Consider the following 55,664-nt stretch of genomic DNA (forward strand, 5'->3'; position numbering starts at 1 on the left):
GAGCAAGGTATACGGTGCGATCGACGAGCGGCTGACAAAATTCATCGCACGGCAAGTTGTCTTTTTTGTGGCCACTGCGCCGCTCTCGGGGGACGGTCATGTCAATGTCTCGCCGCGCGGGCTGCCCGGCACCTTTGCTGTCCTCGACGAGCGCACCTTCGCCTGGCTCGACGTTACCGGCAGCGGAAGCGAAACCATCGCCCACCTCAGGGAAAACGGCCGCATCACGATTATGTTCTGCGCCTTCGACGGCCCGCCGAACATCGTCCGCCTGCACGGCACGGGGAGGGTGGTCAGCCGGTACGACGACGAGTTCGAGTCGCTCGCTCAGCACTTCGACGACAAGCCTGGCGCGAGGGCCGTCATCGTGGTTGACGTCGTCCGTGTTTCGGATTCATGCGGGTGGGGCGTTCCGCTGATGAGCTTCCAAGGTCATCGCGATCTGCTTGGACCGTACTTCAAACGCAAAGGGACGGACGGCAGCGCCGAATACCGGATCGCCAAGAACCGCATCAGCATCGACGGGCTTGCCGCCTACGACTTCGACACCGCAAGGGCGACGCTGCAGGATCAGTGACGCAGGGGGAAAATATTCGTGGAGTTAACCGATGGGGTTATCCGGTTGTCCCCGCTTTGCCTGGAGGACATCGAGCCCCACCTCGCGGGGGAAGATGCCGAGCTTGTTCGCTGGCTCAGCGGGGGCATTGGCACCCGGCAGTCCGTCGAGGAATACATCAGGCGCTGCCTGGATCAGTGGGAAACCGGCGGGCCAGTGCATGCCTTTGGCATACGGGTTGGCCTGGCAGAACTCGCAGGCACCACCGAGGTGCAGTTTGATCGGCCGTACCTGGGGCCCGGCACTGTGAACATCAGCTATGGACTTTATCCTTCATGGCGCGGCCGGGGTATCGCCACGCGCGCGCTCCTCCTTGCAGGCGCTCACGCCGCCGCGGCAGGGGCAGCCCAAGGAGTTCTCAGAATCGAACCGGGGAACACCTCATCGGTTGCCGTCGCCCTGCGCGCCGGCTACATTCCCTTTCGGCAGAGCGAGGAGAGTGATGGCCGGCAGTTCAATTGGTACACAAAGACCCTGCCAGCGTAAGAGCTCCCTCGTGCATCCATGAAGACCAGGCCAGAACCTATGCCACAGTTGCGGTCATCTAAGATCGTCTAAACACAGCCCGGCAAGGAGTCCACCGTGAAGCACACCCCCATCGACAGCGGAAAGGCCACGCTGGAGCTTCTTCCAAATGGCGTCGTAAACCTGACCTGGCAGCGCCATGCCAACCTCGAGATAGCAGACGTCACCGCTGCAATGGCCAGCCTGGATGATGTTTGCCACGGAGTACCTCACCCGTTGCTGGTTGACATGGGCGGCACCATGGGTGTCAGCCACGACGCACGTGAAGCATTCTCAGCCCCGTCTGCGGCATCCCGGATTGCGCTGCTCGGCTCGACTCCGGTTGACCGGATCCTTGCTAACTTCCGTCCCGCCGGCTCCTATCCATGCCCCACACGCTTCTTCACGGATCGAACCGAGGCGATGAGCTGGCTGTTGCAGGACCCCACAGACTAGTCACGCTGGGGAATGGAATCTGAACAGCCATGCTCGATAGCAATTCCGTAAGTTACCTGGTTTCACTGATCAAGAATTTCGATTATTCGATGTTGAGCGACGCGGAGTGGAATGCGTTAAAGGACGTCGATGTGTTAGACAACGTGCAGCTGACAGCGGCAATCCGTGATGTTGTGAAACCCGAATACGCTTCCTGGGACGCGTCCTCCAGACAGCTGGTGAACAACGCCCTGGAAGCTGGCCTGGCGCTCCCGGACTACGATTTCGCGCCCGTTCTTCGCAACGTGGAGATGCCCTTGGCTCAAGATCTGAATCCCCGGACATTTTTCCTCCTGATACAACAGGTGCTTGTCGAACAGCAGGGTTGACCTCGCCTTAGTGGCGTGTGAGCCGGCGTGGAGTGTGGACACCCGGCTATCCACGTATTCCGTGAGATGTGCGGGAGGAATAGCAAGGACACCAGGCTCTGGGGCCGCCCACCTGGGCAGATGCTGCTCCTGCGCCTGATCGCCCGTTCCACCTGGCGCTGGGCAGTGGGAACCGCGGTGGCTCTGTTGCTCATCCACATCATCGGGGACGTCTTCCCGGACACTTTTTCCGTTCCGCTGATGGCGGTGTTTGGCGGATTCCTGCTGGCCGGCAGCCAATGGTGGGCACTTCGCATGCCGCTGCGGGATGGGCTTCTTTGGGTGGCCGGGTCAGCAGTTGCCTGGGCCGTGGCGGTCCTGCTGGGTGTCCAGCTGACGGCCGGAGCGGGTTGGAGGATTGAACACACCGTTGTCGGGGTGTTGACGGGCTTGCTGGTGGGCGCTGCAACCGCGTCCATTTGGGCATGGCATCTGTTCGGCAGTACGTCCGGGGCGCGCGGCCGGGTGCTGCGAACAGGGGCACCTTGACGGTGGGCCGGCATCACCTTGTCCGGGTGTAGCCCATCTTGGCGCTGATCTGGAGTCCGGCCTGCTTCAGCGCCTCAAGCAGCCCGGGCTCCTTTTCCGGATCAAAGCGGAAGGCAGGCCCGGAGATGCTGACGGCGCCGATCACCGTGGCCAGGTGGTTGTGGACGGGCACGGACACGGAGTTGAGCCCGATCTCGAATTCCTCCAGCGCCAATCCGTAGCCCTGGCGGGCGACTTCCAGCAGCTGCGCTTCGAGTTTGTTGCGGTTGGTGATGGTCCGGGGAGTCCTGGCCTGCAGTCCGGTTTCCTTCAGGACGCGGTCCCGTTCCTCGACGGACAGCGCGGCCAACAGGACTTTTCCGCTGGAGGTCGCGTGAAGGGGCGTGAGGCTGCCCACCCAGTCATAGGTGGCAAGCGATGAAGGACCCATGGCCTGGTCCACGTTGACGGCGAAGTTGGACCGCAGCACGGCCAGATTTACGGTTTCCTTGAATTGCTCGGCCAGGCTTTCAATCACCGGGCGGGCCTCCCGCACCAGGCTGAGCCGTCCGGGAATGGAGCTCGCCAGCCTCAGGACGCCGAAGCCCAGCTGGTACTTTCCACGTTCGCTGTTCTGGTGGACCATCTCCCTGGTGACCAGCGCGCCGAGAAGCCGAGAGGCGGTGGACTTGTGGATGCCCATTTCCTCGGCGATTTCGCTGACGCCTGCATGGCCGTCGCGGGCCAGGATTTCCAGCACCGCAAGTGCCCGGTCCACGGACTGAACGCCGCCGTGCTGCCCGCCCTCGGCGTCATTCTCAGATTCAGGGTCAGTCTTCGAAGCCATGATCCATACTCTCAAGTGGTAGTTTCTGCGGCCCGTTTACCAGCCACCAGGCCGCCCGCGGCCTGCTTTCGGTTAGTTCCGCAATGCTGATCCTAGACCGGGAAGTGTGACGGGGTTTCTACATCTGAGCTCTTCAGGGCATGGATGGCCACCCACTGGACCAACGGGATGAGGTGGCTGCTCAGCTCCTGCCCGCTGTCCGTAAGGCTGTACTCCACGTACGGCGGCACCACGGGCCTGGCATCCCGACGTACCAGTCCGTCAGCTTCGAGCGTGCGAAGGGTCTGCGCCAGCATCTTTTCGCTGATGCCGCCGATGGTGCGGCAGAGTTCGCTCCACCTTAGGGTGCCTGCCGACAGAGCTATCAGCACCAGGGTTCCCCACTTATTGGTGACGTGGCTGAGCAGAACCCTGGACGGGCAGTTCTCTGCAAAGACGTTGTCGTCGCCCAGAGGCAGCCCCAGGTCCGGGAGTTGGGTTTGTGCCATGCAAAGTAGCTTACCAAAAAGTGCGTACCGTCGGTTTGGAATGTACCGGTGATCCTGCAGGTTGGTAGGGGTGATCGAGCAGTCCGCTCGACTGACCGCTAGGAGAAGGAATCCTCAATGTCAATTGTCATCACCGCCGCCACCGGCCAGCTCGGCAAGCTCGTCATCGACAGCCTGCTGGAACGGGGAGTTGAAGCGAGCCACATTGTTGCCGCCGGCCGGGACCAGGAGAAGCTGTCCGCCCATTACGGTCTCCGGGGCATCCGCACTGTCCGGATTGACTACAGTGATCCCGAATCGCTGGCGGCAGCCTTCCAGAGCGGCGACAAGGTCCTGCTGATCTCCGGCAGCGAAGTGGGCCAGCGGGTTGCGCAGCACCGGAATGTCATTGATGCCGCGCGGACGGCCGGTGTTGCACAGCTGGCATACACCAGTGTTGTCAGGGCTGACACGAGCACGCTGGTGCTGGCCCCGGAACACAAGGCCACCGAGGAAGCCGTGGTCGCATCCGGCCTTCCCTACACGCTGCTGCGCAACGGCTGGTACACCGAGAACTACGTCCCGGCCCTGGAGCAGGCGCGCCAGACAGGCAAGGTGGTGGCCAGTGTCGGGACCGGCCGGGTGGCCAGTGCATCCCGTGCTGACTACGCCGCGGCAGCGGCTGTCGTGCTCTCCACTGATGGGCACCACAATGCGGTCTACGAGCTGTCCGGCGATGTTGCCTGGGACTTCGAAGAGTTTGCAGCTTCGCTCAGCACGGCCCTGGACCGCTCCGTGGTGTACGAAGCCGTGGAGCCGGGCGAGCATTTCGAGCTCCTCAAGGCAGCCGGGCTGGACGATCAGACTGCAGGTTTCCTGGTTGCCCTTGACGGGAACATCCGCGACGGCGAACTGGCGCCGATCACAGGCGACCTCTCCCGTCTGACCGGACGTCCCACCGCTTCCTTGGGCGAGACGTTGGCGCAGCTGTCCTGAGCGCAGTGCCTTAGTCCGAAAGGCCGGGGCGCCATTGGGTGCCCCGGCCTTCCCCCAGATGGGCGGCGTTCCAGCCGGCGCTACCATGAATGTGCCGGACGATGAGGAGCAGCAGTGACAGAACGTGAACGGCTTGTCACCTGGGAGGACCCTGCCATTGGCGCGGGAGCCATGCCCAGCATGAGTGGCCTGGACTACCTGCATTCGATGATGGGAAAGAAGCTGCCGCCCCCGCCGATGGGCCAATTGCTGAACATGACGTTGGTTGAGGCGGAGCCGGGAACTGCCACGTTCACCTGCCTCCCGGACGAGTCGCATTACAACCCCATTGGGGCAGTCCATGGCGGCCTGGTGTGCACCCTCCTGGACTCGGCCCTGGGCTGCGCCGTGCAGACCACCCTTCCCCAGGGGCAGGGCTACACCTCCATAGAAATCAAAGTGAACTACCTCCGCCCAATACGGGCCGGCAGCGGCCTGTTAACCTGCGTGGGAGTGGTGTCCAAGGCCGGCAGCCGGGTGGCCTTCGCGGATGGAACAGTCACCGATGGCAGCGGCAAACTGGTGGCTACCGCCAGCGGGTCCCTGCTCGTTTTCCCCCTGGGCTGACGAGCGTTCCCGTTCTTCCTGCGAAACGTCAGGAAGCGCTTGGTCAGGTGGGCTGCAGCTGGGCCAGGCGCGTAGCAACGTGCAAGGCAGCCAGCCGGCCGGTGCCCCGGGGGTCCCCGCCGCACAGCGAGAAGATCCGTTGCAGGCGCTGATGCATCGACTGCCGCTCCACGTGCAGTTCACGGGCGGCCTGGGCCGTATTGCAGCCTGAATCCAGCCAGACCCTGAGGGTTTCAACCAGCTGGGAGTTGCGCTGGGCATCGTGGTCAAGGACCGCCGCCAGTTGCTGGTTCACAAAGTCCCGCCGCTGCGCCTCATCGAGGGAATGGACGGCAAGCCGCTCGACGGCGAACGCCTGGGAATCCAGGACAGCGGCGCCCCGCGGCGCTCGGGGTGAGTCCGTGCCCGCCGCGAGTTCAAGCGTGAGCCGGGCTTCGGTCAGGGACCACGGAGCGAAGGATATGCCGGAAGCTATGGGGCCCACGGAGCTGACTGTCCCTTCCGGTACCGCCAGCGACTCCAGTCCGGCCACGATTTTTTGCCTGTCGTCTTTTGGATTGTCGGAGCGAAGGACGGCCAGTGCCAGAAGCTCTGCGTTGTCCGCATAACTCGCGCTCTGACGGCCTACCCGGTTCAGAAGGTGCTCCACGGCCGTCCGGAGCTGCTGTGAGCCGGGGGAGCGGATCACCACTGCCACCAGCTGCGCCGACACGGGGATGCCGGCAGCCGGAGCGAGCTGTTGAAGCCTCCAGTTTTGCGTGCCGGAAGCTATGGCACGGATCAACGCCCCGCCCGCCATTTCCTTCAGGCCGGGAGGCATTCGCTGCAACAGGGCCAGGGCAAGGATGTCCACTGACCGGGTCCCGGCAATCCGCGCCAGGTTGACGTCGGCGTCGGCGGGAACGTCCAGGGTTAGGCGGGCGGACGGTATGCCGCGTACCGGCACGTCAATGTGGATGATGTTGGCGTGGTCTCGGGCGGCCGCGTCCCTTGGGGCAGGCTCGGGATCTTCACCCCGCTCGGCCGGCAATGCGCTGGCCAGGGTGGTTCCCGCCGTTGAGCTGAGGACCACCTCGGAAGCGGTGGCAGCAGCCAAGACAGCAAGGATCCGGTCAAGGCTGCCGCCGTGGGCCAGTTCCACCGCCATGGCGTGGCTGGCCTGGTCCGCCTGCTGCAGTTGAGCGGCGGATTCACTAACGAGCATGGAGTTGATGGCTTCCATCACGCCGACAAAGGGCACCACCTTGCGAAGCTCAATCAGGGGAAGGCCCGCATTTTCAGCTGCGGCGACCATCGAGGAGGGGATCGAAGGGAGTTCCCTGCCGGTCTCGATTGCCAAGGCGGCCACCCCGCGCTCGGCCAGCTCCCTGATGTAGCCTGTGCGGCGTTCATCCGTTGCCAGGGCAAGGGCCTGGCCACCCGTCAGCAACAGCTCGCCACCGCCCAGCAGGGGCGCGATGTCCAAGACCTCGCTCGAGTGGATCCAGCGGAGCTGCGTTTCCGGGACCAGTGCCGCTGCGGCGCGGACCACGGGGTCGGCTGCCAGCAGGGTGGCATGCTGCAACACGTCTTGTAACCGAACTGGCATGACACTCCGTCGCGTAGATCGCAGAACTTCCAGACACATTGTAGATGGTGCATGTGGTGCCCGACACATAATCTTGAAGAATCCCCATCCCCTCAACGAAGAGGCCCTTGATGCAACAACCATCCACTGGCACGGGAGTTGAGCAATCCGCTCATCTCGAAGACGTCGAAGCCTGGCTGCAGCCAATCCCTGAATCCCAGCGCACCCACAAGGTCTCCGGCCAGTTCTGGATCTGGGCCGGAGCCAACCTGGCACCGATCAACTGGGTGCTTGGGGCCCTCGGAATTCATCTCGGCCTCGGCTTTGCGGACACTGTGACGGTCCTGGTCCTCGGCAACCTCATTGGCATGCTGCTGTTCGGCTGCTTTGTCCTGCTCGGCCAAAAGACCGGAGCCACCGGGATGGTCCTGGCCCGGGCGGCATTCGGACGCCGCGGGAACTATCTTCCGGCCGCCATCCAGGCGCTCCTGGTGATCGGCTGGTGCGCGGTCAACACCTGGATCATCCTGGACCTGGTCATGGCACTGTTCGGGACGCTCGGCTGGGTTGATCCGGCAGCCGCCAATTACGGCTGGAAGATCGGTGTGGCCACGGCCATCATGGCCACGCAGGTAGCCATCGCCTGGTTTGGCTACAAAGCGATCGCCGCCTTTGAAAAGTGGACCGTGCCGCCCACCATCATCATCCTGGCCGTTATGTCCGCAGTCGCCTGGTTCGGCATGAAGATCAACTGGTCCTATGCCGGGCCAGCGGGCAACATCCTGGAAGGGTCAGAGCGGATCGCTGCCATGAGCGCTGTGATGACAGCCATCGGCATCGGCTGGGGCATCACCTGGTTCACCTACGCGGCCGACTACTCCAGGTTCGTCAGCACCGAAGTACCCAAGAAGAAGGTCTACCTGGCGTCGGTCCTTGGCCAGTTCATCCCCGTGGTGTGGCTCGGAATCCTCGGCGCAAGCCTGGCCACCAACAGCGGCGAAATTGATCCCGGGAAGCTCATAGTCCAGAACTTCGGTGTCCTGGCATTGCCCGTTCTTTTGATGGTCCTGCATGGCCCCATCGCCACCAACATCCTGAACATCTACACCTTTTCGGTGGCCACGCAGTCACTGGACATCACCATCAGCCGCCGCAAACTGAACCTGTTCGTCGGGGTCTTCTCCCTGGCCGCCGTCGTCTTCTTCATCTTCCAGGAAGATTTCGCCGCTGTCCTTGATGCCTGGCTGATCGGGCTGGTCGCCTGGGTAGCGGCCTGGGGCGGCGTCATGCTGGTGCACTACTTCTGGATCGAAAAGCGCTGGCCCGGCAACCCGGAAAGGCTCTTCGACGCCGTCGGTACCAAGCGGCTCCCCGGCGTCAACTGGGCGGGCGTCACGTCCCTGCTGGTGGGGATCTTCGCCACCTGGCTGTTTATGTACGGGCTCGTCCCCGCGATGCAGGGCCCCATCGCCGTGGCCCTGGGCGGGTGGGACCTGTCATGGCTCGCCGGCGGCCTCGCCAGCGCCGGTACCTACGCCGTCCTTGGCCCGAAGGTCCACCGCAAATATCTCGACGACGCACTGGCAGCCCCGGCACAGCAGCAGCCGTCAGCAGACCTGGCCGTTTCCACGCAGCCCGGTGCCCCGGCCGGGCTGTGAACAGCCTGTCAGGGCACGGCCGGATTGGGAGCGGCCCTGCCCCGAACGGCCGGACGCCACACGACCGGACGCCACAAGGCCGCATTGCCAACCGCCGGACCCCGAACTGCCTGACTCCACCTAAGAGGAACCCTGAGATGACCCTTGAAGCATTCCCGGACTTAGCCCATCCGATCACCTGGCCCGAGGGGAAGCGGGCAGCAGCCTCCTTCACGTTCGACGTCGACGCCGAGTCCTGCACCATTGCCCATGACCCCAAAAGCACGCGCAGGATGTCGCTGATGACGCATCAGTCCTACGGGCCGAAGGTGGCCGTTCCGCGGCTGCTGCAGATCCTTGCCCGGCAGGACGTCCGGGCCACGTTCTTCGTTCCCGGGTTTACGGCCGAGTGCTACCCGGACACGGTCCGGCGGATCGTGGACGCCGGTCACGAGGTGGCCCACCACGGCTACCTGCACGAACCCATGCAGGGCATCGACGCCGAAACCGAGGGCCGCTACATTGACCGCGGCCTGGAGGCGCTGGCGAAAGCAGCCGGAGTTGAGCCTGTTGGGTACCGGGCCCCGTGGTGGGAGCTGAACTGGCATTCAGCAGCGCTCCTCGCGGACCGCGGCTTCCTTTATGATTCGAGCCTGCTCGACGGCGACGCTCCGTACCGCTTCAGCGTGGCCCCCGATGACAGCCGGGACATCGTCGAAATCCCTGTGGACTGGGCTCTGGACGACTGGGAACAGTACGCCTTCTATCCCGGAGTCACCGGCAGCGGCGTTATCGAAAGCCCGGCCAAGGTCCTGGAAATGTGGACCCTTGAGGCGGAGGCGCACCATGCCCAGGGGAGCTGCTTTGTGCTGACCAACCATCCGTTCATCTCCGGGCGGCCGTCCAAGGCTGTTGCGCTGGAGCGTCTTATCGAGCGGGTCAAGGCGATGGACGGGATGTGGGTGGCAACCATGGAGGAAATAGCCGGGCACACCCGCAGAACTGTCTCCGAAATCCACAGCCATGCCCGGATCGAGGTGCCTTCCTTCCCGGACACCGGCGCCCGCTTTACCCCCGCTGGGGTTCGTGAGGCTGAGCAGATCGCGGTCCGCCAGAACTAAGTAGTTTAGTTGCCTAGTAGATGGCGTTCGTAGGCGAAGGCGACAAGTTGCAGCCGCGTGCGGAGTTCCAGCTTGTCCAGCACGCTGCGCAGATGTGTTTTGACGGTTGCCTCAGAGACGAACAGGCCTTCCGCGATTTCGCCATTGCTGAGGCCCTTGGCCGCGAGAAGAAAAACGTCCCGTTCCCGCACGGAGAGGACCTCCAGGACCGACAAGTCCGGGTCCGCAGCGGGAGTGTTGCGGGCGGCGTGCTGGAAGAGGGAGTGGACCGATCCTGGTGCGATCACCGAGTAGCCCGAGTGAACGGTCCGAATGGCAGCCAGGAGGAATTCCGGCTCGGCGCTCTTGAGTAAATAGCCGCTGGCTCCGGCCTGGACGGCTTGGACCACGGCCTGGTCCCTGTTGAAAGTGGTCAGGGCGATGATTTTGGGCTTGTCGGTGCCTGTGGCAGCGGCATGCTCCACAATCCGCCGGGTGGCTTCGACTCCGTCCATGACGGGCATGCGCAGGTCCATCAGGATGACGTCCGGGCGGAGTTCGCTGGCGAGGACCACCGCTTGCTCCCCGTCGCCGGCCTCGCCAAAGAACTCCAAGTCAGCCTGGCTTTCAATGAGCATGCGGATGCCTGCCCGGAAAAGGGGCTGGTCATCTATCAGGGCAACGGAGATGAGTGCACCCGCATCAGCCACGGCGGGCCGCTTCCGATGCGGCCGCGGGAGGCTGAGGCGAGCCTATTGCTTCCAGTACGGGATGGGTGACCGCAGCCGGAATTCCGTTGGGAGTACGGCCGTCTTCAGCCCCGGCGGCGGGATTGTCTGGACGGGCAGAACTGTGTGGACCGGCGTCGAGCGGCCCGTAAGGGATGAAAACCGTCACCCGGAAGTGATCCCCATCCGGTCCGGCTGTCAGCCAGCCGCCCGCCAGGTGGGCGCGTTCACGCATTCCGGGAAGACCGCGGCCGATCCGGCGCGGGGACGCGTCGTCGGCCTGGTCCTGGCCGGAGGGTACAGCGGAGGCAACGTGCAGGGTAAGGCCCGGGCCGCTCCAGTCATGGTGGAGCCGAACTTCCGTGCCGCGGCCGCCGTGTTTGAGCGCGTTGGTCATACATTCCTGAACGATCCGGAACACGGCTACCTGCTGACCAGTGGAGAGCTCAACGGGTGTGCCGGACTCGCTGGACTGGATCTTCAGACTGCCCCGCTGCATGGTCTCGATCAGCCCCTTGATGTCGCTCAGCCGTGGCTGTGGCGTTGCCATTCCATCGTCGCGGACGCATTCGATCACGCGTTGGGCGTCCACGAGCGCGCTTCGCGCTGAGCGGGCGATGGTGTCCAGCGCGTTGAGCACGGCAGGGGGCTGGTCCTGGCTCAAGTAGCGGGTGCCGTCGGCCTGCGCGGCGATGACGGCAAGGGAATGGGCCAGGACGTCGTGGAGGTCGCGGGCGATGCGTGTGCGTTCCTGCTCCACGATGAGGTCGATCTCGGTTTCCTTCAGGGTGTTCCGGGCCAGCTCGCGGGAACGGAAGAGGGTGCCGCGTTCCTGGGACAGGGCCAGCAGGAGTCCGACGGCGGCGCAGGCTCCGGCGATCAGCAGAAGGAGGGTAAACAGCTGCAATCCATAGGACGTGAACATCGCTTTGTCACCGTGGTGCATGGGCTGGAACCAGCCGACCCCGGCGCCATATCTCCAGGAGAGCATGAGGACGGTCATCAGGGCTGCGAAAACCAGATTGGCGCCGGCCGCGATAAACCGCATCCGCCGGGGTGCGGTCCAGAGGATAAAGCCAAGGGCAATGAAGGAGCCCAGGTAAATGGCCCAGGTGTTTGACTCCACACGCGGCAAGCCGTGAGTCAACTGTGCGGCGAGGAGGGCTGCTGTGAATCCGAGCGATACCAGCGGTTTCCAGGAGGCCGTGGCAATAGCCAGTGTCATCAGGGCCAGCGGCCAGTTTCCTGACCATGTCACCCAGGACCCTCCCATTCGGCCGGCCTCACCGAGGCACCACAGGAGGAAAAAGATGACGGCTGCCGCTGGGGCACCCCAAGGCCGCGCAATTTTCAGAACTGATTCCATGCTGTCACCATATCCACGGCTTCCACCGCGTTTCTCCGGATCGGTGCAATCTCAACCTAAAAGCCAGAATGATTCATCCTTGGAGACAGCTATGGAGGGTTTTTACATGACGCGCCGTTGGTTTCCCAGTGTTCCTGGGCCGGGCTTTGAAGCCCGGCCCAGGAACTCACCGATGGTGCCTAGTTGAGAGTGGTGGTGACTTTCACGGGGTTGGCAAGCGTGTCGCGGATTGGCGAGGTCGCCTCCAGTGCCTTTACGAGGTCTTGAAGGTCTTCTCGTGAAGTGCCTGGGCTTTCGAGTTCCACGTCGACCGTGATGTGTTCTGCGCCCTTTCGGACGGATTTGTCGATGCCGAGGAATCCGCTCAGATCGATATCGAATCCGAGGGTGAGCCGGATCTGCTCGAGCGTGATGTTGCGGGATGCGGCGAGTGAGGCGAGGGTAACGACGTAGCAGCCGGCGAGCCCTTTGAGAATGTATTCAGCCGGGCTGACGGCAGTGTCTGTGCCTAGCAGTGAGATGGGCTCGTCACTGTGCAGCGTGTACTTTCCACGTCGTGACTCGTCCGGTACGCCTGCCTGCACCAGTGGTCCAGTTTCGGTCTTCGCTGTTAGACCGCCTGCGGACTCACTGTTCATGGTAAAAGTGACGCGGCCGAGTTCACGCTGGGCGGTGACGGCTTCGACGGTTGCCTCGATAGCAGCGAGGTCGGCGAACGGCTTGGTGGTGGTGACGGTGTTCATTTTTTCTCCTTTTGATTAACTTGACGCTTGTCTGGTTTAGGGAAGGTGATTGATCCAAGCCCCGACGATTGCCCTCATGACTTGCTGGGCCGTGTGACGCTCCAGTTCCTCATTTTGGGCATGACGGGGTAGGGAATTGTTCATCAATGGTGATCCGGCGATGATGAAGGCTTGAGCTCCAGGAACCAGGTGACGCTGGCTTCTGTCGAGGTTTAGGCTGTCTCTTCGACCTCTCCGCCGAGCTCGTTGAGGTAGTTGTAAATGGTGAACCGCGTGACTCCGAGCGCGACGGCGGCAGTCTCGGCAGCCTGCTTTACGAGGAAGAAGCCACGACGTTCAAGCTCCGCCACGACCTGCACTTTGTGTTCCTTGCGCATTTGTTCGACGGGGACCCCAATGGCGGCGATCGCCGCCTCGACGAGCTTGGAGCTGAGTTCCTCCACGCTGTGCGGGAAGTACTCGCTCCCCTGGGGGCCGACCGACGTCGCCTTGTTCAGTGCAGGCGCCGCGAGCACGGAGCTCCCGTCGTGGCCGAGAACGAAGCGGTCCAAGGCCGAGCGGAGCGTGACCCAGGCTGACACGTCAGCGTTCAGGCACAGGGCTGCGGCGGCACGGCCTTCCTTGTCGACGTAAATGATCGTCGTGCTCTGGAGGATTCTCCCGTCAGGCAGTTGCGAGCGGTAGCCGATCTCATGGGAGAAATCACCGGCTGCCACGCGTTCGAGCAATTTGTCGGTAGGCGGGTCACCGATCTGGCGCCGGGTGACGTCTCCGGCGATAGCACGGACAGTGTTAGGGATTCGCTGCAGGTCGTGCAGGACCACCTCGGTGGGCTGAGGCACCGCGGCCTGAAGGGGGGCCACCAGGAGCTCCAGGACCAGGTTGATGGACTCGGCGTCCATTCCGTGCAGCGCGTCCGGGGACGGAGCTGTGTATCCGACCGAACCAATCTGGGTCATTGCTGCTGTCCTTTCCGATTAGTAGGCGATCCGGGTTCCCGGAACCGCAGTGAATTGTGCCTTTTGTTGAAGCGTATCCGCTGTGGTCCGTGATCCACCTCCGGGCAGGTCCTTTCTTCTTCAACATGCTGTTGCAGGACAAGGATCATGCTGGCCTCCCTTAGGCGGACTGATAGAACTTGTTCAATCGGGGTGGGCGGCTCGGCCCATCCGGGTGATGGCCTCTGTGAGATTGGCCTGGGAAGTGGCAAAGTTGAGGCGAACATGTCCCGCCCCGCCCGTGCCGAAGACATGGCCGGAGCTCAGTGCGACCCTCGCCTTGTCGAGGAACATCCTGGCCGGCCCGGCAAGGTCGGCAACGGTGGCGAGGCCTTCGGGGCCGCCTGGCGAATCCACGGCGAGGTGGCTGCAATCCAGCCAGGCCAGGTATGTCCCCTCGGGAGGGGTGAACCCGACACCGGGAAGATGTTCGGCGAGCAGCTTTCCGAGGAGAGTCCTGTTCGCGTCGAGGCCTCGGAGCAGAGCATCCAGCCATTCTTCACCATCACGGAACGCGGCGGTCTGGGCGATGATCCCCAGGTGGCTCGGTCCGTGGCTGACTTCTTCGGGTATGCGGTCCAGATCATCGGCCGCGTCTGGTCCGGCGATTGCGAGTGCTGCCTTGAGGCCGGCGAGGTTCCAGGCCTTTGACGCCGACGTGAGCGCAAATGCGTTCTCGGCCCCGGGCACGCTGAGATATGGCGTGAATTTTGCTCCCGGAAGGACGAGCGGGGCGTGGATCTCGTCCGAGACGACCCGGACCCCGTAGTTATGGGCGAGAGCCGCGACGGCTGCGAGTTCTTCAGGGCTGTGGACCACCCCGGTCGGGTTATGTGGATTGCAGATCAGGTAGGCGGCATTCCGTCCCTGCGACCGCGCGTGCTTGAAAGCTTCCTCGAGGGTGCCGAGGTCGATCCGGAGATCCTGTCCTAGCGGCGCTTCAATGATCCTGCGCGAATCATGGGTGATGAAAGCGTAAAAAGGCGCATAGACCGGCGAGTTGACCACAACGGCGTCTCCTGGATCTGTAATCAGCCGCACGATTTCGACGACGCCCATCATCACGTCGGGCACGATGGCCGTGCGCTCGACTGCCAGCCCATCCCAGCCCCAGCGCCGGGAAGCGAACGCACTTATGGCCTCCGCGAACTCCGTCCCAGCCGGATATCCGGTGTCCCCGGCATCGATGGCCTGGTGAAGCGCTTCCGAAACGGGCGGCGCGAGCCGGACGTCCATCTCGGCAACCCACAGAGGCAGCACGTCGGAGGGATGAGTGCGCCATTTCATGCTCGTGCGCTGGCGGAGCTGTTCGAGGGAGAGCTCCTCAAGCGGGTTCCCCATTGTCGTGAAGCTGCGGGCTTGAGCCTGCCCGGCTGCCCCTAGCACAGGACAGTCATTTCAATCTCCACGCATGCACCCAGCGGCAGCGAGGCTACCCCCATTGCCAACCGCGCATGGTGCCCTTTTTCTCCAAGGACATCGAGGGCGAGTTGGGACGCACCATCGACAACGGCGGATGCATCCACGAATCCTTCCCCTGCTGAGACGTATCCTCCGATCCTGGCGATACCCTTGACCGCATCCAACGACCCGAGTTCGCCGCGGACGACGTCCAGGCATCGGCTGGCAGCGAGCACGGCAGCCTCACGCGCCTGCTCGACTGTAACTTCCTGGCCCACCCGCCCGGGATAGAGCAACCCACCATCTCCGATAGGGAGTTGGCCGGAGACAAAGAGTAGATCCCCCACCCGGACCGCACGTTCATAGAGCGGTGTGGACGTAGCTGACTCAGCCATGAGAAACCTTCCAGACGTTCGAGAGGCGGACGCGGCACAGCAGGTGCGCCACGTCGGTCCACCTTCAAGGGTATTCAACACACAGTTTGAATGAAGCGGAACTTTTCACAATCATTACACATTTCGTTTACATGCGGTAGATCGGATCCCACTACACAAACCTCAGCTTCCGCGCGCTTCCATGGCATCAATAGCAGAAGCGTCCAAATCTATCCAACAAACTGTTGATTTTTAGGTGTGACGTCGTGCATACTCTCAACTGTGATTTGAATCTCCCAATACGCCGGGGGTTCAGGTCTTCCATATCCCGTCGTTCCACTCATCAGGTCGCTTGACCGCGGGCGGGCCCAGAACGGCAATCACCTCGAATGCCAGGAAGCCCCGCAGAGGGCGGACATCCGCCCGAGCTCACCCCAACTCCGGCGGTTACGCCGCAGACCATCAGGCCTCGCAATTCAAGCCTCATATCCACAGGAAGGCTTCCCATGTCGATTCAGCCACCCGTCACAGACTCCGGGCACGCACACGCACCCGACCAAGTCCTGCACGCCGAGGATGCCGGCTATCAGAAAGGACTTAAATCCCGACAAATCCAGATGATCGCCATCGGGGGCGCGATCGGCACCGGCCTATTCCTCGGCGCAGGTGGCCGCCTTGCCGCAGCCGGGCCATCGCTCTTCGTCGCTTACGCCATCTGCGGGGCCTTCGCCTTCCTGATCCTGCGCGCCCTCGGCGAACTCGTACTGCACCGGGCATCGTCGGGCTCGTTCGTCTCCTACGCCCGAGAATTCTTCGGAGAGAAGGCAGCGTTCACCGTGGGATGGTTCTACTGGCTGGTCTGGGCCGCCACGACCATCGCCGACACGACCGCTGCCGCGCTCTACATGAGCTTCTTCGGCAGGTACGTCCCCTGGATCGCCGCGGTCCCGCAATGGGGCTGGGCCCTCATCGCCCTGGTGCTCGTCCTCGCCCTCAACCTTGTCTCCGTCAAGGTCTTCGGCGAGATGGAATTCTGGTTCGCCCTCATCAAGGTCGCCGCACTGGTCATTTTCCTCCTCGTGGGCATCTATTTCGTCCTCTTCGGCACCCCAACCGGTGATCCGGTCGGCTTCCAGCTCATCTCCGACCACGGCGGAATCTTCCCGAACGGCATCATGCCGATGATCCTGCTCATGTCGGGAATCATCTTTGCCTACGGCTCAATTGAGCTCGTCGGCACCGCCGCCGGCGAAACCGAGAACCCGGCCAAGGTCATGCCTAAGGCGATCAACGCCGTCATCGCCCGCATCGCGGTCTTCTACGTTGGATCCGTCGTCTTGCTTTCACTGCTGCTGCCCTACACCGCTTACGAAAAGGGCGTGAGTCCGTTCGTGACGTTCTTCAGCTCGATTGGCATCAATGGCATCGACTCCATCATGAACCTCGTCGTGCTCACAGCCGCCCTGTCTTCGCTCAACGCCGGGCTCTACTCAACCGGAAGAATCCTGCGCTCGATGGCCACCGCAGGCTCAGCGCCGAAATTCGCGCTCCGAATGAACAAGGCGGGCGTCCCCTACGGCGGCATTGCCATCACCGCAGCAGTTTCCTTCCTCGGCATCCCGCTGAACTACATCGTCCCCGGCGACGCGTTCGAGATCGTCCTTAACATCGCGGCCGTTGGCATCATCGTCGCGTGGGGCGCGATCGTCCTGTGCCAAATCCAGTTTCAGCGGTGGAGCAAGAAAGGTTGGACCCAACGTCCTTCGTTCCGCATGCCTGGAGCCCCCTTTACCGGCTATCTAACCATTGCCTTCCTCGCCGTGGTCCTTGTCATGATCCTTATCGAATCCCCGTTGACCATGCTCGTAACTGCAATTGCGGTGGCCCTCATGATCGCCGGCTGGTACGCATGCCGCGGAAGGATCCGCCAGATCGCCGCTGCACGCGACGGCTACACCGGAGCGGCACCCGTCGTCACCCACGCCACAGCCCGACAGCCATAAGATACGCGCACAACGGGGCGGACGACCATGAGTGGCAGTGGTCGTCCGTCCCCATCGCTGATCCGCCGGTCACACCCGCCCCTTGGCCGCTTACTTAATGGATCACGTACTCTCATCCCTACAGAGCCTCGGAAGGACAAGCGATGCGAAAATGGCAACTGCCCATCATTACATTGCTTGTCATCGCGGCATTTGTGATTCTTTATCTCAACGGGCTTTTAGGAAATACGGCGGTCCCATAGAGGCTTTCCCCTGTGACCGAGGAGCCCACACGGAGGATTATCAATGAGGCAACGTATCCCCTTCGCGGAGGTTATTTACGAGTCAACGCGAAATCTTGACCGGGGTGGCGGGCGTGGATAGCGTCAGCTTCATGGGCACGGTGTTCGGCGGGATGGCTGCCAGCCTCGATGGTTATATCCGTTCAGAGACCGGGGACTTGTCCTGGCTGAACAATGCGATGGCCAAGGATGAGGACTACGGCTTCGAAGAAACCAGCCAAAGGACCGGCGCGTACGTCATGGGCGCCAACACCTACCGCGAAGTGGCTGGCACCGGCGGCATGGGTTCCGGGGCGCCGAGCTACGTGGTGACCCACGACAGGAGCCTGCCGGCACCGGCGAAAACCACATTGTTTTCAGGAGACCTCAGAGAGCTGGTGGCGGACATCAAGGCCTCCATCCCCGACAACAAGGACATTTGTGTCTTTGGCGGCTCTCAACTGCTCACCCAGTTCATCGAGTTGGAGTTGCTCGACGAACTGGGTATTTCCATCATTCCGGTTGTCCTCGGCGGCGGTGTGCCTTTCCTCGGCAGGACCAGCCAATCGACAAAGCTTGAGCTCCTGGAGTGCCGCTCCTTTCCGTCAGGGATTGTGCTGCTTAGTTACAGGCTGACGTATGTGCCGGCAGACTGACGGGCCGCCACGGCACGGCTAAACACACCGCCACACACCCTGCCGCCGGGAGGGCTTTTTAGCCAGGCGCCTGCCTCAGGCAACAGCCGTCAGCGGCACAGGCTCCGGCCGGGCCACGGTGCTGCGGACGGTTACCGAGGACCCTGCCCGGGCGGATTCCAGCACCGATTCCATAACATCGAGCACATGGAAGGCCAGCTGCCCGCCAGCGCGGGGTTCCGTTCCTGCAGGGGTCGAGGCGAGGTCGGCGATGCCGAAGCCCCGGCCGGCGTCCACATAGCCGGCTGAGACCGGCAGGGTTTCCCACTCGCGGGAGCCGAGGGCGAAAAGCTCAACATCGCCGTCGAAACGGTTGGGGTCCGGGACCACCAGGGAGCCAAATTCGCCGTGCACCTCAATGTTCGGGGCCTTGGTGCGCACCGCGTCGAAGCTCATCACCAGCGTGGAGATGGCTCCGTCCTGGTGGGTCAGGATACCCGTCACGTGCGAGTCGACCTCCACCGGAATCACCTGGCCGGCGCGGGGACCCGAGCCGATGGTGCGCTGGGCACGGGTGTGGCTCGCCGCCCCGGTCACTGACACCACCGGCCCCAGCAGTGTCACCAGGGCGCTGACGTAGTAGGGGCCCATGTCCAGGAGCGGGCCGCCGCCGGGCTGGTAGTAGAAATCAGGATTGGGATGCCATAACTCATGACCGGGCGTGGCCATGGTGGCCGTGGCGGACACCGGGGTCCCGATCATGCCGTCGTCAATCGCCTTGCGGGCGGTCTGCACCCCGGTGCCCAGGACAGTATCCGGCGCACAGCCGACGACGGCGCCCGCGGCCTTCGCGGCATCCAGCACCGTGCGTGCCTCTTCGGTCGTGGCAGCGAGCGGCTTTTCGCCGTACACACTCTTTCCCGCCGCAATCGCTTTCAGCGCCACTTCGGCGTGGACTGCCGGAACCGTTAGGTTCAGGACCAGCTCAACATCGGGGTCATCAAGGAGAGCGTCGACGCTGAGCGCACGGACGCCGTCGTTCGTTTTGGCGACTGCCTGAGCGCGGGACTGATCGAGATCCGCCACTGCCACCAGCCGAACCGAGCTGAGCCTCCGGAAACTGGCCAGGTACTGGGCGCTGATGGCGCCGCAGCCCACTATTCCAACATTCAGCGGCTTGCCCACAGCAGTCCCCTTTCGATCAGGGTGTTCACGTTGGCGTCCTCCAGGACTTTCAGGTTGTGGCCGGGGGTGCAGACAAAGATCCGCCCCTGGCCCCATTGCCGGGTCCAGACCGCCGGGGACGTGACTTCGCGGTTCCAGGGGTCCCACGGGCGCACTTTTTGGGTGGTGGTGGCCAGCACGTCGATGTAGTCATCCGCCAGCACCCAGTACTGCTCGGTGACCAGGTCAAAGTCGCTGAGGCCGCGGGTGATCGGGTGATCCGCCGCCGCGGGAAGCATGTTCACTGTGTACGGCACGTAGTTGTCCGCCTGGCCGGCGGTGCGCTCGTCCGGGTGCTTGCCCGGATGGCACGCAAACTGGCCGCCGATGAGGTGCAGGTAGTCCGACGTGTTCCGGTAGGAATCGGCGATCCCGCCATGCCAGCCGGCAAGTCCGGTGCCGTTTTCGACGGCGGTGCGCAGCCCATCGAATTCGTCCCGCTCGATGGTGGACATGGTCATGCACTGCATGATCAGGTCCACGCCCGCCATGTAATCAGTGTCCCCGTAGATCTTGGGGGAGTCCTCCACCCGGACGCTATATCCGTTCCCCTCAAGGAAAGGGATGAAACGGTCCGTCGCCTCCACTGGCTGGTGCCCGTCCCACCCGCCACGGACCACCAGGGCGGACTTCTTGCCGGTCATAAGATTCCTCTGCTTGGGTATGGATTCAGACGGTTTGCCAGCGGCTGGCGGCGGCCGCGCTCGCCTCGACGGCAGCAAGCACACGCTGGACCTGGAGCGCGGCGGCGAAGGAGGGCTCGGGCTGGCGCTGTTCGGCAATGGAATGCACAAGGTCCACTGCCTGGTGCGTGAATCCGTGTTCGTAGCCAAGCCCATGCCCTGTGGGCCACCAGTTGCCCACATAGGGGTGCTCGGGCTCGGTCACCATGATCCTGCGGAAGCCGGCGTCGGGACCCGCGGCGGCATCGTAAAAGGAGAGCACGTTCATGTCTTCAAAGTCGAAGGCCAGCGAGCCCTTGGTACCGTTCACCTCCAGCCGCATCGCGTTCTTGCGGCCCAGCGCATAGCGGGTGGCCTCGAACACTCCTATCGCACCGGCTGGCTGACCGCCGTTGGAAGCACTGCCGGCGGAAGCGGCGCCGCCGTCGAACCTTGCGCTGAAAATGGCAGCGTCGTCCACCGTCACCTGGCCACGCGGTGCGTTCGCGTCCACATCGCCGTGACCGCCCAGCCCAACCAGGTCGCCGGCCAGGGGGCGTTCGGGGACAAAGGTTTCCAGCAGTGCGGAGACGCCGCTGATCTGCTGGCCGGTGACCCACTGGGCAGCGTCGATGCTGTGCGCGCCAATGTCGCCGAGCGATCCCGAGCCGGACTTCGATTTGTCCAGCCGCCAGGTCATGGGGGCCGTTTCGTCGCTGAGCCAGTCCTGCAGGTACTGCGCCCGGACGTGCCGGATGCTGCCCAGGCGGCCCTGCTCAATCATCCGCTTCGCCAGGGCGAGTGCAGGCGTGCGGCGGTAGGTGAAGCCGCACATGGAGAACACCCCCTTGTCCGCAGCCGCAGTGGCCGCCTCCGCCATCCGCTCTGCCTCGGACACGGAGTTGGCCAGCGGCTTTTCGCAGAGAACATGCTTTCCCGCATTAAGGGCGGCGATCGCGATCTCGGCGTGGGTATCACCGGGGGTGCAGATGTCGATCAGGTCAATGTCATCCCGTTCAATCAGCCGCCGCCAATCCGTCTCCGTGGAGGCCCATCCCAGTTTGGCGGCAGCTTCCCGGACGCCCGTGGCGCTGCGGCCGGCCACTGCGGTCAGTTGTGGTTCCAGGGGCAGGTCGAAGAAACGCGGGGCGGTACGCCAGGCATGGGAATGCGCGGCGCCCATAAAGGCGTAACCGATCATGCCAATCCGGAGGGGTGGCGGGGTGCTCATATGGGGTGTCCTCTTGGGCCTGTTGCTTCCGAAATATTTCGAAAGGCTTTTTCGTCAGTGGGATAAAATCTAGTGCTGCCAGAAGATGCGGTCAAGGTTTTATCCCTTAGAATCAGAACGAAATATTTCGAAGAATCAGGAGCCCCGAATGCCGTCTGAGCAGCAGGCCCGCCTGACCCTGGCGTCGGTCGCCAGGGAGGCTGGGGTTTCCGCGCCTACCGTCTCGAAAGTCATCAACGGCCGCCACGATGTCTCCGCCGAAACCCGGGCAAGGGTGTTGGCTGTGTTGGCCCGGACCGGCTACAAATCACCGCTGCAGCAGCGGCGTACGCTGGCGGAAAAGCCCGCGGTGGACGTAGTCCTGGACTCACTGAACTCCGCCTACAGCGTGGAGGTGCTCAACGGCATCCTGGAGTGCGCGGAACTCTCCGGTGTGGAGGTCCTGCTCACGGTCAGGGGAATCGACGGCGCCGCACCACTGAATCCGGAACGGCGCGCCCAGCGGATCATGGACGAGGGCCGTTGCGGGATGATCGTGGTGACGTCGGCCTTCGGCGACGCGCCCCTTGACGCCTTCCACCGCCGCGGCATTCCGGTGGTTGTCATCGATCCCCTCAATCCGCCGTCGGAAGAAGTGGTCAGTATTGGCGCCACCGACTGGGCCGGCGGCAAGGACGCCACGGCACACCTCCTGGCGCTGGGCCACCGAAGAATTGCCTATCTGGGCGGGCCGGACACCGTCGAATGCAACCAGGCCAGGCTGCACGGTTACCTGGCCGCGCTCCGATCAGAAGGAGTCGCTGTGGGGGACGGCTATATCGTTTCGGGCCCCTTCTCCGCGGATCACGGAGCCCAGGGGCTGAACACCCTGCTGCAACTGGAGCCACGGCCCACTGCCATCTTTGCCGGCAATGACGCCATCGCCCTGGGCGTGCTGGCCGAAGCACGCAGGCTGAACATCCGGGTTCCGGCTGACATCAGCGTGGTGGGCTTTGACGGTACCCGCCCGGCCCAGGACTCCGTGCCTGCACTGACGTCTGTGGCGCAACCGCTCCGCGAGATAGGCCGCACAGCCCTGCGGATTGTGCTGCGGCAGGTGCGCGGCGAGGTGCCCGACTCACGTCGGGTGGAACTGGCCACCCACCTGTTGGTCAGGGAATCCACCGCCCCGCCGCCCTAACCTCGGCCGCCGCCCTAATCCACCGCCCCGCCGCCCTAACCCCCAGCCCCCCGCCCCCGAACTCCCGAGTTTTTGTCCATTTGTGGCGACTTTGAGGCAGGCAAAGTCGCCACAAATGGACAAAAACTCCTCGGGGGGAGGGTCAGTTCAGCTTGCCTGCCAGGCGCTCGCGCATCTGGATGCTGGCCGAGTTGAGCCCGATCAGCTCCACCTCGCGTCCGTGCCGGCGATACTTCTCCGTGACGGCGTCCAGCACCGCAATGGTGGAGGCATCCCAGAGGTGCGAGGCGTGCAGGTCCACGATGACACGGTCAATGCCAGGTTCGGCGTCCAGCGCGTATTCGAACTGGGTGTAGAGATCGTTGGAGGAGGCAAAGAACAGCTCGCCGTCCACGGTGTAAATGGCCACGTTCTCGCCGTTCAGTTCCACCACCGTGCGCTCCACGGTCACAAAGTGGGCCACCCGGCGCGCGAACATGGCCATGGCCGCCAGCACCCCCGCTCCCACCCCGATGGCCAGGTTGTGCGTCACCGACACCACCGCCACGGTGATGAGCATGACGGCGGTTTCGGACTTGGGCATCCGGCGCAGTGTGCGCGGAGCAACGGAGTGCCAGTCGAAGGTGATGGCGGAAACGAAGATCATCACGGCTACCAGCGCAGCCATGGGAATGAGGCCCACTACATCGCCCAGCGCCACCACCAGGATCAGCAGGAAGACGCCGGCCAGGAACGTGGACACCCGGCTCCGGGCTCCCGATCCCTTGACGTTGATCATGGTCTGGCCGATCACCGCGCAGCCGCCCATGCCGCCAAAGAAGCCGGTCACGATGTTGGCCACCCCCTGGCCCCAGGATTCACGGGTTTTGTTGGACCGCGTGTCCGTGATGTCGTCCACGAGCTTGGCCGTCATCAGTGATTCCAGCAGCCCCACCAAAGCCATCGAGAGCGAGAAAGGTGCCAGGACCTGGAAGGTCTCCCAGGTCAGCGGGACGCTGGGAAAGAACAGCGAGGGCAGGCTCTCCGGCAGTTGGCCCTTGTCCTGGACCGTGGGCACGTCCACCCCTGCCAGTACGGCAAACAGGGTGAGCACCACGATGGCCACCAGCGGTGACGGAACCGCCGTCGTGATTCTGGGCAGGAAGACCACGATGGCCAGGCCCACGGCAACCAGCGGATAAACCATCCACGGCACGCCGATCAGCTCGGGAATCTGCGCCATGAACACCAAAAGGGCCAGGGCATTGACGAAGCCCACCATGACCGAGCGGGGGATGAAGCGCATCAGCCTGGTGACGCCCAGGACGGCCAGCAGGATCTGGAAGACCCCTGCCAGGATCACGGCGGCGATCAGGTGGTCCAGGCCGTGGCTGCGCATCAGCGGGGCAATGACCAGGGCCACGGCGCCGGTGGCCGCGGAGATCATGGCGGGCCGGCCGCCCACGAAGGAGATGGTGACTGCCATGGTGAAGGAGGCGAACAGGCCGATCCGCGGGTCAACGCCCGCAATCACCGAGAAGGCGATGGCCTCCGGGATCAGCGCCAGTGCCACTACCAGTCCGGCAAGGGCCTCGGTCTTGAGCCGGCGGGGAGAGCGGAGGGTGGCCCGGACGGACTGGAGCTGCAGGGGCTGCATGGATCCTATTTCTTGGTCTGGCGGTAACGCTCGATCTGTTTCAGCCGCCGGAGGAGGCTGTCGCGCCGCGGGTGCGGAACGGCGTCGGGCGCCTCGGCGGTGAGGTCAATGTGTTTGGGCCCGTACTGCCACAGCAGGAGGTCATCCAGCAGGCGGTCCGGGCCGGGGGAGTAGCGGTGATCAAGCGCCTTGCGGACCTCGGTGATCCGGTTGGCGCTGAGCAGCCCGGCCAGCTGGACGGTCTCCTTGAGGCCGTGCGCCGCCATGAGTTCGGCGGCCCAGCCCCAGTCATCATCCACTTTACGGTCCACGTGTGGCAGCAGCGTACGCCAGACGTCACGGATCCTGTTGGGCGTCAGCTGCGCGGCGCCCTCCCCGTCCATGTCCCAGTAGCTGCGGACCTCCTCATAGCGCTCGTGGAGATCGGCGAAGGCGCCTTCCACCGTCTCCAGCATGGCGGCGGTGGCGGTGAACTGACGGTCGAAGTGGGGTGTCCAGGCGCGCGGATCCTCGGCCTTGAAGCGGATGTCGTGCTCAATCTCGCTCCAAGCGTGGGCAAAGACAGTGCGGATCTGGCATTCGAAGAAGTAGCTGCCGTTGGGCTGGATGTCCGGGTTGAAGGCGTGCTGGTACTCCTTGACGGCCTCGTTCTGGATGCTGCGCAGGATGAGGTGGCGGCTGGAGTAACCGTACGTGCCGGACTCGATGGAGCCGATGTCCTTCTCCCGGTCGCCGCGGCAGTCAAAGACCTGGCGCTGGCGCTTAATCAGGTTGGCCACCAGGGCATTCTCGGCAGGCAGCTTGGTGATGACCCGCACGCCCACCATGTCATTGAGGGTCCTGAACGGATCCGGGAACTTCAGCACCGGCGGGCCGCCGGGCTCCAGCGGCTCCTCGATCCGGGAAATTTTCTCCCGGAACGACTCCACCGACTTGGTGCGGCCGGTAACAAAGAGCGGGGTGACCTCGGTGTCCTTGAGCATGTCCCGCAGGATGTGCAGAACGTCCTTCGTGACCAGCTTCAGGGCAGGCCGGACGCGCTCGTAAAGCTCCACGTTCTCCTGCACGGATTCGCGGAGGCTGACGTCCAGGCTGTCCCAGTTACTCGGCATGGTCCCAGCTTACGGTGGGCCACTGACACGGCGTTGTCACGCTCCGCCCGGGTTAGGCAGAGGTGGAGTTTCGCACCACCAGCGAGCTTTCGAGTGTCAGTTGCGGCTGCTCCAAGGGCAGGCCTTCCATCAGGCGCCGGAGTTGCTCGCCAGCCTTGGCCCCCAGCGGCGTTGCGGGGAGATGGACGCTGGTCAGGCTGGGATTGCTGGTGGCTGAGTACGGCAGGTCATCGAACCCGGCCACGGCCAGCTCAGCCGGGATCCGGACCCCGGCAACGCGGGCTTCCTGCAGCACCCCGTACGCGTGGGTGTCCGTAGCGCAGACGACGGCGGTGACGCCCGCTTCCTGCCACTGCGGCCAGGCGGCTGCGAACGCCTGGGCGGCAGCGCCAACGTCGATGGTGGTGCTGATGACGCTGCCTGGCTTCACCGAAATACCGCGTTCCTCGGCTTCGGCAAGGAAGGCTTCACGGCGGACGTCGAAGGTTGCGGTGCCGGTCAGGCTGTCCAGGTACGCCGCCTCTGAATGCCCGACGGCGGCCAGGTGCGCCGCCAGTTCACGGGCACCGTGGGCTACGTCCAGGTTGACCGAGGGAGCGTAGGCCTCCAGGCCCGGTGCGTCCAGCAGGACGAGGGGCCCGGCCGCGGACAGCTCCTCGAGGAAGTCAGCGTTCGGGGCATCCACCAGCAGCCCGGCCGGCCGGAGTGCCATCAGCTTCCTGACGTCGTCCGCCTGCGGAAACTCACCGGCGTCGGTCACTGACAAGAGCAGCTGGTAATCGGCCCCCAGGGATTCCCGGACACCTGCAATCACCTTGGCGAAGAACGGGTTGGAGATGTCCGGTGCCACCAGCAGGACGATGGAGCTCACCCCCTTCGCGAGGGAGCTGCCGATGCCGTCCACCACGTAGCCGAGCTCGGAGATTGCCTCCCGGACCCGGGAAATATTGTCTTCGGAGACGCGTCCCGCGGTCTTGCCGTTGGCAACCAGCGAGACGGTCGCCGTCGAAACGCCGGCGCGGGCAGCCACCATGGCCGCCGTGACCCGCGGCGCACGCCCGGACTGCTTCACCTGTTCCGCGGATTTCATACCTCGATGGTAATGCTCGCTCCGCCGGCCACGCCTTCGGGTGAGCGCTACTACCTAATCAAATCCCCTAACGACACGGACAAAAAGGGGGAGGCCAGTGCCACGGATTGAGAAGCGCCAAAGTTTAGCTTTGGGCCATCATCCGTCGCGACCTCGAAGGAAGGGCCGCATATCCCGCCGGGAGGAAGCGTGGAAAAGCCCAACAAAATACACCTGCCGCTCGGGATTTCCCTGGCGGTAGTGGCCAGCCTGGTCCTGACCGCTTCAGTGACTGTACCTGTGCAGATGACACCCCCACCCCAAGCCATCAGTGCACTTCCCGGACCAGCGCCGGAAAAGGTTGTTGTGGACGCGGCTGCGTTCGTGGACATGCGTGTCCGCGGTGCAGGGCCGGTCCCCATCGTGGCCAAGTGGCAGTACATCAACGGCGCAGAGGCTTTTAATACCAGACTGGACACTCGTCTCTTGGGGATCTTGGACGCCCAGGCGGGCGGCCGTCATGAGCCTTCAGTGCAGGACAGCGTTGCCGCGGCACCTATCAGGGATGGACTGTCGGTCACCCATGAGGTGGTGCTGGCTATCGGAAGCATCGCAGGTTCGAGGTTCGTGCAGGAATCCACGAACGGAGGCGTCCGGACCGGCTACACCGTGGAGACTGCATACGAGGACCTGGGTACCGGGGCAGTCACCGGCAGCGCCGCCCTGATCGATCCCGAAGAAATCAGCACGCTCCGCAGCATGCTCCGGGAGGTGCCGGAACTTTCCGCCCGGGCCGGCTCAGAGCAAGAACCGGCGCCAAGGCCAGCTGCCGAACAGGGCAGCACGCCCCCGGCAGACACGACGACGGGCACGGCGCCCATTCCTGATGGCGAGCTGCTCTCCGCCGTGACGTTCACTCCCGCCGGGGAAGTCAGCCTCACTCTAAGCCGGGTTCCTGATATCGGCTCCGCACTGGCCGATCCCGTCACCGTCGTCCTCAGCGCGGCAGCCGCCAGCAAAGTCCTGTCACCTGCCGGCCAGGCACTTCGCCGACAGGTCATCGCCGGAACGCCGTTCGAAACGCCTGCTTCTTCAGGTGTTGAACGCATCAACTGCGACCTGGTTGCCTGCGCTGCACTGACCTACGATGACGGGCCGAACGCCCAGACCGCCCGGCTCCTGGAGATCCTTGAAAAGCACAACGTGAAAGCCACATTCTTCCAGCAGGGCGCGTACGTCAATTCCCACCCGCAGGTTGCCAGGTCGGTAGCGGACGCGGGCCACACGATAGCAAACCACACGATGAGCCACCCCTACCTGACCAAACTCCCACCAGCCGGTATCGCACGGGAGGTCCAAGGTGCACAGGCAGCCATTGAAAAGGCGGCCGGTGTGGTGCCGGCCTACCTGCGGCCACCGTACGGTGCAACGAATGCCAGCGTTGCCTCTTCGGTTGGGCTGCCCCAGATCCTTTGGGATGTTGATGCTTTGGATTGGCAGTCCCGAAACAAGGCCGCCTTCATCCCGCGGATCATGGGCCTGGTCAAACCCGGATCCATCATTCTTCAACATGACGTCCATGCCGCCACTGTGGATGGCCAGGACGAGCTCATTACGCAACTCAAGAACCGGGGCTACCACCTGGTGACCTTGCCACAGCTTTTCGCCGGAATAGAGCTGGCGCCGGGGGGATTGTATAAATGCCGCGGGGCAACACCCGGCTGTGTCAGCGGACGCCATAGCCCGCCACCTGCATCGGCCCAGCACAGGTGAATGCCCTGCCCTGATGCCATAGGCCCGGTGAAGTGGGACTGCCCGTTCCAAGCTCGCGCCACAATCGGTGTTACGGCGTAACTTTCGGTACAAAATGTACGCTGGGTATCGGGCAGCGCGGCACGACCACTTTGCCTGGCTAACAAGCAGGGGGACAAGTAGCCATGCATCAAAAGGTCAGTAGTCCGCGGCGTCGGGCGTTTCTTCTCACAGCGACAGCTTTGCTGCTCTCCGGATGCAAAGCCGGAGAGTTACCGTCAGCGCCCAAACTGACAGAACCTACGGCTCCTACAGCTTCGGCCGATGCGCCGGCTCCTGATATTTCTCCAGACCCGGAACCTCTCATACGGGATGCCGCGCCGGAGCCGGCAGTCCAGTCGCAGGAGCAGATACATGCCGGATTCTCTGAGCACCGTCCTTCCTATTGGGGCCTCCAGGCGCCAAAGGTCGTCCAATCCCTGCCACAACCCGCCGCAGGGATTGCGCTGACCCTGGATTTTTGCGGCGGACCGGGAGGCAGCGGAATTGCCCAGGCAGTCCTGGACATGCTGAAACGCCACGGGGTCCCGGCGACGCTGTTCCTGAACACACGATGGATCCACCACAACCAGAACCTGGCACAGGAACTAGCCGCCGAACCCCTCTTTGAACTCGCCAACCACGGAACCCGCCACGCCCCGCTAAGTGTGGACGGCAAATCCGCCTACGGGATCCCCGGAACGCAAAACAGGCATGAGGTATACGAGGAGATCATGTCCAACGACAACCTCCTGAGGAAAATCACCGGTAAGCGCCCGCGCTTTTTCCGTCCCGGCACCGCTTACCTGGACGACGTCGCAGCTGAAATCTGTCTCGCCCTGGGCGTGATTCCCACTGGCTTCAGCATCAATGCCGACGCCGGGGCAACATACCCAGCGTCAGTTGTCGCCGCCGAAACGGCCAAAGCCCGGCCTGGTGACATCATCATTTCCCACGGCAACCGCCCCGCATCCGGCACGGCGGCCGGACTCGCGACAGCCATCCCGGCCCTGCTGGAGAAGGGCTATGCCTTCACCACCCTCAGCGCAGCCCTGCCCTGACTTCGCAACCGCGAGGGCTACTGCAGCGACGGTTATCACGAGTCCAGGGGCGCGAGCGCCAGTTCCCACGCCGCCTGGTGGCGTGCGACGTAGCCAGCAGCGGCCCGCCAATGCTCGCCGTGTCCGTTGAGGTACATGCCGGCCCATGGCTGGAACCCGGTAGCGTGTGCGGACTTCAGGAGATCGAACATCGCGGCTGTCCGTTCCGCCATCGCAGCCGGCAGCGCCCTGCGCAGGCTGTCATCGGCGTCATATCCGTCCACCACGGCACGCAGCCTGAGGGACGCCTCCTCCACAGGCTGCCCGTCGAACAGCACACCGAATGACTGCGCCGCGTAGGCCAGGTCCCACAGCCGGGTGCTGGGGCCGGCGCCGTCCCAGTCAATAAACACCCAGCGGTCACCCATGATGAGGTTCCAGGGAGCAAGGTCGTTATGGCACATCAGGTCAGGATTCTCCGCCGGCAGCAGCATCTTCCAGTCGCCCTGATGGGGAACCACAACCGCTTCGCTCGCATCGTGGATACGGCGGATCATCCGGCCAACGCGCAGTAATTCCTCCTGGCCAAGTGGCAACAGATTGATCGCGGATTCGCCCTCCACGTACTCCACCACCTGCCGGCCTTTTTCGTCACGGCCCAGGGGGCAGGGAACATCCAACCCGGCGGAGCGGAGCGCAGCAAGATAGCTCTGTATAGCGGACGAGTTTTCCAACCACGGCTTCCGGACGGTGTTTCCGATGCGCACAACACTTTCGGACGCATTACCGCCTGCCAGTTCTTGCTCCTCAGGGCCCATCCCAGCAGGCTACTGGGCGCAAGGCTGATGTCCCAAGGCCAATGTTGCAGCTGCCTACGTGATCGCCTGAAAATGGCAAGCCGCGCTCCGAACGCGCCGCGCTAAACTGAATCATGGTCGGTGCCCGTACCCGCCTTCTAGCCTGGCTCGTCGTCCTGGCGACCCTCCTCGGAGCCTGCGCGCCCTCGATCGGCCTCGACGAAACCACCACCGCCCCGCCCGTCCCGGCTTCCTCGGCCCCGCCAGATACGGGCGGCGCTGCACCCGCCCCGCAGGCAGCACAGATTCCGACGCCGGTCCCCACCCCGGCGCTGGACCCCACCCCGGCGCTGGACCCGACCCCGCCGCCGGTTCCGGAGCCTGCCCCTGTCCCCGTGCCGGCCCCGGTGCCGCAGGCGTTCGCCCTCAATCTCTACCAGGAAGGGGACTTCGTGCCGCAGTACACCTTCGACTGGTGTGTTGCGGCGAGCATCCAGATGGCGCACAACCTGGTCGATGACACGGGCGGCGGCACGTGGACCGATCCCACCCAGCAGGGCGACCTGTGGGAGATGGCCCGGGCAAGGTCGTCCAACTCGTTCAACGGTGCCAACCCGTTGGGCTGGGCGCAGGTGCTGACTGAGGTGGGAATGGGGCCGTACAAGGTGGTCAGCATTGCCGACTACCAGGAGGCGCTGCGGACCGCGGCCCGCGCCATCGCCGATACGGGCCGCCCCGTGGGGCTGGTGATGTGGCGCGGCCGGCACGCGTGGGTGATGAGCGGGTTCGAATCGCTTGGCGATCCCCACCAGTTCCCGGAGTTCTCGGTCACAGGCGTCCGCGTCCTGGATCCGCTCCACCCGCACGGCAGCGACCAGTGGGGTCCGTCGCCCGCGCCCAACAGCCTGCTCACCCCCGAACAGCTTGCAACGCAGTTTGTGGTCCGCGAGCCGCGGCGCTGGAGCGGCGAGCTGCCCACCGGCTACCTGCTGGTGCTGCCGGTCGCCCAGGGCTGACCTGCCATCGCCCAAGGGCGATTTGGCCTGCGCGTCCTTCGCGCCCGAGCCGTGATCAACTCACCCGTCACGAGGGAGTGTTGTCTCCCTCCGGCTTCATTTCGATGAGCTGGATGAGGTTGCCGCAGGTGTCATCAAAGACGGCCACGAAGGCGGTGCCGATGTCGGTGGGCGGCTGGGTGAACACCACGCCCAGGCCGGTCAGCCTGCCGTGCTCCGCCTCAATGTTGCCGACGGCGAATTGCGCGAGGGGGATGCCGTCTTCGGCAAGGGCATCCCGGTACGGCTTCACGGCAGGGTGGCGTGCCGGCTCCAGCAGCAGCTCCGGACCGTCGGGCGATTCGGGCGACACAACGGTGAGCCAGGAGTCCTCCCCGAGGGGGATGTCATGCCGCTTCCGGAAGCCGAGCACCTCGGTGTAGAAGGCGAGGGCTGCCCGCTGGTCATCGACGAAAAGGCTTGTCAGGGCAATCTTCATGGTTCGGTCCTCTTTCTGGTGGGCCATCGTCCGGTGATCTGGGCGAGGGGCTCTGGGTTGAAGTAGTGGAATTTGGAGCGTCCGCGCCGCTCCGTCGTCACCAGGCCGGCTGACTCGAGCACACCCAGGTGCTGGGAGATGGCCTGGCGGGTGAGGCTGAGGCCATGGCGCATCGCGAGCACGGAACAGAGCTCGAAGAGCGTCTGGCCGTCGCGCACCGACAATTCGTCCAGGACCAGGCGCCTTGTTTCATCGTCCAGGGCGCGGAACACATCGACCATGTAAGACACTATAGGCAAGTAGCAGCTTGCATATCAAGGCCCGATGCGAAAGTGCTTCCCTGGCGCGACGGCCCGCTGGAGGAAGCTTACGAACAGTAGCGTTAACCGCTTGACGTGCGACAACGTCAAGCGCTTGACGTAAGCCCGAAGAAGATGCCATGATCTCCCTTGATTGCGAACCGCCCTGCCCGGCACTTCCCTCCGGCAGGCCCCAATGACGTGGAGATTGATGTGGACCCCTACCGCCTGACACCTGAACCCCGGAAGATTATTCTCGACTGCGACCCCGGGCACGACGACGCCGTGGCGCTGCTCCTGGCGCACGGCAGCCCTGAGATTGAGCTGCTGGCCGTCACCACGGTGGTGGGCAACCAGACCCTCGACAAGGTCACCAAAAATGCCCTGGCCGTCGGCACCATCGCCGGCATCACCGGCGTCCCGTTTGCCGCCGGATGCGCCCGCCCCCTGGTCCGCAGCATCGAAACCGCCCCGGACATCCACGGCGAGTCCGGCATGGACGGCCCCGCCCTCCCCAAGTCCGCCATCGAGCTGGACCCGCGCCACGCCGTCGACCTCATCATTGACACCGTGATGGCACACGAGCCGGGCACCGTCACCCTGGTGCCCACCGCCGGCCTGACCAACATTGCCCTGGCCGCGCGCAAGGAACCGCGCATTGTGGAACGCGTGAAGGAAGTTGTCCTAATGGGCGGCGGCTACCACGTGGGCAACTGGAGCGCCGTGGCCGAATTCAACATCATCATCGACCCCGAAGCCGCCCACATCGTCTTCAACGAAAAATGGCCAGTGGTCATGGTGGGCCTGGACCTGACCCACCAGGCACTCGCCACCCCGGACGTCGTGGAAAGGATCGCGGCCATCGGCACCAAGCCGGCACGCTTCGTCACGGAACTGATGGACTTCTTCGCCCACACCTACAAGGACGCCCAGGGCTTTGACCACCCGCCGGTGCATGATCCGTGCGCCGTGGCCTACGTGATCGATCCCAGCATTGTCAGCACCCGCAAAGTACCGGTGAACATCGAGCTGCAGGGAACCCTGACCCTGGGCATGACCGTGGCTGACTTCCGCGCCCCGGCACCGTCGGACTGCCACACCAGCGTTGCCGTGGACCTTGACCACAAAAAGTTCTGGGACCTGGTGACCGATGCGCTGGTCCGCATCGGCGAGCCGGGGCAACCAGCGGAGACTGCACGCCCCGAAGGCGCGGCCCTCACCGCCGGAGGGATCAAGTAAATGACTGCCACCCTCACAGCCTCCAAGACAAGCCGCGGCAACGTTACCGCGCTCATGATCGCCCTGCTCGCCGCGTGCGTGGCGTTCCAGCTCAACGCCTCCATGCTGAGCCCCGCCCTGGTCACTATGGGCAAAGAGCTCAACACGGACCAGGCTGTTATTGGCCTGTCCCAGACCTGGTTCTTCACCGCGGCCGCCCTGTTCTCCCTCTTCCTTCCCCGCCTGAGCGACATCATCGGCCGGAAGAAGATCCTGCTCGGAATGATGCTGCTGATGGCCGTTGGCTCCGTCATCGCAGCAATGGCCCCGGACGTCACCTGGCTCTTCGTGGGACGGATCATCCAGGGCGTCAGCGGCCCCACCGTGCCGCTCTGCCTGATCATGCTCCGGTCCGCCGTCACCAGCCCCCGCAAGTACGGAACGCTGATGGGCCTCATCACCGCGGTCAACGGCGGCGTGGCTGGCGTTGACTCCTTTGTGGGCGGCTACTTTGCCGAGCACTACGGCTTCCGCAGCATCTTCTGGCTCATGGTGGTGCTTGCCCTCGTGGCAACAGCCCTGATCGCCCTGCTGGCCGGAGAGAGCAAGCCCGCAGCAGGCACCACCATGGACTGGCTTGGCGTGTTCTTCATCGTTGTTGCCGTGGGCGCGCTGCTCACCGCCCTCAATGAAGGCTCCAAACTGGTGGGCGCCTTTTCGGCCGGCACACTGATGCTGGCCCTCGGACTGGTGGCCGTTGCCGCCGTCGCGTTCTACGCCTTCTGGCGGACCGAGAAGCGCGCCAAAGAACCCATGGTGGAAACCGTGCACCTCCGCCAGCGCTCCACGTGGGCGCCGCTGCTGACCACCACGCTGACCATGACGGGCATCTTCGCCGTGATCAACGGCATCGTCCCGGCCTATGTACAGGCAGCCGGCCCGGGGTTCGGCGTCGGTCCCACGGAAATGTCGCTCATCATCCTCACTCCGTACGCCCTGCTGGGCTGGGTGGTGGGTCCGCTAAGCGGCAAGCTGGCGCCCGTGCTGGGCTACACCAAGGTCCTCCGCATTGGCATGCTGGGCAGCATCGCCGCCCTGGCCGTCATCGCGTTCTTCGGCCTGAGCAGCCTGCCGATGATGATCGCCGGAACGGTCTTGCTGGGCATCATGTACGCCGGTACGGTCAACATCATGCTGAATGGACTCGGAGTTGTCCTCTCGCCCGCCGGAAACCCCGGCTTCCTGCCGGGTATGAACGCCGGAGCCTTCAATCTGGGCGCCGGCCTGAGCTTCCTGGTGCTGCCGGCCGTTCTGGTGGCAACATCGGCACTTGGCGACGCCAAGGCGTCCTACCTCACCGTGGTGGTGGTTGGCCTGGCCATCACCGTGGCGGCCTTCGCGGCGTCGCTGCTGATCCCCAAGCCCATTGAGGCGGAGGTGGCCGAATGAGCGCTGCAGCGGCCGGACCCACCACCGGCAAAAGTGGCCGGATCGTCGTCGTCGGGTCGCTGAATGCTGACCTGACCATCTACTGTGAGCGGCTCCCGCTCCCGGGCGAGACGGTCCACGGCACCGGGTTCGCCGTCAACCCGGGCGGCAAGAGCGCCAACCAGGCTGCCGCCGCCAGTCTCCTGGGCGGGACCGTGAGCCTTATCGGCGCGGTGGGGGACGACGCCAACGGCGAGATGCTCCTCTCCTCCGCGGCGGGCGCCGGAGTGGACATCTCCCATGTTCGCACGTCCACCGCCGCTCCCACCGGCCTCGCGGTCATCTCCGTCGACGCCCGGGGGGAGAACAACATCATCATCTCCGCGGGGGCGAACGGAACGCTGACTCCCGCGGATGTGGCCGCCTCAGCGGACGAGTTCGACGGCGCCTCCGTGGTCAGCCTTTGCCTTGAGGTCAGCCTTGAGACTGTTCTGGCGGCCGCGCAATTGGGGCACGACGCCGGCGCAACAGTTTTGCTCAACCTCTCGCCTTACGGCGACATCCCGCAGGAGCTCGCCGACCTGACGGATATCCTGCTGGTCAATGCCCACGAGGCAGCGCTGTTCCTCGGTTCGTCCGGCAGCGCAGACTCGCCCGGTGCGGGGATGCCGGATTCCACAGGCGACGACGGCGACTGGGATCACATTCGGCAGCGTTTCGTTCAGCGGGGGCTGCAGCGGGTGGTGGTCACCCTGGGTTCCGAAGGTTCCGTCGTGTTGGACTCGCTGGCCGGCCCCGGCCAACAGGTCACCCGAATAAGGCCCACCCAGGTCAAGGCAGTGGATACCACCGGTGCCGGCGATGCCTTCACCGGGGCGGTGGCGGCCTGCCTGGCTGCAGGCGGTTCCCTGGCTGATGCCGCGGGGTTCGCGTCAGTTGCGGCTGCGCTCGCCACCACGCGGAAGGGGACGCAGACGGCCTACCCGGAGGCAACAGATGTGGGGCGGTTGCTGGGTTCCGTGCAGTAGCAACGGCGTTCAGTGACAAGGAAGCGCCGGCGGAAACCGTCGACGTCGGCGTTTACGGCTGATGACGTTTCCCGCCCGAACTCCCGGCCGGAGGTACTGTTGGCCTGGGTGGACGTTCTCGCATATGGCATGGATCCGGGGTGGCATTTTGGCGGTTTTCGTACTGATTCATGGTGGCGGTTCCACCGCATGGGACTGGCATCTTGTCAGACCACTGCTTGAGGCATCGGGCCATGACGTCATCGCTGTCGATTTACCTATCGAAGATGACAAGGCAGGGCTTGAGGACTACGTCCATGCAGTAACTGCAGCGGTGGGCGACGCTCAGCGCACCATCGTGGTCGGCCACTCACTGGGAGGCTTCACGGCGCCCTTGGTCTGCGACGAGCTCCAAGCGGACGGTCTCATGTATCTTGCGGGAATGATCCCAGTACCGGGTGAGACATTTGCCGACTGGTGGACCAACACGGGTCATGACCGGGAGACGATAGATCCGGACCCCCAGGCGGCGTTTTTCCACGATGTCCCCGAAGATTTGGCACACCAGGCCCGCGATAGGGAGCGCGACCAGCAAGGTGCATGGATGGCCCGGCCCTGGCCGGGTCACAGGAATCCGGCCGTCCCCACGAGAGCAATACTGTGCCGCGACGACAGGTTCTTTCCGCCATCTTTCATGAGACGCCAGATACACGAGCGACTTGGAATTGAGCCGCTGGAAATCCCAGGGGGCCACTACGCCACCTTGGGTCATCCGTACGCTGTGGCTGCTGCGCTGGACGGCTTCGCCCAAGAGATCAGTCAGATGCGGCGCAGGTAAGCACCGGTGATCTGCTCCAGGGCGCGCACACCGGCGGCGAGACCGTTTTCGGCGCGGACTGCGACGCCCAGCTCATCGGCACGGGAGGCGTAAGAGGCGGTGTGGACGAGGTCGCCGAGACGGTCGGTCAGGCCCGTCCTGAGATGCCTGGCCGGTAGCGGGGCAGGTCCGACGCCGAGCGCATGGACCCGCATGCCCCAGAATGGCTGGTCCCCAAGGAACGGCACGACCAGCGTAGGCCGACCCGCCCGGATGCCAGCCGCCGTCGAGCCCGCACCGCCGTGGTGCACAACCGCCGCGACACGCGGGAAAAGCCATTCATGGGGCACGGCCTCCAGGACCAGGACGTCGTCGGTCCCAGCCTCGCCGGGCGCGATGCCGCCCCACCCGGTCGCGATGATTCCGCGTAGACCATGAACCCGCAACGCGTCCAGAACGGCGTCCCGGCGCTCATTCGCTCCCTTACCGAAGCCCATGGAGCCGAACCCGACGTAGACCGGAGGCTCGCCAGCCGCGAGGAAGTCCACCAGTTGCGGGGGCGGATCCCAGTCATGGCCGTCATCGCTGTGATCCAGAAACCAGTAGCCGGTGACGTGGGCCGAAGGCGGGTAGTCGTCCGGGATAGGCACAACGTGCCTGCTGTACGGGTACAGGACGTGGACCGGACTGCCGTCAGGATTCCTGAGCGGATCGGCGAGACGGTGGATGCGGCCCAGGCCGACCTCGCGTCTGAAGCCGTTGATCATGCCGCCGTATATGGCCCCAGCCATTCGGCGGAACCCGTAGGACGCACGGTTTCCCAACGCCCCGAAGGAGGCGCCACCAAAGAACGGCATGGCGTGCGCACGCGTCGGGGTAAAGAACGGCAACGGGAGGGAAAGCACGCCGGGAACCCCCAGCGCCTCGGCGATGTGCGGCCCGGCAAGGCACTTGGGGTGGTACACCACGACGTCCGGGCGCGCCGCCTTTGCCGCAGCCCAGCACTCCGCGTTCAGCTCGCGCATCGCGGAGGTCATAATCCCCAGTGTTCGCAACGCATCCCGGGGACCGCTCAGCTCGGGCATGACCTCCTGAACAAGACGCAGCATCGTGGAACCCGCCGGATGGTGCGTGATGGTTCCGGGGCCGGCGTGTGGCACCAGATCTTCGAACCCTTCAGGGACAGCGAGGGTGACGTCGTGCCCCGCGCGGGCAACCGCACCGGCGAGGGCGGCGTAGGGCTGAATGTCTCCGCGGGTCCCGAACGACATGATCAGAACAAGCATGGAAGCTCCTCTAAACGGATTCCTTGGCCGCCCAAAGGCAGGGCGACATCGCCGCCGACCAGGCTTCCCGGCACACCATTTGGGATGTTACACCTTCATTGGGCGGCTCAGGCGCAAGCTTGAGGAGGACCCCGCGAAGCCCAGGCACGTAATAACAGGACCCGGATTGGGCTACGGCTTCGAGATATAGCCTGGAACGGGGCTTGCTAGCCATGGTTCATGGAGCAGTGGCTCAACGGAGGACGGTGCCGTCCGCGGCATCCAGCAGGGCCAATTCGTCCCGGGTGGGCAGGCCTTCCCAGTCTCCCTTGCTCGAAACGGCGAACGCTCCGAGCGTGTTGGCCAGGCGCAGCCGCCCTTCCGCTGTGAGCCCGGTGAGCAGCCCGGAAATGTAGCCGGCAGTGAAGGCGTCACCGGCACCAACGCTGTCGACGGCGGTGACAAGACGGGCGGGGGAGTGCACAGTTCCGTGCCTGCTGGAAAGTGTGGCTCCGCCGGCGCCACGTTTGAGCACGACTTCCCGCACGCCGAGGGTGAGGAGGGCCGGCGCCGCGTCCGCTTCCGGATGCGGATCTGCGATGAGGAGTTCCAGTTCGTCCGCTGAGCCGATGACAACGTCCACGTGGGGGACCAGTGCCCTGAAAGTTGAGGACGCTTCCTCCCTCGTCCAGAGCTTTGATCGGTAGTTCACGTCGAACGTGACTGTTGCCCCTTCCTGCTGTGCCGCGGATGCTGCGCGGAGGACTGCCTCTGCGGCGCTGGTGCTCAAGGCAGGGGTGATTCCGGTGATGTGCAGGATGTGCGGGCCCCGAGAGAGTGCCGCGATCACATCATCGCTGCTGATTGCCGAACCTGCGGAGTTCTGGCGGTAGTAGTCAACCCTGGTCACATCCGGCAGCCGCTGCTCGAAAATCAGGATGCCGGTCTGGCGGTGGGGATCGGTGGTGACATGGTCCTGTCCCACCGACTCGGCCCGGAGCGTGCGCCGGATAAGGTCGCCGCCGGCGTCGTTGCCCACCCTGCCGGCCCACTGGACGCTGTGCCCTAGCCGCGCCAGCGCTATGGCCACGTTCGACTCCGCACCGGCTATGGTTGCGCTGATGTTCGGGTTCAGGGCCAGCGGGCGGTCCGCCCTGAGCGCGATCATGGTTTCGCCGAAGGTCAGGACGTCCATTGGGGATGACGGCCTTCCTGCGCGAGCGCAATAAAATCGCGGGCACGCTCGCGAAGAGCGGCAAGGCTGCCGCCGCGGGGTGCGTCGCCGGTCAGGGGACTGCCTGCGCCCACGGCAAGCGCCCCTGCCTGCAGATAACCGGCCACCGAATCGGCACTGACGCCCCCGACGGGCACAAAGGGGATCTCCGGGAACGGGTCCCGCAGTGCCTTCAGGTAGGCCGGGCCGCCCACGCTCGCGGGGAACAGCTTGACAGCAGTGGCGCCTTCGCGTGCAGCGGCATACACCTCGGCGGGCGTGAGGGCCCCCACCAGCACGGGAAGCCCCAGGCTGCGGGCCTCCCCGATGCTGGGCGCAAGGCAGGGCGTCACGATAAACTGCGCACCGGCGTCGTGCGCTTCCCGGACCTGACCGGACGTCAGGACTGTACCGGCGCCCAAGAGGGCACGGCCGCTGGCGGCCTCGGCGATGCGGCTGATCACGGCCAGGGCCCCCGCCGTTGTCAGCGAGACTTCCACGATGGTGATCCCCGCATCGATCAGCGCCATGGCGGTGTTGAAGCAGGCATCCGGATTGTTGCCGCGGATGATGGCGAGCAGCCGGTTGTTCCTCAGGCCGGCAAGGAGTACAGGGGAAGCGTCTTCCATGGACTAGGGCTCCGAGGGGTCGGTTGGGGGCGGCAGGGTGGCGGGGAACATCAGGCAAGGGGATGCTTGGGGCTCCTCCGGATTTTCGGGGACAGGGGTGGGGTCAGCGGGATCGAACCCAAGGTCCCTGATGCTGTCGGTCAGGTCCCACCTTTCACCCGCTGCCGCCGACATGCCGAGATACGTCCCGTAATGCAGCGGCACCGTCAGTGAGGCGTGGAGCAACTGGGCGTAGTCATTGGGCCCCAGCCACTGGGTGGCGTGGGCAGTTGTTCCGGGTGGAAAGCCGGTCAGGCCAAGCCGCAGGCAGATCACTGAGATCGGCGTCCGTTCGGCCAGGATTTCCAGCAGATTCTCGGAGAACACCTTGGCAGCCCCGTATTCACAGCAGGGGCGGGGCGCCCACTTCTGGCTGACGGGGTAGTGCCCATGCCGGTGGTGGAGGCCCATTGTATGGATGGAGCTCGCGAAGACAATCCTCCTGACGTCCGAGCCCGCAACCGCCGCCGTGAGATGCGCCGTCAGCATGGCTCCGCCCTCCACCGCTGTCCGCGCATCGATTTCCGGGGAGGGATGCCCGGCCAGATGCACGACGGCGTCGGCGGACTCAATCGCCACGTCCCAGGCACTGCGGTGGCTCAGATCCAGCGCCATGCGTTCAATCCCGTCCGGCGTTTCCCCCGGCCCTGCGGCGGGCCAGTCCAGATCGATCAGCCGGAGCCTGTAGCGCCCGGCGAGGGCCGCCGAGGTGAGGCGTCCGACGTGCCCGGCGGCGCCCGTGACAACAACGAGGGGAGGCTTGGTTCCTTCGTCTGCACCTAAGGTCATGGCTGATTGTTTCACCAGTTGGTGAAGGATCCATCGAGTCGGCGCAGCTGCGGCATCAGCGGCGGTTCCATCTGGTGGGCGCGGGCGGCCTCCAGGTCAACTTCAAGGCCAAGGCCGGGGGCTTCGGGGCGGCGCATCCATTCCCCGTCCATGGTGGCCTGGACCGGGAACACGTCAGTGACCTGGGTGCCCGGCAACTGGTACTGCTCCTGGATGCCGAAGGTCGGCAGTGTCATGTTCAGGTGCAGGGATGCTGCCGTCGCGATGGGGCCCAGCGGGTTGTGCGTAGCTGTGCGGATGTGGTGGGACTCGCACCAGCCGGCTATCTTCTTGGCCTCGGTGAACCCGCCCACAATGCAGATGTCAAAGCGTGCATAGTCGATCAGGTCCCGTTCAATCAGCGGCCGCATTTCCCACTTGGACGCGGCCTGCTCGCCCGCTGCCAGCGGCACCGAGGTGCGCTGGCGCAGGGCGCCGTAGATGTCAGGGTTCTCCCACCGCAGGGGATCCTCGACGAAGTACATGTTAGCCCCCTCCAGCTCACGGCAAAGGGTAGTTGCCTCGGGAAGTTCCAGCCGGGTATGGACATCGAGGATGAGCTCGAATTCCGTGCCGAGCTCATCCCTGACGGCAGCCACTTCCGCCAGGGCGTGCCGGGCGGCGGCACGGGGTTCCAGCAGGTCGCCTTCCGACGGCACAGAGAGCCGCCCTACAGTCCACCCCTGCTCAAAGGCCTGCCGCGCGTTGTCCACGAGCTCGGCATGGTCGGCGCCGCCGATGTGGCGGTAGCACTTCACCCGGTCACGGACCGCGCCGCCGAGCAGTTCATAAACCGGGACGTCCAGCGCCTTGCCTTTCAGGTCCCAGAGGGCAATGTCCACCGCCGAGATGGCAGAGGCGAGGACTCGGTCCGCGGGGTAGAACCCTGACCGGGACATCACCTGCCAAAGGTGTTCGGTGCGGAAGGGATCATTGCCGATGAGCAGGGGCTTGAAGTGTTCCAGCGCTCCCCGGACGGCCAGCTGCCGGGAGCGGAGCCCCACCTCTCCCACACCGAAAATCCCCTCGTCGGTGTGGACAACCACCATCATCAGGGCACCGCCGTCGTCAATGGTGAGGACTTCGAGGTCCGTTATTTTCACTGTCAGGCCTTTCTATTTCATGCCTGAGGTGGCAAAGCCGCGGACATAGGACCGCTGGACGAAGAAGAACATGATGAGCACGGGGAGGACATAAAGCACCGCGCCGGCCGCCAGCAGGTTGTTGACCGGGAACCCCTGGGAGTTCACATAGCCGGTGGTGATGGCCACAGCGAGGGTGGTGTTGTCCTGGTTGAGCAGAAGCTGCGGGGCGATGAAGTCGCCCCACACGCCGTTGAAGGACAGGACAAAGGCGGTGATGATGACCGGCTTGGAAAGCGGCAGGAAGATCTGCACAAAGATGCGCAGCCGGCCGCAGCCGTCCAGGATGGCGGCCTCCTCAAGTTCCCGTGGCAGCTGCGCGAAGAACTGGCGGTAGAGGAAAATGAGGTAAGGAGCACCGGCCATTCCCCACAAGACCCATGGCCAGTACGTTCCCACCAGTCCAACCTTCGCAAACAGCAGGTAGGTGGGTATGAGGGTGATGATGGGCGGTGTCATCATCATGGCGATAAGGATCCCGAAGAGGACGTTTTTTCCCTTGCCGTTAAGCCGGGCGAACCCGTAGCCCACAAGCGCGGAGCTGACGGTGGTCAGGACGCCGGTCACGGTGGACAGGAAGAGGGAATTGGCCGCATAGGCCCAGAAGGGCAGGATCATCGTGGCATCGATGAAGTTCTGCACCTGCGGCTGGGTGGGAATCCAGGTGATGGGATCGGAGGCCAGCTGCTGCGGAGACTTCAGCGCCGTCAGGAGGAGCCAGAGGACGGGAAGGAACAGAATGGCGCAGACCACCAGCAGGATCACGAAAGCCACCGGGTTCTTGCGTTCCCGGCTCTGCCGGATTGGTGGTTCCGGCGGGGCGGCCTGGGACTGTGTTTGGGGGCGGTGACCGGTGAGCGTCATCCCTCTTTCCCTTCTTTGGAGGGGTCGACGGCGTAGAACACGGTGCGGCCGCCGATCTTGAACGTAATGATGGTGACCACCAGGATGACCAGGAAGAACAGCCAAAGCATCGCTGACGCGTACCCGTACTTGGAGTACGCGAAGTACTGGGCGTAAACGTCCACCATGAAGACCCTGTTGGCCTCAGGCACGGCCGTGATCGCTGCCGGCCCATTGGCAGGTGAGAGCAGGAGCGCCGGGACGAACGTCTGCAGGACGCCGATGGTGGTGGTGATCACTTGGAAAAGAAGCACCGGCGAGATGCTCGGCAGCGTGACGTGCCAGAAGGCCGTGAAGGCGTTTGCCCCGTCCAGCCGCGCGGCCTCGTGAAGCTCTGCGGGAACGTCCTGCAGGGCGGCGAGGTTGATCAGCACACCGGCGCCAATGCCCCAAAGCATGACCACCAGCAGGACCACGAACACAGTGTTTCCGCTCATCCAGCTCACGGCATCCGCACCGAAGATCGCAGTAACACCGTTGATCGCGCCGCTGTCGCGGTCGAACAGCAGCTTCCAGGTCAGTGTCGCTGCGACGGGAGGCACGATGGCCGGGAGATAGACGAGCATCCGCAGGCCTGACCGCCAATGGACCTTTTCGTTCAGCAGCAACGCCAGTGCCAGTCCTCCGCAGATGGTGACTGGCACTACGGCGAGAGCGAGCAGGCCGGTGCGCTGCAGGCTTGCCCACATTCGGGGATCACTCAACGCATCGGTGTAGTTCTTCAGGCCGATCCAGTTTTGGTTCGGCGCTATTCCATCCCAGTTGGTGAAGCTGATCCACAGTGCGTAGCCCAGCGGAAACAGCGTCAGGAGTACAGTCCCAATCAGCCACGGGGAGATAAAGGCGTAAAAGGTGCCCGAACCCCTGAAACCGGTGGTTCCCCGCCGGTTCCTGGACCGGACGTTCTTAGCCAGTGACTGTGTACTCACCTGCCTCAGCCCTTCTTGCCGGCAAGTTCCATGCCCTGCTTGAGGAGCTCGTTGACGGCAGTGGTCGCCTGGTCCGCGAACTGGCCGATGGACAGCTCGCCGGTCGCTGCGCGGGGGAAGAGTTCTGCGATGGCAGCGCTAACAGCAACCGCTTGGGCGTAAGGGCTGAACGGGAGGACCTGAAGGTACTGCTCTTCATTCTTCTGGACCTTCATGGCCTCGGACTGGTACGGCAGGGACTGCGGGAGTTCGGAGGTCAGGGTTGTAACGGAGGGCATGCCCACTCCGGTCTGTGCCCTTACCTTGGCGTTGGGGCCGGTGCAGCAGTACCACTCAAGGAATGCGTAGGCCTCGTCCTTCATCTGGGTTTTGGAGGAGATCCAGTAGCCTGTGGCCGACGTGGTGGGGCTGACCCGCTTGGAGCCCATCATGGGGGCGGGCGCCATCCGGGCGAACTCGGCGGTTGCGGGATTGGTGGACACCATGCCGCCGAACCAGTAGCCGGCCAGTGCCATGGCAGTCCTCTTGGCATCAAACGGCGGCCAGTCCCAGCCATCCGGATTGGGATCCACCAGGGTGTAACCCACCTGCTTTTTGGCCACGTCGATGTGCCACTGCAGTGCCTGCCTGGCCTCCGGGCTGGTGAAGTCTGCCTTGGTCAGGTCGTCATTAAAGATGCGCCCGCTGGTGGTGGCCACCATGGCAGAGAGCGCCTCGATGGTAGGAGCGGTGCTGAACAGCCCATACTGCTCAACCTTGCCGCCGCCCCGCTTTGTCATGGGCTCGGCATATTCGAGCAGCTGGTCATAGGTGAGCGGCTTGTCCGCAGTCGGAAGCGGAATGCCGGCCGCAGCAAAGGCTTCGGTGTTGTACCAGAACATGGAATCCTGGGACCAGTCCTTGACGAATCCGTAACGTGGTCCGCTGCCCTGCTTGTTTCCGTCCCAGCGCCAGACGTCGTTGATCTTGGCCAGGTCGGATTCCTTCAGCGTGCTGGACTTCGCCAGATACGGGTCCAGATCCAGCGCCAGGCCGCGGCTCGCCAGGTTGGCAGTGCTGATGGCCCCAAGGCTCCTGGCCAGGTCCGGCGGAGTTCCCGCGGCCATCATGGCATTAAGCCGGGTGGGATCATCCTTGATCAGGGTGATGGGCACCTCGGGGTGCTCCTTGACCCAGGCGTCGATAACCTCCTGGGTGATTTCACCCGGATTGCCCATAATGGTCAGGCCGCCCGACTTTTTGGCCGCGCCGCCTGCCCCACTCGCCGAGCATCCGGTCAGGCCGCCGGCTGCTGCAAATCCGGCAAACAGAGCGGCGCCGCTGAGGAGGCTCCGGCGGGAAACATTATTTAGTGCATTCATTGGACGTACCTTCATCGCTACGGGCCTCGTGAGGCCGGTGTTTGTAATGTCCTGGACAAATCCCCGACTCATTGTGAGCGCTATCACGGAAGTGTGTCAAGAGTCTTTACACAAACTATTTCAATGACCTGCAAATTCATACATAATGGGAAAGTGAACTCCTCCAGAAGCGGTGGATCCCTCCGCAATCTCCGGCAATCCAACTCTTTGCATGTGCTGGATCTGTTGGCCAGCCAAGGCCCCATGCATCGCGCGGAGATGGCCAGGCGGGCCAACATCTCACGCACCACCGTCACCACCATCACCAGGGACCTGATGGAGCGCGGCGTCCTGGTGGAGCTTACCGAGCGGGCCGATGGCGGGGATGAAGTTGACGGCCGCGCCGGCGACCAGCTCGCCTTCAGCCCGGAAGCCGGCTGGATTGCGGGCATGAGCCAGGTCCTGGACAGGATCTGCGTCCGGATCACCGACCTGATGGGGCAGGAAGTGGCGTCAGCCGATGTGCCCATCGGCGCCAAGGATGATTGGCGTATCCGCGCGGAAGCCGCCGTCCACCTCCTGGACAGGGCACTGAAGGACGCCGGAGGAGAGCGTGAGGACCTTCTCGGCGTCGGCATAGGCCTGCCTGGGCAGATCAACCCCGTGGATGGCATCGTGCATGGCGCGCTCGCCGATCAGCCCTGGCACGGCATCAACGCGCGGGAGGAACTGGGGCGCCGCCTGGGTGTTCCGGTCTTCATCGACAACAACGTGCGCCTCGAGACGATAGCCGAGGCGAAATGGGGCGCCGGACAGGGGATCCAGGACCTGATGTACGTCAACATCTCCAGCGGAATCGCCGCCGGGTTCCTCTTCGGAGGGGAGCTCTACCGGGGCTCTGTTGGCGGCGCCGGGGAGTTGGGCCATGTTTCCATAGACGTCAACGGCCCGGCCTGCCGGTGCGGAAACCGCGGCTGCCTTGTCCTGGTGGCCGGCACTCCTGCCATCCTGGGCCGGCTCGCCCCCACGCTGGGCGAAACGGCCACCATGGATGACGTGCTGGCCGCCAATGCTGCCGGAGACAGGTCCGCCCAGAACGTCCTGGCCGAGGCCGGAACCATGGTGGGCCGTCTCCTGGCCAACATGTGCAACCTCCTCAACCCCACTCGCATCGTGGTGGGCGGCCAGACCTCCCTCGCCGGAGCGGTGGTGCTTGACCCGCTGCGTGACGGCATTACGCGCTACGCACTGACCCCTTCGGCAGCCCTGGAAGTGGTTGCCTCGGATCTTGGCGGCGGCCCCGAGGCCGGTGCCGCCGGCGGTGCCGCACTTGCACTGTCAAAGCTGACCACCTCATCTGAAATGCTGAGCCGGCTCCTGGACGGGGCCGCAACCGCTTCAGCGTCCGCCCGCGGCCGGGTGCAGGTAGCGAACTAGCGGGCCTGCCGCCGTCCACCGGGCTTCTCACGGTAGGCTCGGCACATGGCTGATGGACGACGTCGAACGTGGGGGACTGCTTTCAGGAGAAGGCAGTGAGGCGGCATAAGTATCAGTACGGCCAGGATCCCAGCCAGTGGGGCGAGCTTTTCCTGCCCGAGGCGCGGCCCGGACACCAGCTGCGGGGTGTGGTGGTGGTGATCCACGGAGGTTACTGGCGCTCGCACTACGGCGCCGAACTGGGCGAGCCGCTGGCCAAGGACCTTGCCGCGCACGGGATGGCCGCCTGGAACCTGGAATACCGCCGCGCCGGCAACGGTGGCGGCTGGCCGCACACCTTTGAAGACGTGCTGGCCGGAATCGACAAACTGCATGACGTCGCCGCCGCCCATTCCCTGGAACTTGGTCCGGTGGTGGCGCTCGGCCATTCAGCCGGCGGCCACCTCGCCGCCTGGGCCGCCGGCCGGAGCAAGCTGGGGCAGCTGGGGATGCCCGACGCCGACCGCCAGGTCAAGCGGAAGGAGAACGGGGACGCTGTCCTGCTGACCGGCGTGGTGAGCCAGTCGGGCCTGCTGAACCTTGCCGAGGCCGAGAAGCTGGACCTGAGCAGCGGTGCGGTCAGCAACCTGCTGGGCGGGTCGTCGTCGAAATACCCGGTGCGGCACAAGTATGCGGACCCCATGAGCACCATCCCGCTGGACCTTCCGGTTTTCGCGGTCCACGCCCTGGCGGACGGGGACGTCCCGCTGAGCCAGTCCGAGGCATATGCCGCCGCCGGCAGGCCGCCGCGATCACCGCAGCTGGTCAAGGTCCCGGGGGACCACTTCTCACTCATCGATCCGAAGTCCGCCGCCTACAAAAAATGCCGCGAGCTGGTGCAGGCGCTGATGGCCTAGCCCCAAAAGGTAACGGGCGTCCGGGCCGGGCGGGCGCTTCTCTGGCAGAGTATGACCATGCTTACTGTTATCGGCGAGGGGCTGGTGGACGTAGTCCAGCGAGCCTCCGGAATCCAGGCCCATGTGGGCGGCAGCCCCCTCAACGTTGCGGTGGGCCTGGCCAGGCTCGACCATCCGGTGCAGTTCATCGGCCGCTATGGCCGTGACGCCTACGGGGATGCGGTGGCCGCGCACCTGCGCTCCAGTTCCGTCATGCTCCCGTGGGGACCGGATGAGCAGCCCACCAGCGTGGCCACTGCCCTGATCGACGACGACGGCGCCGCCACCTACACGTTCGACCTCACCTGGGAGCTTCCCGGCCTCGCCGACCGGCTTGGCTTTATGCTTCAGGGCACCACCCTCCTGCACACCGGGTCCATTGCCACCATGCTGGCGCCGGGCGCCACCGACGTCCTGGCCGCCGTCGAATATGCCCACCCTTCCGCCACCATCAGCTTTGACCCCAACTGCAGGCCCAGCATCATCACGGACGTTGACTTCGCGCGCCGGCAGGCGGAAAAGTTCGTCACACTCGCGGATGTGGTCAAGGCGTCCAATGAAGACCTTCAATGGCTCTATCCCAGCCGCGACGTGCTGGACTCGGCGCGCCACTGGCTGTCACTGGGAGGTTCGGAAGGGCCCGCCATGGTGGTGGTCACGCGGGGAGCGGCCGGGCCGTGGGGCGTCACGGCCGCCGGCGAGGCGGAATTCCCCGCCCCCCGGGTGGTGGTGGCCGATACCGTCGGCGCAGGTGATTCCTTTATGGCTGCGCTGCTCTCCGGCCTTGTGGACAGGCACCTGGACGGCGCGCAGAACCGGAAGGAGCTCCGCGAACTCCCAGCCGAGGGCCTGGCGGAGATCCTGGCCCACGCGTCCCGGGCCGCGGCCATCACAGTGTCCCGGCCGGGCGCCAACCCGCCCAGCCGCGAGGAACTGAACGCCGTACCCGGAGAATAAACAGTTTCCGGAAAATGGGCAGGGCAAAGCCGGGCGCGTTCTTCTCGCGTGGCTGGCCAAAACACCGTATTGTGGCTGCACGAGCAGCGGCCCAGGCTGTGGAGGAGAAAAGCGTGGCCGCCTGATCCGAGGAGGGGCGCCCATGGAGCAGTTGACGGCAGAGTTCGGTGGATCGGGCCGCGTGGGTATGGGCGTCGGCCCCGTCCTGGAAAAGTTCGACGGCGTCTCCCGCATCGCCGTCCTGCGCGGCGGCGGACTGGGGGACCTGATTTTCGCTGTCCCCGCCATGGCCTCGCTCAAGGCGGCCTATCCCGGAGCGGCGATTACGCTGCTCGGGACCCCGGTTCACGAGGCACTCATCGCCGCGACGGAAAGCCCTGTGGACGAAGTGCTGGTGCTTCCGTTCTCGGAAGGTGTGCGCCCGGGCGACGAGGATGCCGACGAACTTGAGAGGTTCTTTTCGCGCATGCGGGAGCGGCGTTTTGACCTTGCCGTGCAGCTCCACGGCGGCGGGCGTTACTCCAACCCTTTCTTGCTGCGGCTCGGAGCCCGCCACACCGTCGGCACTCGCACTGCTGACGCGGCCAGCCTGGAGCGGACGGTCCCGTATCTCTACTATCAGCACGAGCCGCTGCGGGCCCTGGAAGTGGCGGGATTTGCCGGAGCCTTCCCCGTGGATTTGGAAGCCAGGCTCTCTGCTGCCGCAGGCGCCGACGCTTTGCCGCCCGGCCTGGCTGACGACAACTCCCGGCCCCTGGTGGTGCTGCATCCGGGTGCCACCGATCCCCGCCGGCGGTGGCCGCCGGACCGGTTCGCGGAACTGGCCGCAGCCTGCGCTGCTGACGGCTGCCACGTGGTGGTTGTTGGCGACAGGAGCGAACAGCGGCTCGCGGAGCGAATCGTTCAACTTGCTGCTCCTGCATCCATCCGCTCCGTGGCTGGCGAACTGGACATGGCCGGCCTGGTGGCACTGCTTGCCCGCAGTGCCGTGGTGGTGGGGAACGACAGCGGCCCCAGGCATCTCGCCCAGGCGCTGGGGGTACCCACCGTGGGCATCTTCTGGGCGGGAAATGTGATCAACGCCGGGGCCCTGGGCCGGAGCCTCCACCGCATCCATCCATCCTGGGTGACCACCTGCCCTGTTTGCGGGATAGATATCACGCAGGTCGGCTGGACGGCGCCGCGCTGTCCGCACGATGAGTCGGTCGTGGCCGATATAGGGGTGCGGGAAGTCCACGAGGACGTTCGCAGCCTGGTAGCCACCGAACCTCATGCGCACGGCGGATAGGAGGCTGGTGAGGAATGGCGGTGGAGAACGGTAAGCCGGATGTGCTGGTGTTGCGGGCACTCAAACTTGGGGATCTGCTGGTGGCGGTGCCTGCGCTGCACGCACTCCGCCGCGCCTATCCAGGGCACAGGCTCCGGTATGCGGCGCAGGGGTGGCTGGCAGAGGCGCTGAGCCTGGTGGGCGGTTTCGAACTGCTTCCCACGCATGGACTGGACGTGCCGCTGGCGGTAGAGCCGGGCAGCGTGGACGTGGCAGTCAACCTTCATGGCAGCGGGCCGGAGAGCCAGGCGAGAATCGATGCTGTCCGCGCGCGGCGGACCATAGCCCACGGCACGGACCACCGGTCCGGACCGCGCTGGCGGCCGGACCTGCATGAGCGGGAAAGATGGGTCCGGCTTCTGGAGTGGCACGGGATTGAGGCGGACCCGCTGGACTTCCGGGTGGATGTTCCGCCCATTGCCAGTCCGGTTCCGGCGGCCACGGTGCTTCATGTCGGCGCCGCCTATGGGAGCCGCTTGTGGCCGGCGGACCGCTTCGCCGCCGTCGCCTCCAGGCTTGCTGAGGCCGGGCACAACGTCATCTTCACCGGCAGTGCGGGCGAACGGGAACGGGCACTGGACGTGTGCATCCGATCCGGATTGCCGGCCACCGCCGTCCTGGCCGGGAACCTGAGCCTGGGAGAATTTGCGGCCACGATCGCTGCCGCCAGGCTGGTGGTTTCGGCCGACACCGGGGCAGCCCACCTGGCCTCCGCGTACAGCACCCCTTCGGTGGTACTTTTTGGGCCGGCGCCCCCCGAGATCTGGGGGCCGCCGCCCGGGCCGCACGTGGTGCTGACCCGGGCCGACCTGCGCCGCGGTGATACTTTCGCCGCAGATCCCGATCCCGCCCTGCTGGCTGTTTCGGTCCAGGACGTCCTTGCCGCCGTCCGGGACCTCGGAGTGCTCTAAGCGGCCGCTACTCCGTCCCCAACCCGGCCGCGGAAGCCTCCGCTCCCGTCACCTCGTTGAGGGCCGTGAGGTTGAAGATGCCGTTGATGTCGGCCTGCTTGGTGGTGCCGGCGTCCACGCCGTCCTGCAGCAGCTTCTTGTAGGTTCCGGCCAGCGGATCAACGGTGAACACAATGTTATTCAGGGACCGTTCGATCACGTCAGGCTTGAGCTCGGCGCCTGCTGCGTCCTTGAGCGCGGCATTGATGGTGCTGGCCTTTTCGTCGGCCGGGGCATTGTTCAGCCACTCCACGGACCTGGCGTGGCCCTTGATCAGTGCCTTGACGGTGTCCGGGTGTTCCGCGGCGAACGTTTTGTTAACGATCAGGATGGTGGTGGGGAATTCGCCGGCCTTGCCGGAGAGGGAGCCGTCCCACAGGTCCTTTTCGTCCACCAGGACCTTGGCTCCTGCCTGGAGCACCAGACGGGACGCCCACGGTTCAGGCAGCCACGCGCCGTCGAGCTTTCCATCCTGGAACAGCTTCAGGGTCTGGGCGTTTTCGGTGGGGTTGATGGCCACGTCGCCGCTGCCGTCCACGTTGGTCTGATAGCCCTGCGTCCCGAGCCAGGCCCGCAGCGCCACGTCCTGGGTGCCACCCAGCTGGGGGGACGCCAGGGTTTTGCCCTTGAGGTCCGCCGCCGAGGTGATTTCAGGCCGCACCACCAGCTGGGCGCCGCCGGCAGCAGCGCCGGCAACGATGCTGATGGATTGTCCCTGGCTTTTGACGAAGGAATTGATGGCGGGGTTGGGCCCGATGTACGTGGCGTCGATGGCGCCGGCGTTCAGGGCTTCGATCGCTGCAGGACCGGCATTGAATACCTGGGTGCTGAGCTTCGTGCCGCCCAGTTCCCCCGCGATTAAGCCCTTGCTGAGGCCCACCAGGGCAGGCGCATGGGTGACATTTCCGAAGTAGCCCAGCCGCAGCTCAGCGGCAGGGTTTCCGGACGCGGCGGGATCTCCCGAGACGGCGGCCTGTCCGGCCGGGGCGCCATTGTTGCCGGCGACGGCGGAGGCGACGGCCACGCCGCCGCCCACCAGGGCGAGGATGCCGGCCAGGACGCCGATCTTGAGGCCGAGGGGGCGTTTGGGGGCGGTGGACTGGCCCGCCACGATGCGGGTGGATCCTTGCTGTTCCTGCGGGGCCTGGCTGCGGGGGTTCTTGTCTTGTGGTGTTGACACCGGATTTCCTTTGCTGGGGCGGTCAGTGGAGATGAGACTACGGAGCGCCCCTGCGGTGCCACAACGGGCCTGTCGCCTGCGTTAACCGGGCGTCGTGAAAGCTCAACACGGGGTAGCAGGGCGTCAAAAAACGTCTCGGGGCTACATATGGAAGCCGCCCGGGGAACCAGGCAAGGCGGAAATCCCGGCGCCGCCACCCACGTAGACTGGCAGGATGCGGCTGGTAGCAAGTGACATTGACGGAACGATCCTTGGGCACGACGGAAAAATCAGTGACCGCACCGTCCGCGCCTTCCACGCCTGCCGAAACGCCGGCGTCGAACTCGTTTTTGTCACCGGCCGCCCGCCGCGCTGGCTGCACCCGCTGGAAGAGCAGCTGGGCCACACGGGCACCGTGATCTGTTCCAACGGTGCCGTGGTCTGGGACCTTGAGGCGGACCAGCTGGTGTCCGCGCGGACGCTGGGCATCGAGTCCGTGATGGAGGTCCGGCGGATCATCAAGGACCTGCGCCCCACTGCGTTGTTCGCCGCCGAAACCCTCACGGGGTTTCACCTTGAGCCAGGCTTCATTCAAAATGCCTCCAGTGAACTCCTCTCCGAATTCACACCTGCGCCGCTGGCCGAAACGCTCGCCCAGGATTCTGAAGTGGTCAAATTCCTGGCGATCGTGCATGAGGGCACGCCGGATGAATTCCTGGCCGAGGTGGCCCCGGCGGTGGCCCATCTTGCGGCGGCCACACACTCCTCGCCCGGGGCCTCGATGCTGGAACTATCGCTTCCCGGCGTCAACAAAGCCGTGACGCTGGCCGAATACGCGGCGTCGCTTGGCATCGACGCCGCGGACGTTGTGGCCTTCGGTGACATGCCCAATGACATTGAAATGCTGCGGTGGGCCGGCCACGGCTATGCCATGGCCAGTGGTCATCCGGAAGCCATCCGCGCCGCCGGCCAGCAGGCGCCCCATTTCGACGACGACGGCGTGGCCCAGGTTCTCGAAGCCAGGCTCGCGGCCCTGGGCGTCAAGCTTTCCTGACTCCAAAAAGTTGGGTTTTCGCCGCCCGATTTCACAGCTAACGCTCACCGGCCGTTCATCTTTGCTCCCTAACGTAGGCCGTGGACAAAGCGCTCCGTGGCTTGAGGGGAAATCATGGCAAGGAAAGTCAGTCAACATGTGGCCGAGGCAACGCTGCGCCCTGCTGAACCGGCCGCGCACTGGAAGAAACTGAAGCAGGGGGACCGCGTCAGCGTCCGGCTCACGCCTGCTTTTGTCACCCTGGGCCAGGTGGACGCCATCACGTGGGACCACACAGCGCTCTGGGTGGAGCTCGACGGCGGGGGCGGACGCGTCCTGGTCCACTGCAGCGACGGTGTCGAGGTGGCATTGCAGGAGGAATAGGGGCCCGCGGCTCGGGTACGCTTCCAACGTGACTGAGCCGTTTTTTACTGCCGCCCGCGGTTCCGCGGGCTCCTGGCCGGTGGCCATGGCCCACCGCGGTTTTTCACGCGAGGGGCTGGAAAACTCCATGGCCGCGTTCCGCGCCGCCGTCGAGCTCGGATACCTGTACCTGGAAACCGACGTGCACACCACAGCAGACGGTGTCCTGCTTGTCTTCCATGACGACAGCCTGGACCGGGTAACCGACGGCAGCGGCAGGATCGCCGAACTCACGGCTGCTGAGGTGGCGGCAGCCCGCATCGGCGGACGGGAGGCGGTGCCGCTGTTTGACGAGCTGGTGACGGCCTTCCCTGAGGTCCGGCTCAACGTGGACGTCAAGGACTGGGCATCGGTCAGAAGCCTGGCCGCAGGAATCGAGCGCCACCAGGCCCACCACCGCATCCTGGTTGCCAGCTTTTCGGACCGCCGGCGCCGGGCCGTGCTGAAACTCCTCAGCCGCCCCGTGGCGTCCTCCGCCGGGGTCATCACCAATGCGCTGTTTGTGGCACTTGGACCCCTCATGCCAACCAGTTGGCTGGGGCGGGTGCTCGGCAGTGTCCTGCACGACGTGCACGCGCTGCAGGTTCCGGTCAGGTACGGAGTGGTCAGGGTGGTCACCAAGGCCTACGTCCGGCGGGCGCATGAGCTGGGCCTCATGGTGCATGTGTGGACCGTCAACGAGCCCCAGGAAATGCGGCGGCTTCTCGCCCTCGGAGTGGATGGCATCGTGACCGACCGTGCCGATCTGCTCAAACAGGTCCTGGAGGAGCGCGGCGAGTGGCCCGGCACCTGACGGTCCGGGCCTACCCCTCTGCTACATTTCAGCTGGTCAGCCGCGCCCCAAACCAGTGGACGGGTCCTGGTCGCCCTCGCTTGGATCCGCGCGCAGGGCATCCGGATCGCCTTCCGGGAGGCCTGCAGGCCCGGGCACATCGCGGGGAGGCTCAGTGGTCACGCCGCTGTCCTCATCTGAGCTAGTTCCTCCGGGTGCATTGCCGTTCATGCCGGAGTCGCTTCCGGCTGGGCTGCCTGGAGCTCCCGTTTCCGCGCCCGTGGCGTTGGTGCCGGCTGGGGTGGTCGGGTTGCTGGAAACCGGCCCGGTGGCAGAGCCTGCCTTCAACCCCGGGGCCTTCTCCTTCTCCGCCTCCATGGCGTTGGAGCCCTCGCTGATGGACGAATGCACTTCAACGTCGCTGTTGGGGTCCGTGGGCTCCGGAACCTTCGCGTTTTCTGTGGGCGTGGACGTTCCCGCCAGGTCCTCCATGGCATTTTCCGCTGCCTTGCCGATGCTGTCGCCGATACCCATCTGGCTGCTCCCTTCCGGACATTGTGAGCCGGCCGGCCATGTGCGGGGCCGCCGTGCGTTACCCTTCCAGAATTATCAGCATGCTTACAATTAGTCCAGAGCTGGGGAAGGAACCGCAGCCCGTCCCAGGAAGGAACAGCACCATGAGCAGCTACCATCCGGAGAACGATCCAGCCAACCCTGATCCGCCCGGCGCAGCCGGACAACAGGGCGCAGGCCAGCAGGGGCGGGGGCCGGGAAAGGACTCGGCTGATTCCGCCAATCCCGATCCGCTGGAGGGTAACGTCACAGGCCTGGAGCCCGGCGGCGGAGTCCCGCCGGGGGAGACGCCGCCTGCGGAGGACCAGATGAGCGGGGACCAGGGGCACGACGAGTAGGCTTTCCCACCCGATGCCGTGCACTCTCAAGCCAATCCGTGAGAGGCACGGCCTGAGCCCGATCTTTGCGTGGAAGAGATCCTTGTGCGGCCGATATCGTTGCGCGGGCCGAAATCTTTGCGCGACCCGGTGGTATTGGCGAGGATGAATGCCATCCCCGTTCTGCGAAGAAGGAGTCCACGCGATGACCAAGTATCTGATCTCGTTTCCGAGCGCTGCCATGGACTTCCCGGACGAAGACCTGCAGGCCGCTTCGGACGCGTCGCGCGCGGTGGTTCAGGAGGCGAAGGACGCCGGTGTCTGGGTGTTCGGCGGTGGCATCGATGAGAGCATCCCGCCTGTCATGGTGGAGGGCGATGGGACCGTGCGCGAGGGCACCTATCCACAGACAACGCAGCTCGACGGCGGCTACGCAGTGCTGGAACTGCCCTCCTACGATGCGGCCCTGGAGTGGGCCGCGAAGCTGGCGGCCGCCTGCCGTTGCGCCCAGGAGGTGCGCGCTTTCCATTACGACCCCGCCAGCTAGGACTCTGCTCGTTAGCGCTTGTCCTTCGCCCCGGAGCCTTCCGCCATGTGGCTTGCCTTGGCGGCGTGCTGTGCCAGCCCGTCCGGGTCCAGTGGCGTGTTCCAGGCCGCCCAGTCCTTCGGCCGGACGGAGGGGCGCCCCAGCAGGTAACCCTGGCCGGCGCTGATCCCGAGCTCGGTCAGAATACGGAGCTCCTCCGGGGTTTCAACGCCTTCGGCCACCAGCACCGAGCCGATCTGCTCTGCGAAGTCCACCATGCAGGCTGCCAAGGCGTAGTGCGAGGCGTCCTTGTCCACTCCGCCAATAATGTTCCTGCCCAGCTTGATGAAGTCGGGACGGAGGTGCAGCATCCGGCTCAGGATGCCGGCGCCGGACTGGGAATCGTCGATGGCAATCCGCAGCCCGCGTTCACGCAGGGGTGTAATTGCGGAAATGAAATGCAGGTATTCTTCGTCCGGAATTCCATCGGTCAATTCCAGGACAATACGGCTGACGGGCAACTCGATGTGGTCAAACAATTCAGGCAGCCGGGGATCAATGCAGGACGACGGCGAGATGTTCAGGGACACGTAAAGCTGCGGGGGAAGTTTGGCTGCTGCCGCGGCGGCCGAGCCCAGAGCCGAGAATTCCAGATTGGCTCCCAGCCCCACTGCCGCGGCTTCCGCGAACCACAGCTCGGCGCTGGCGCCGTCGTCACTGACAAACCTGGAGAGGGCTTCAACACCCACCACGCTCTGGGATGCCAAACCGTAGATGGGCTGG

The 55,664-nt window shown here is 64.7% G+C and carries 58 protein-coding genes (2 of these 58 cut by a window edge); 29 read left to right on the top strand and 29 right to left on the bottom strand.

Annotated elements, in window-relative coordinates; translation table 11 throughout:
- The 5 genes from M1E17_RS00785 to M1E17_RS00805 all read left to right on the top strand — a co-directional run.
- Positions 1–577, top strand: the 3' portion of a protein-coding gene (locus tag M1E17_RS00785; protein ID WP_457964760.1) for a pyridoxamine 5'-phosphate oxidase family protein. Its footprint begins 2 nt before the window's first position; only the last 577 of its 579 coding nucleotides appear in the window; only part of the start codon is in view: it crosses the left edge, with 1 base visible at position 1; the stop codon is at positions 575–577.
- A gap of 18 nt (positions 578–595) precedes the next feature.
- Positions 596–1,102 carry a GNAT family N-acetyltransferase gene (locus tag M1E17_RS00790; RefSeq protein WP_457964761.1) on the top strand — a complete coding sequence of 169 codons (507 nt, stop codon included), beginning with the start codon at positions 596–598 and terminating at the stop codon, positions 1,100–1,102.
- A 96-nt stretch (positions 1,103–1,198) separates the two neighbouring features.
- Positions 1,199–1,576, top strand: a complete 378-nt coding sequence (locus tag M1E17_RS00795; RefSeq protein ID WP_457964762.1) for a DUF7793 family protein — start codon at positions 1,199–1,201, stop codon at positions 1,574–1,576.
- A gap of 29 nt (positions 1,577–1,605) precedes the next feature.
- The gene (locus M1E17_RS00800; RefSeq protein WP_457964764.1) at positions 1,606–1,944 is read left to right on the top strand and encodes a hypothetical protein; all 339 of its coding nucleotides are present in this window, start codon (positions 1,606–1,608) and stop codon (positions 1,942–1,944) included.
- Positions 1,945–2,064: 120 nt separating this feature from the next.
- The gene (locus M1E17_RS00805; protein WP_457964765.1) at positions 2,065–2,472 is read left to right on the top strand and encodes a hypothetical protein; all 408 of its coding nucleotides are present in this window, start codon (positions 2,065–2,067) and stop codon (positions 2,470–2,472) included.
- A gap of 13 nt (positions 2,473–2,485) precedes the next feature.
- Here M1E17_RS00805 and M1E17_RS00810 read toward each other — a convergent pair whose 3' ends face one another.
- Together M1E17_RS00810 and M1E17_RS00815 are read right to left on the bottom strand one after the other, a co-directional pair.
- A complete protein-coding gene (locus M1E17_RS00810; RefSeq protein WP_457964767.1) occupies positions 2,486–3,298 on the bottom strand; it encodes an IclR family transcriptional regulator in 813 nt (270 codons plus the stop codon).
- 92 nt (positions 3,299–3,390) lie between these two features.
- A complete protein-coding gene (locus M1E17_RS00815; RefSeq protein WP_457964769.1) occupies positions 3,391–3,786 on the bottom strand; it encodes a winged helix-turn-helix transcriptional regulator in 396 nt (131 codons plus the stop codon).
- 117 nt (positions 3,787–3,903) lie between these two features.
- On the opposite strand from M1E17_RS00815, the gene M1E17_RS00820 reads away from it, so the two are divergent.
- Complete coding sequence (locus M1E17_RS00820) at positions 3,904–4,761, top strand: SDR family oxidoreductase (RefSeq protein WP_457964770.1); 858 nt, start codon at positions 3,904–3,906, stop codon at positions 4,759–4,761.
- Positions 4,762–4,875: 114 nt separating this feature from the next.
- A complete protein-coding gene (locus M1E17_RS00825; protein ID WP_457964772.1) occupies positions 4,876–5,367 on the top strand; it encodes a PaaI family thioesterase in 492 nt (163 codons plus the stop codon).
- 43 nt (positions 5,368–5,410) lie between these two features.
- On the opposite strand, the gene M1E17_RS00830 is transcribed toward M1E17_RS00825, so the two are convergent.
- Positions 5,411–6,955: a PucR family transcriptional regulator gene (locus tag M1E17_RS00830; protein ID WP_457964773.1), complete on the bottom strand. Its 1,545-nt coding sequence runs from the start codon at positions 6,953–6,955 to the stop codon at positions 5,411–5,413.
- 110 nt (positions 6,956–7,065) lie between these two features.
- Between M1E17_RS00830 and M1E17_RS00835 the strand changes: the two genes are divergently transcribed.
- Both M1E17_RS00835 and M1E17_RS00840 read left to right on the top strand, forming a co-directional pair.
- Positions 7,066–8,592: a purine-cytosine permease family protein gene (locus M1E17_RS00835; protein WP_457964775.1), complete on the top strand. Its 1,527-nt coding sequence runs from the start codon at positions 7,066–7,068 to the stop codon at positions 8,590–8,592.
- A gap of 137 nt (positions 8,593–8,729) precedes the next feature.
- On the top strand, positions 8,730–9,692 hold the full coding sequence (locus tag M1E17_RS00840; RefSeq protein WP_457964776.1) for a polysaccharide deacetylase family protein: 963 nt from the start codon (positions 8,730–8,732) through the stop codon (positions 9,690–9,692).
- 5 nt (positions 9,693–9,697) lie between these two features.
- Here the strand turns inward: M1E17_RS00840 and M1E17_RS00845 are convergent, their stop codons facing one another.
- From M1E17_RS00845 to M1E17_RS00870, 6 genes are all read right to left on the bottom strand, one after another.
- The gene (locus tag M1E17_RS00845; protein ID WP_457964778.1) at positions 9,698–10,381 is read right to left on the bottom strand and encodes a response regulator; all 684 of its coding nucleotides are present in this window, start codon (positions 10,379–10,381) and stop codon (positions 9,698–9,700) included.
- Positions 10,374–11,765 carry a sensor histidine kinase gene (locus M1E17_RS00850; RefSeq protein WP_457964779.1) on the bottom strand — a complete coding sequence of 464 codons (1,392 nt, stop codon included), beginning with the start codon at positions 11,763–11,765 and terminating at the stop codon, positions 10,374–10,376. The genes M1E17_RS00845 and M1E17_RS00850 overlap by 8 nt, the downstream gene beginning before the upstream one ends.
- Positions 11,766–11,944: 179 nt before the next feature.
- A complete protein-coding gene (locus M1E17_RS00855) occupies positions 11,945–12,508 on the bottom strand; it encodes an OsmC family protein (RefSeq protein WP_457964780.1) in 564 nt (187 codons plus the stop codon).
- Between the two features lie 212 nt (positions 12,509–12,720).
- A complete protein-coding gene (locus M1E17_RS00860; protein WP_457964781.1) occupies positions 12,721–13,467 on the bottom strand; it encodes a helix-turn-helix transcriptional regulator in 747 nt (248 codons plus the stop codon).
- A 183-nt stretch (positions 13,468–13,650) separates the two neighbouring features.
- A complete protein-coding gene (locus M1E17_RS00865; protein ID WP_457964782.1) occupies positions 13,651–14,847 on the bottom strand; it encodes a MalY/PatB family protein in 1,197 nt (398 codons plus the stop codon).
- Between the two features lie 38 nt (positions 14,848–14,885).
- Positions 14,886–15,302 (bottom strand): RidA family protein, encoded by a 417-nt coding sequence (locus M1E17_RS00870; RefSeq protein WP_457964783.1) that lies wholly within the window; start codon positions 15,300–15,302, stop codon positions 14,886–14,888.
- Positions 15,303–15,787: 485 nt separating this feature from the next.
- On the opposite strand from M1E17_RS00870, the gene M1E17_RS00875 reads away from it, so the two are divergent.
- On the top strand, positions 15,788–17,284 hold the full coding sequence (locus M1E17_RS00875; protein WP_457964785.1) for an amino acid permease: 1,497 nt from the start codon (positions 15,788–15,790) through the stop codon (positions 17,282–17,284).
- A 355-nt stretch (positions 17,285–17,639) separates the two neighbouring features.
- On the top strand, positions 17,640–18,200 hold the full coding sequence (locus M1E17_RS00880) for a dihydrofolate reductase family protein (protein WP_457964786.1): 561 nt from the start codon (positions 17,640–17,642) through the stop codon (positions 18,198–18,200).
- A gap of 75 nt (positions 18,201–18,275) precedes the next feature.
- Here M1E17_RS00880 and M1E17_RS00885 read toward each other — a convergent pair whose 3' ends face one another.
- The 3 genes from M1E17_RS00885 to M1E17_RS00895 are packed head-to-tail and all read right to left on the bottom strand — an operon-like array spanning position 18,276 to position 21,296.
- The gene (locus M1E17_RS00885; protein WP_457964787.1) at positions 18,276–19,364 is read right to left on the bottom strand and encodes a Gfo/Idh/MocA family protein; all 1,089 of its coding nucleotides are present in this window, start codon (positions 19,362–19,364) and stop codon (positions 18,276–18,278) included.
- Complete coding sequence (locus tag M1E17_RS00890; protein ID WP_457964788.1) at positions 19,349–20,047, bottom strand: ThuA domain-containing protein; 699 nt, start codon at positions 20,045–20,047, stop codon at positions 19,349–19,351. The genes M1E17_RS00885 and M1E17_RS00890 overlap by 16 nt, the downstream gene beginning before the upstream one ends.
- Positions 20,048–20,072: 25 nt before the next feature.
- The gene (locus M1E17_RS00895) at positions 20,073–21,296 is read right to left on the bottom strand and encodes a Gfo/Idh/MocA family protein (protein WP_457964789.1); all 1,224 of its coding nucleotides are present in this window, start codon (positions 21,294–21,296) and stop codon (positions 20,073–20,075) included.
- A 148-nt stretch (positions 21,297–21,444) separates the two neighbouring features.
- On the opposite strand from M1E17_RS00895, the gene M1E17_RS00900 reads away from it, so the two are divergent.
- Positions 21,445–22,476, top strand: a complete 1,032-nt coding sequence (locus M1E17_RS00900) for a LacI family DNA-binding transcriptional regulator (RefSeq protein WP_457964790.1) — start codon at positions 21,445–21,447, stop codon at positions 22,474–22,476.
- Positions 22,477–22,618: 142 nt separating this feature from the next.
- Here M1E17_RS00900 and M1E17_RS00905 read toward each other — a convergent pair whose 3' ends face one another.
- The 3 genes from M1E17_RS00905 to M1E17_RS00915 are packed head-to-tail and all read right to left on the bottom strand — an operon-like array spanning position 22,619 to position 26,257.
- Complete coding sequence (locus M1E17_RS00905) at positions 22,619–24,112, bottom strand: SulP family inorganic anion transporter (protein WP_457964792.1); 1,494 nt, start codon at positions 24,110–24,112, stop codon at positions 22,619–22,621.
- Between the two features lie 5 nt (positions 24,113–24,117).
- Entirely contained in the window at positions 24,118–25,224 is a 1,107-nt protein-coding gene (locus M1E17_RS00910) for a GTP pyrophosphokinase (RefSeq protein WP_457964794.1), read from the bottom strand.
- Between the two features lie 52 nt (positions 25,225–25,276).
- Entirely contained in the window at positions 25,277–26,257 is a 981-nt protein-coding gene (locus M1E17_RS00915; protein WP_457967920.1) for a LacI family DNA-binding transcriptional regulator, read from the bottom strand.
- Between the two features lie 246 nt (positions 26,258–26,503).
- Between M1E17_RS00915 and M1E17_RS00920 the strand changes: the two genes are divergently transcribed.
- Positions 26,504–28,066 carry a polysaccharide deacetylase family protein gene (locus tag M1E17_RS00920; RefSeq protein WP_457964795.1) on the top strand — a complete coding sequence of 521 codons (1,563 nt, stop codon included), beginning with the start codon at positions 26,504–26,506 and terminating at the stop codon, positions 28,064–28,066.
- Positions 28,067–28,557: 491 nt separating this feature from the next.
- Positions 28,558–29,145, top strand: a complete 588-nt coding sequence (locus M1E17_RS00925) for a polysaccharide deacetylase family protein (RefSeq protein ID WP_457967922.1) — start codon at positions 28,558–28,560, stop codon at positions 29,143–29,145.
- 35 nt (positions 29,146–29,180) lie between these two features.
- On the opposite strand, the gene M1E17_RS00930 is transcribed toward M1E17_RS00925, so the two are convergent.
- The gene (locus tag M1E17_RS00930) at positions 29,181–29,942 is read right to left on the bottom strand and encodes a phosphotransferase (RefSeq protein WP_457964797.1); all 762 of its coding nucleotides are present in this window, start codon (positions 29,940–29,942) and stop codon (positions 29,181–29,183) included.
- Positions 29,943–30,055: 113 nt separating this feature from the next.
- On the opposite strand from M1E17_RS00930, the gene M1E17_RS00935 reads away from it, so the two are divergent.
- Positions 30,056–30,937, top strand: coding sequence for a hypothetical protein (locus M1E17_RS00935; RefSeq protein WP_457964799.1), 882 nt, complete (start codon positions 30,056–30,058; stop codon positions 30,935–30,937).
- Positions 30,938–31,004: 67 nt separating this feature from the next.
- Here the strand turns inward: M1E17_RS00935 and M1E17_RS00940 are convergent, their stop codons facing one another.
- Complete coding sequence (locus tag M1E17_RS00940) at positions 31,005–31,415, bottom strand: VOC family protein (protein ID WP_457964801.1); 411 nt, start codon at positions 31,413–31,415, stop codon at positions 31,005–31,007.
- The gene (locus M1E17_RS00945; protein ID WP_457964803.1) at positions 31,412–31,696 is read right to left on the bottom strand and encodes an ArsR/SmtB family transcription factor; all 285 of its coding nucleotides are present in this window, start codon (positions 31,694–31,696) and stop codon (positions 31,412–31,414) included. The genes M1E17_RS00940 and M1E17_RS00945 overlap by 4 nt, the downstream gene beginning before the upstream one ends.
- A 219-nt stretch (positions 31,697–31,915) precedes the next feature.
- On the opposite strand from M1E17_RS00945, the gene uriH reads away from it, so the two are divergent.
- The 4 genes from uriH (at position 31,916) to M1E17_RS00965 (ending at position 36,205) form a co-directional block, all read left to right on the top strand.
- Positions 31,916–32,953: a uridine-preferring nucleoside hydrolase UriH gene (gene uriH / locus M1E17_RS00950; protein WP_457967924.1), complete on the top strand. Its 1,038-nt coding sequence runs from the start codon at positions 31,916–31,918 to the stop codon at positions 32,951–32,953.
- Positions 32,954–34,381: a uridine transporter UriT gene (gene uriT / locus M1E17_RS00955; protein WP_457964805.1), complete on the top strand. Its 1,428-nt coding sequence runs from the start codon at positions 32,954–32,956 to the stop codon at positions 34,379–34,381.
- The gene (locus M1E17_RS00960) at positions 34,378–35,388 is read left to right on the top strand and encodes a ribokinase (protein WP_457964806.1); all 1,011 of its coding nucleotides are present in this window, start codon (positions 34,378–34,380) and stop codon (positions 35,386–35,388) included. The genes uriT and M1E17_RS00960 overlap by 4 nt, the downstream gene beginning before the upstream one ends.
- A 124-nt stretch (positions 35,389–35,512) precedes the next feature.
- On the top strand, positions 35,513–36,205 hold the full coding sequence (locus M1E17_RS00965) for an alpha/beta fold hydrolase (RefSeq protein ID WP_457964808.1): 693 nt from the start codon (positions 35,513–35,515) through the stop codon (positions 36,203–36,205).
- Here M1E17_RS00965 and M1E17_RS00970 read toward each other — a convergent pair.
- The 8 genes from M1E17_RS00970 to M1E17_RS01005 all read right to left on the bottom strand — a co-directional run bounded on the left by M1E17_RS00970 (position 36,187) and on the right by M1E17_RS01005 (position 44,493).
- Positions 36,187–37,470 (bottom strand): glycosyltransferase, encoded by a 1,284-nt coding sequence (locus tag M1E17_RS00970; RefSeq protein ID WP_457964809.1) that lies wholly within the window; start codon positions 37,468–37,470, stop codon positions 36,187–36,189. The two genes, M1E17_RS00965 and M1E17_RS00970, sit on opposite strands and share 19 nt — an antisense overlap.
- A gap of 232 nt (positions 37,471–37,702) precedes the next feature.
- Positions 37,703–38,644: a sugar kinase gene (locus tag M1E17_RS00975; RefSeq protein ID WP_457964810.1), complete on the bottom strand. Its 942-nt coding sequence runs from the start codon at positions 38,642–38,644 to the stop codon at positions 37,703–37,705.
- Entirely contained in the window at positions 38,632–39,291 is a 660-nt protein-coding gene (locus M1E17_RS00980; RefSeq protein ID WP_457964812.1) for a bifunctional 4-hydroxy-2-oxoglutarate aldolase/2-dehydro-3-deoxy-phosphogluconate aldolase, read from the bottom strand. Before M1E17_RS00980 ends, M1E17_RS00975 begins: the two co-directional genes overlap by 13 nt.
- Before the next feature lie 3 nt (positions 39,292–39,294).
- A complete protein-coding gene (locus tag M1E17_RS00985; RefSeq protein WP_457964813.1) occupies positions 39,295–40,119 on the bottom strand; it encodes an NAD-dependent epimerase/dehydratase family protein in 825 nt (274 codons plus the stop codon).
- An 11-nt stretch (positions 40,120–40,130) separates the two neighbouring features.
- On the bottom strand, positions 40,131–41,261 hold the full coding sequence (locus M1E17_RS00990; protein WP_457964815.1) for a mandelate racemase/muconate lactonizing enzyme family protein: 1,131 nt from the start codon (positions 41,259–41,261) through the stop codon (positions 40,131–40,133).
- A 12-nt stretch (positions 41,262–41,273) separates the two neighbouring features.
- Positions 41,274–42,164, bottom strand: coding sequence for a carbohydrate ABC transporter permease (locus M1E17_RS00995; protein WP_457964816.1), 891 nt, complete (start codon positions 42,162–42,164; stop codon positions 41,274–41,276).
- On the bottom strand, positions 42,161–43,132 hold the full coding sequence (locus M1E17_RS01000; protein ID WP_457964817.1) for a carbohydrate ABC transporter permease: 972 nt from the start codon (positions 43,130–43,132) through the stop codon (positions 42,161–42,163). Before M1E17_RS01000 ends, M1E17_RS00995 begins: the two co-directional genes overlap by 4 nt.
- 5 nt (positions 43,133–43,137) lie before the next feature.
- Complete coding sequence (locus tag M1E17_RS01005; RefSeq protein WP_457964819.1) at positions 43,138–44,493, bottom strand: extracellular solute-binding protein; 1,356 nt, start codon at positions 44,491–44,493, stop codon at positions 43,138–43,140.
- 153 nt (positions 44,494–44,646) lie between these two features.
- Between M1E17_RS01005 and M1E17_RS01010 the strand changes: the two genes are divergently transcribed.
- From M1E17_RS01010 to M1E17_RS01030, 5 genes are all read left to right on the top strand, one after another.
- Positions 44,647–45,909, top strand: coding sequence for an ROK family transcriptional regulator (locus tag M1E17_RS01010; RefSeq protein ID WP_457964821.1), 1,263 nt, complete (start codon positions 44,647–44,649; stop codon positions 45,907–45,909).
- Between the two features lie 95 nt (positions 45,910–46,004).
- On the top strand, positions 46,005–46,805 hold the full coding sequence (locus tag M1E17_RS01015) for an alpha/beta hydrolase (protein WP_457964822.1): 801 nt from the start codon (positions 46,005–46,007) through the stop codon (positions 46,803–46,805).
- Positions 46,806–46,862: 57 nt separating this feature from the next.
- Positions 46,863–47,801: a carbohydrate kinase family protein gene (locus M1E17_RS01020; protein ID WP_457964823.1), complete on the top strand. Its 939-nt coding sequence runs from the start codon at positions 46,863–46,865 to the stop codon at positions 47,799–47,801.
- Positions 47,802–47,943: 142 nt separating this feature from the next.
- Positions 47,944–49,089, top strand: a complete 1,146-nt coding sequence (locus M1E17_RS01025; protein ID WP_457964825.1) for a glycosyltransferase family 9 protein — start codon at positions 47,944–47,946, stop codon at positions 49,087–49,089.
- Between the two features lie 14 nt (positions 49,090–49,103).
- Positions 49,104–50,039 (top strand): glycosyltransferase family 9 protein, encoded by a 936-nt coding sequence (locus tag M1E17_RS01030; protein WP_457964826.1) that lies wholly within the window; start codon positions 49,104–49,106, stop codon positions 50,037–50,039.
- A 7-nt stretch (positions 50,040–50,046) separates the two neighbouring features.
- Here M1E17_RS01030 and M1E17_RS01035 read toward each other — a convergent pair whose 3' ends face one another.
- On the bottom strand, positions 50,047–51,258 hold the full coding sequence (locus M1E17_RS01035) for an ABC transporter substrate-binding protein (protein WP_457964827.1): 1,212 nt from the start codon (positions 51,256–51,258) through the stop codon (positions 50,047–50,049).
- A gap of 214 nt (positions 51,259–51,472) precedes the next feature.
- Here M1E17_RS01035 and M1E17_RS01040 point away from each other — a divergent pair, with 214 nt between their 5' ends.
- The 3 genes from M1E17_RS01040 to M1E17_RS01050 all read left to right on the top strand — a co-directional run bounded on the left by M1E17_RS01040 (position 51,473) and on the right by M1E17_RS01050 (position 53,486).
- Positions 51,473–52,291 (top strand): HAD family hydrolase, encoded by an 819-nt coding sequence (locus M1E17_RS01040; protein ID WP_457964829.1) that lies wholly within the window; start codon positions 51,473–51,475, stop codon positions 52,289–52,291.
- A gap of 114 nt (positions 52,292–52,405) precedes the next feature.
- Positions 52,406–52,654: a hypothetical protein gene (locus tag M1E17_RS01045; protein WP_457964830.1), complete on the top strand. Its 249-nt coding sequence runs from the start codon at positions 52,406–52,408 to the stop codon at positions 52,652–52,654.
- 28 nt (positions 52,655–52,682) lie between these two features.
- The gene (locus M1E17_RS01050; protein WP_457964831.1) at positions 52,683–53,486 is read left to right on the top strand and encodes a glycerophosphodiester phosphodiesterase; all 804 of its coding nucleotides are present in this window, start codon (positions 52,683–52,685) and stop codon (positions 53,484–53,486) included.
- Between the two features lie 36 nt (positions 53,487–53,522).
- Here the strand turns inward: M1E17_RS01050 and M1E17_RS01055 are convergent, their stop codons facing one another.
- On the bottom strand, positions 53,523–53,999 hold the full coding sequence (locus M1E17_RS01055) for a hypothetical protein (protein ID WP_457964833.1): 477 nt from the start codon (positions 53,997–53,999) through the stop codon (positions 53,523–53,525).
- Between the two features lie 143 nt (positions 54,000–54,142).
- Between M1E17_RS01055 and M1E17_RS01060 the strand changes: the two genes are divergently transcribed.
- Complete coding sequence (locus tag M1E17_RS01060; RefSeq protein ID WP_457964834.1) at positions 54,143–54,376, top strand: DUF6480 family protein; 234 nt, start codon at positions 54,143–54,145, stop codon at positions 54,374–54,376.
- A gap of 184 nt (positions 54,377–54,560) precedes the next feature.
- Positions 54,561–54,902 carry a YciI family protein gene (locus tag M1E17_RS01065; protein WP_457964835.1) on the top strand — a complete coding sequence of 114 codons (342 nt, stop codon included), beginning with the start codon at positions 54,561–54,563 and terminating at the stop codon, positions 54,900–54,902.
- A gap of 11 nt (positions 54,903–54,913) precedes the next feature.
- Here the strand turns inward: M1E17_RS01065 and M1E17_RS01070 are convergent, their stop codons facing one another.
- Positions 54,914–55,664: the 3' portion of an EAL domain-containing protein gene (locus tag M1E17_RS01070; protein WP_457964836.1), read on the bottom strand. Its footprint extends 311 nt past the window's final position; the window shows 751 of its 1,062 coding nt (coding positions 312–1,062); the start codon falls outside the window, past its right edge; it ends in the stop codon at positions 54,914–54,916.

The organism is Arthrobacter sp. D1-29 (assembly GCF_054130585.1).

What these genes read in the sequence shown, in the direction of transcription:
- M1E17_RS00800 (WP_457964764.1), top strand. Translation starts at nt 1,606, where the DNA reads ATGCTCGATAGCAATTCCGTAAGTTACCTGGTTTCACTGATCAAGAAT.
- M1E17_RS00805 (WP_457964765.1), top strand. Translation starts at nt 2,065, where the DNA reads ATGCTGCTCCTGCGCCTGATCGCCCGTTCCACCTGGCGCTGGGCAGTG.
- M1E17_RS00810 (WP_457964767.1), bottom strand. Translation starts at nt 3,298, where the DNA reads ATGGCTTCGAAGACTGACCCTGAATCTGAGAATGACGCCGAGGGCGGG.
- M1E17_RS00815 (WP_457964769.1), bottom strand. Translation starts at nt 3,786, where the DNA reads ATGGCACAAACCCAACTCCCGGACCTGGGGCTGCCTCTGGGCGACGAC.
- M1E17_RS00820 (WP_457964770.1), top strand. Translation starts at nt 3,904, where the DNA reads ATGTCAATTGTCATCACCGCCGCCACCGGCCAGCTCGGCAAGCTCGTC.
- M1E17_RS00830 (WP_457964773.1), bottom strand. Translation starts at nt 6,955, where the DNA reads ATGCCAGTTCGGTTACAAGACGTGTTGCAGCATGCCACCCTGCTGGCA.
- M1E17_RS00835 (WP_457964775.1), top strand. Translation starts at nt 7,066, where the DNA reads ATGCAACAACCATCCACTGGCACGGGAGTTGAGCAATCCGCTCATCTC.
- M1E17_RS00840 (WP_457964776.1), top strand. Translation starts at nt 8,730, where the DNA reads ATGACCCTTGAAGCATTCCCGGACTTAGCCCATCCGATCACCTGGCCC.
- M1E17_RS00850 (WP_457964779.1), bottom strand. Translation starts at nt 11,765, where the DNA reads ATGGAATCAGTTCTGAAAATTGCGCGGCCTTGGGGTGCCCCAGCGGCA.
- M1E17_RS00855 (WP_457964780.1), bottom strand. Translation starts at nt 12,508, where the DNA reads ATGAACACCGTCACCACCACCAAGCCGTTCGCCGACCTCGCTGCTATC.
- M1E17_RS00860 (WP_457964781.1), bottom strand. Translation starts at nt 13,467, where the DNA reads ATGACCCAGATTGGTTCGGTCGGATACACAGCTCCGTCCCCGGACGCG.
- M1E17_RS00865 (WP_457964782.1), bottom strand. Translation starts at nt 14,847, where the DNA reads ATGGGGAACCCGCTTGAGGAGCTCTCCCTCGAACAGCTCCGCCAGCGC.
- M1E17_RS00870 (WP_457964783.1), bottom strand. Translation starts at nt 15,302, where the DNA reads ATGGCTGAGTCAGCTACGTCCACACCGCTCTATGAACGTGCGGTCCGG.
- M1E17_RS00875 (WP_457964785.1), top strand. Translation starts at nt 15,788, where the DNA reads ATGTCGATTCAGCCACCCGTCACAGACTCCGGGCACGCACACGCACCC.
- M1E17_RS00890 (WP_457964788.1), bottom strand. Translation starts at nt 20,047, where the DNA reads ATGACCGGCAAGAAGTCCGCCCTGGTGGTCCGTGGCGGGTGGGACGGG.
- M1E17_RS00895 (WP_457964789.1), bottom strand. Translation starts at nt 21,296, where the DNA reads ATGAGCACCCCGCCACCCCTCCGGATTGGCATGATCGGTTACGCCTTT.
- M1E17_RS00900 (WP_457964790.1), top strand. Translation starts at nt 21,445, where the DNA reads ATGCCGTCTGAGCAGCAGGCCCGCCTGACCCTGGCGTCGGTCGCCAGG.
- M1E17_RS00905 (WP_457964792.1), bottom strand. Translation starts at nt 24,112, where the DNA reads ATGCAGCCCCTGCAGCTCCAGTCCGTCCGGGCCACCCTCCGCTCTCCC.
- M1E17_RS00910 (WP_457964794.1), bottom strand. Translation starts at nt 25,224, where the DNA reads ATGCCGAGTAACTGGGACAGCCTGGACGTCAGCCTCCGCGAATCCGTG.
- M1E17_RS00915 (WP_457967920.1), bottom strand. Translation starts at nt 26,257, where the DNA reads ATGGTGGCTGCCCGCGCCGGCGTTTCGACGGCGACCGTCTCGCTGGTT.
- M1E17_RS00930 (WP_457964797.1), bottom strand. Translation starts at nt 29,942, where the DNA reads ATGGGCCCTGAGGAGCAAGAACTGGCAGGCGGTAATGCGTCCGAAAGT.
- M1E17_RS00935 (WP_457964799.1), top strand. Translation starts at nt 30,056, where the DNA reads ATGGTCGGTGCCCGTACCCGCCTTCTAGCCTGGCTCGTCGTCCTGGCG.
- M1E17_RS00940 (WP_457964801.1), bottom strand. Translation starts at nt 31,415, where the DNA reads ATGAAGATTGCCCTGACAAGCCTTTTCGTCGATGACCAGCGGGCAGCC.
- M1E17_RS00945 (WP_457964803.1), bottom strand. Translation starts at nt 31,696, where the DNA reads ATGGTCGATGTGTTCCGCGCCCTGGACGATGAAACAAGGCGCCTGGTC.
- uriT (WP_457964805.1), top strand. Translation starts at nt 32,954, where the DNA reads ATGACTGCCACCCTCACAGCCTCCAAGACAAGCCGCGGCAACGTTACC.
- M1E17_RS00960 (WP_457964806.1), top strand. Translation starts at nt 34,378, where the DNA reads ATGAGCGCTGCAGCGGCCGGACCCACCACCGGCAAAAGTGGCCGGATC.
- M1E17_RS00965 (WP_457964808.1), top strand. Translation starts at nt 35,513, where the DNA reads ATGGCATGGATCCGGGGTGGCATTTTGGCGGTTTTCGTACTGATTCAT.
- M1E17_RS00970 (WP_457964809.1), bottom strand. Translation starts at nt 37,470, where the DNA reads ATGCTTGTTCTGATCATGTCGTTCGGGACCCGCGGAGACATTCAGCCC.
- M1E17_RS00975 (WP_457964810.1), bottom strand. Translation starts at nt 38,644, where the DNA reads ATGGACGTCCTGACCTTCGGCGAAACCATGATCGCGCTCAGGGCGGAC.
- M1E17_RS00980 (WP_457964812.1), bottom strand. Translation starts at nt 39,291, where the DNA reads ATGGAAGACGCTTCCCCTGTACTCCTTGCCGGCCTGAGGAACAACCGG.
- M1E17_RS00985 (WP_457964813.1), bottom strand. Translation starts at nt 40,119, where the DNA reads ATGACCTTAGGTGCAGACGAAGGAACCAAGCCTCCCCTCGTTGTTGTC.
- M1E17_RS00995 (WP_457964816.1), bottom strand. Translation starts at nt 42,164, where the DNA reads ATGACGCTCACCGGTCACCGCCCCCAAACACAGTCCCAGGCCGCCCCG.
- M1E17_RS01005 (WP_457964819.1), bottom strand. Translation starts at nt 44,493, where the DNA reads ATGAATGCACTAAATAATGTTTCCCGCCGGAGCCTCCTCAGCGGCGCC.
- M1E17_RS01020 (WP_457964823.1), top strand. Translation starts at nt 46,863, where the DNA reads ATGCTTACTGTTATCGGCGAGGGGCTGGTGGACGTAGTCCAGCGAGCC.
- M1E17_RS01025 (WP_457964825.1), top strand. Translation starts at nt 47,944, where the DNA reads ATGGAGCAGTTGACGGCAGAGTTCGGTGGATCGGGCCGCGTGGGTATG.
- M1E17_RS01030 (WP_457964826.1), top strand. Translation starts at nt 49,104, where the DNA reads ATGGCGGTGGAGAACGGTAAGCCGGATGTGCTGGTGTTGCGGGCACTC.
- M1E17_RS01040 (WP_457964829.1), top strand. Translation starts at nt 51,473, where the DNA reads ATGCGGCTGGTAGCAAGTGACATTGACGGAACGATCCTTGGGCACGAC.
- M1E17_RS01045 (WP_457964830.1), top strand. Translation starts at nt 52,406, where the DNA reads ATGGCAAGGAAAGTCAGTCAACATGTGGCCGAGGCAACGCTGCGCCCT.
- M1E17_RS01055 (WP_457964833.1), bottom strand. Translation starts at nt 53,999, where the DNA reads ATGGGTATCGGCGACAGCATCGGCAAGGCAGCGGAAAATGCCATGGAG.
- M1E17_RS01060 (WP_457964834.1), top strand. Translation starts at nt 54,143, where the DNA reads ATGAGCAGCTACCATCCGGAGAACGATCCAGCCAACCCTGATCCGCCC.
- M1E17_RS01065 (WP_457964835.1), top strand. Translation starts at nt 54,561, where the DNA reads ATGACCAAGTATCTGATCTCGTTTCCGAGCGCTGCCATGGACTTCCCG.